Below are 54,888 nucleotides of genomic sequence, written 5' to 3'. Positions count from 1 at the left end.
GCCAAGATGCACGGCTTTGAGCTGCAGATGCTGCCCGTGACCGCCCCCGGCGTGGAACAAAAAGCCACCTGGCTGCAAGTACGCCAGAGCCGTCCCGACTACGTGCTGCTGTGGGGCTGGGGCGTGATGAACTCCACCGCCCTGAAGGAAGCCCAAGCCACGGGCTACCCCCGCGACAAGATGTACGGCGTGTGGTGGGCCGGTGCCGAGCCCGATGTGCGTGACGTGGGCGAAGGTGCCAAGGGCTACAACGCACTGGCGCTGAACACCTCGGGCCAGCAGCCCAAGGTGATCCAGGACATCCTGAAGCACGTGCACGACAAGGGCCAGGGCACGGGTCCCAAGGACGAAGTGGGCTCGGTGCTGTACACGCGCGGCGTGATCATCCAGATGCTGGCCGTCGAGTCGGTGCGCCGCGCCCAGGAGCGTTTTGGCAAGGGCAAGGTCATGACCGGCGAGCAAGTGCGCTGGGGCATGGAAAACCTGGCCCTGGACCAGAAGAAGCTGGACGCGCTGGGCTTTGGCGGCGTGATGCGTCCGCTGTCCACCAGCTGCGCCGACCACATGGGCTCCACCTGGGCGCGCGTGCACACCTGGGATGGCAGCAAGTGGAACTTCTCGTCCGACTGGTACCAGGCCGATGAGCAGATCCTGAAGCCCATGGTCAAGGCCGGTGCGGACAAGTACCTGGCCGACAAGAAGATGACGCGCCGCGACGCAGCGGACTGCCAGAGCTAAGTACATCCCCCTGAGCGGCTTTGCCGCTTCCCCCTTCTCTCTTAGCGCTTCGCGCTGCGGGAAGGGGGACAACGCCAGCGCGGCGGGGCGGCCCTTGCGCGGCGTTCCTCGCTAAGGCCGCGACAGTTTTTACGGCCAGTGAACAGCGGTTGCTTTTTTTGGCAGCCGCCAATCCAAAGGGTTGACCCACAGCCTTTTGGATTGGTACAGGAAGGCAAGACCATGGACTCCAACAGCAACATCGTTCTCAACGTCAACGGCATCGAAGTCATCTACAACCACGTGATCCTGGTGCTCAAGGGCGTCTCGCTGCAGGTGCGCGAGGGCTCCATCGTGGCCATCCTGGGGGGCAACGGGGCGGGCAAGACGACGACCTTGCGCGCCATCTCCAACCTGCTGCAGGGTGAGCGGGGCGAGGTGACCAAGGGCAGCATCGAGCTGCGTGGCGAGCGCATCGAGAACCTCTCGCCCGCCGACCTGGTGCAGCGCGGTGTGGTGCAGGTGATGGAGGGGCGGCACTGCTTTGCCCACCTGACCATCGAAGAGAACCTGATGACCGGCAGCTACACCCGCACCAGCAAGGCAGAGATCGCGGCCAATCTGGAGAAGGTCTACAACTACTTCCCGCGCCTCAAGACGCGCCGCACCTCGCAGGCCGCCTACACCTCGGGCGGCGAGCAGCAGATGTGCGCCATCGGCCGCGCACTCATGGCCAACCCCAGCATGGTGTTGCTGGACGAGCCTTCGATGGGCCTCGCGCCGCAGATCGTGGAGGAGGTGTTCAACATCGTGAAGGACCTGAACACCAAGGAGAAGGTCACCTTCCTGCTGGCCGAGCAGAACACCAACATGGCGCTGGAGTATTCGGACTACGGCTACATCATGGAAAGCGGCCGCGTAGTGATGGACGGCGCTGCCAGCGACCTGGCCAACAACGAGGACGTCAAGGAGTTCTACCTGGGCGTGGGCGGCGGCGAGCGCAAGAGTTTCAAGGACGTGAAGAGCTACAAGCGGCGTAAGCGCTGGCTTGCTTAGGGTGCCCCCTGAGGCGCTGACGCGCCTTCCCCCTCAGGGGGACGCACCCGGTGGCCTGGCAAAGCCAGTTCCACGGGTGCGCTGACCTTCGGCAGCGCGGGCGACCAGGGCAGTAATCCTTTTCAGACACTGAACGAATTCACTCTTAATTTCATAGCTGCTTGCGCTTTATGGATAAGCGCTAGAGGCTGATTTCATTCAAAACCACCTTCTCACAAGGAACCCAGGCATGAGCACGTTCTATGACGCCCTGGAAACGCGCAGCCCCGCCGAGCGTGAAGCGGGCTTGATGGCGGCGCTGCCGCAGCAGATCGCCCATGCCCAGAAGGCGTCGCCCGCCTTTGCCAGCATCCTGGCGGGCGTGGATGCATCGGCCGTCACCAGCCGCGCGGCGCTGGCGCAACTGCCCGTCACGCGCAAGTACGAGCTGCTGGAGCGGCAGCAGGCGGGCCGCGCTGCCAATGTGTTTGGCGGCTTCAGCGCGCTGAACTTCGGACCCGGCATGACCCGCGTGTTCGCCAGCCCCGGCACCATCTACGAGCCCGAGGGCACACGGCGTGACTACTGGCGCATGGCGCGCGCGATCCACGCGGCGGGCTTTCGCAGCGGCGAGCTGATCCACAACAGCTTCAGCTACCACTTTGTACCTGCAGGTTCGATGATGGAGACCGGCGCCCACGCGCTGGGCTGCACCGTGTTCCCCGGCGGCACCGGCCAGACCGAGCAGCAGGTGCAGGCCATGGCCGAGCTGAAACCGGCGGGCTACATCGGCACGCCCAGCTTTCTGAAAATCATTGTCGAGAAGGCCGCCGAGATGGGCGTGGCCCTGCCCACCGTCACCAAAGCGCTGGTGTCGGGCGAGGCGTTTCCGCCCTCGCTGCGCGACTGGTTTGCCGAGCGCGGCATCGCGGGCTACCAGTGCTATGCCACGGCAGACCTGGGCCTGATTGCCTATGAAACCTCGGCACGCGAAGGCCTTGTGCTGGATGAAGGCGTGATTGTAGAGATCGTGCGCCCCGGCACCGGTGACCCGGTGCCCGAGGGCGAAGTGGGCGAGCTGGTCATCACCACGCTCAACCGCGACTACCCGCTGGTCCGCTTTGGCACCGGCGACCTGTCCGCCGTGCTGCCCGGCCAGTGCCCCACCGGTCGCACCAATACGCGCATCAAGGGCTGGATGGGCCGGGCCGACCAGACGACCAAGGTGCGCGGCATGTTCGTCCATCCGGGGCAGATCGCCACCATTGCGCGCCGCTTTCCCCAGGTGCAGCGCGCCCGGCTTGTGGTCAGCGGCGAAATGGCCAACGACCAGATGGTGCTGCAGGTCGAAACCACCGAGACCGCCGAGGGCCTGGCCCACCAGCTCAGCGACGCGATCCGCGAGGTGACCAAGCTGCGCGGCGAGGTGCAGATGGTGCCCCCCGGCACACTGCCCAATGACGGCAAGGTGATCGAAGACGCGCGCAGCTACAAATAGCTCTTTCAGCAGTTACGCCCGCCTGCCAGTGCGCACGCGCGCACTGGCAGGCGACCTGGGCGCCTGTTGAAGATCTCGCTGCGCAGGCCTGAGCGCACGGGCAGTGCGCGTACGGCACGCAAAAGATGTGTGTGCACATCAATCGATCAGACAGGGCATCCGGCCTTGCGACAGCGCAAAACAAGGCCATTTCGCACACGGGGGCACCGCAGTGTTTACCCTAACATTTGCTATCTATTGAGTAGCATTCAAGGCAATAAATACCAGCGCTGCCGGGCCATTTGGCTTAAAGACCATGCGGCCTGTGTGCTACGTACTATCCGCAATGTTGGCGGAAATGCCCCTCGCTATCATGGCCCGTCATTTACAGGAGCACCCATGAAAACAATGCTGAAACTCGCCCTCGTCGCTGCCGCTGCAGTGGCTGCCTTTGGCGCCCACGCGCAGGACTTCCCCGCCAAGGACAAGACGATCACACTCGTGGTGCCCTTTGCGGCCGGCGGCCCTACCGACCGCGTGGCCCGCGATCTGGCCGAAGCACTGCGTAAGCCGCTGGGTACCGTGGTGGTGGACAACACCGCCGGTGCCGGCAGCTCCATCGGCGCCGCCCGCGTGGCCCGCGCCAACCCGGACGGCTACACCCTGCTGCTCAACCACATCGGCATGTCCACCATGCCCGCGCTGTACCGCAAGCTGTCCTTCAGCGTGCCCAACGACTTTGAATACCTGGGCATGGTCAATGAAGTGCCCATGACGCTGATCGCACGCCCCACCATGCCAGCCAACAACTTCAAGGAGTTGACGGCCTGGATCCAGCAGAACAAGGGCAAGATCAACCTGGGCAACGCCGGCCTGGGCGCTGCGTCGCACCTGTGCGGCCTGATGTTCAAGTCCGCACTGCAAACGGACATGACCGATGTGCCCTACAAGGGCACGGCCCCTGCCATCACCGACCTGATCGGCGGCCAGATCGACCTGCTGTGCGACCAGACCACCAACACTACGAGCCAGATCGAAGGCAAGAAGGTCAAAGCCTATGCCGTGACCACCGCCAAGCGCCTCACAACCCCCGCGCTCAAGGACCTGCCTACCCTGGCGGAATCGGGCCTGAAGGACTTCAACGTGAGCATCTGGCACGGCCTGTACGCCCCCAAGGGCACACCCGCCGATGTGCAGAAGAAGATCAACGACGCCCTCAAGGTCGCGCTGAAGGACCCTGAGTTCATCAAGAAGCAGGAAGCCCTGGGCGCCGTCGTCATCACCGACAAGCGCATTGAAGGCCCTGAGCACAAGAAGTTCGTGGCCGCCGAGATCGACAAGTGGGGCGCCGTCATCAAGGCCGCAGGCACATACGCGGACTGATCCTCCCGCACCCGGTAGGGCTCTGAACGCAGCCCTGCCAGCACCTCCCCAAAGCCGCCACGTCGCACGACGTGTTGCGGCTTTTTTCATGGGCGCGGGTGGGCTGTTGAACGGACCGTGCGCGCGATATTGCGGGCTGCAGATGCCCTGCGCCACCAGGATTGGGGTTATCCATCTGCCCCCACTGCGCCAACGCGCGTAGAACCCCAGCAGACCTTTCTCTTCTCCCCGACATCAAGGATTGATCTCCATGGCACGCACTCCCCTCCACGCACCCACTCGCTCATCCGGCTCATCGGATGCCGCAACCGCTGCGCATCCACTCCACGCGCGCCGTCGCCAGGTGATGGCCCTGGCCGCCAGCACCGTTGCGCTGGCCTGCGCGGCGGCGCTGCTGCCCACCATGGCGCGCGCCCAGGGCGCATGGCCCACCAAGCCGGTACGCATCGTGGTGCCCTTTGCGCCCGGTGGCACCACCGACATCCTGGCCCGCGCCATGGCGCCCGAGCTGTCCAAAGCGTTCGGGCAGCAGTTCATCGTGGACAACCGCGCGGGCGCGGGCGGCAACGTGGGTGCAGAGTTGGTAGCCAAGTCTCCCGGCGACGGCTACACGCTGCTGATGGGCACCGTGGGCACCCACGGCATCAACCGCGCGCTGTACGCCAAGCTGCCCTACGACCCCATCAAGGACTTTGTACCTATCACCCTGGTAGCCGCCGTACCCAACGTGATGGTGATGAACGCCGACAAGGCCAAGGCCCAGGGCATTCACAACGTGCAGGACTTCATCCGCGTGGCCAAGGCCAACCCCGGCAAGATGAACATGGCCTCCAGCGGCAACGGCACGTCGATCCACCTGGCTGGCGAGCTGTTCAAGAGCATGACCGGTACCTTCATGCTGCACCTGCCCTACCGGGGCTCCGGCCCGGCACTGATGGACATGGTGGCGGGCAACGCGGACGTGATGTTCGACAACCTGCCCTCGTCCATGGCGCAGATCAAGGCCGGCAAACTCACCGCGCTGGCCGTGACCAGCTCTGAGCGCTCGGGTGCCCTGCCCGATGTGCCCACGGTGGAGCAGGCAGGCGGCCCCACGCTCAAGGGCTACGAGGCCAGTTCGTGGTTCGGCCTGCTGGCCCCAGCGGGTACGCCCCCCGACATCGTGAACCGCATTCAGCAGGAAGTCGCCAAGTCACTGGCCACCCCTGCCATGAAGGAGCGGCTGCTGGCCCAGGGTGCGATCCCCGGCGGCAACACGCCCGCAGAATTTGCCAAGCACATCGACAACGAGCACAAGAAGTGGGCGCAGGTGGTAAAGACCTCGGGCGCCAAGGTGGACTGACGGCAGACACTACTGCAACGGCGAAGATCGCAGCGTGGCCCGCGACGGATTGCTGAGGGTGGGTGGATGGGACTGGCAATGTCCTTTCGTCGCGAAGTGCGCATTGCGCGTTGTGTGAGTTGCGAACCCGCCTGCCCTCAGGTCATACGCCCCACACCACGTCCACATCTGCCGCCGCACTGCGCTTGAGCATCTCGATGAAGGGCGCTGCGCGCTGGCGCAGGCGCACCACGTCGTGGCGCTCCTCTGCGGCAGATTCATCGTTTTCCTGGGCTTCGGGCTGGGCCTCGTCGGCGATGACGGCGGCCTCCAGCGCAGCGATGGCGGCAGGGATTTGCGCAGCGGTCACGATGCCGCTGCTGCCAGGGGTCTTGCCGATGAGGGTCACGATCTGGCGCCCCTGGGGTTCGAGCATGATGAGGTCGGCAGTGGCGCGGGATTTGAACTTGTAGAGCATGGTCAAAGGCCTGTCAGAAAGGTTGTCAGAGAGGGTTTTAGAGAGAGCTTCAAAGCGGGTCTTACGGGCCGCGTACATATGGTCGCGGGTGAAGGGATAACTCGATTGTGCGCCGGGTAAAGCGCCCCTGGCGGTGTCGCCATCCGGCTTGATGGCCAGCATCTGGTGCAGCGCCATCCAGCCCCGTTCAAAGCCCAGGGCGCTGCCTGCGAGATACAAGCGGTAGGCACGCAAGACCTTATCCGCCTGCTCGGCGCCCGCTTGTGCGGACAGCACCCCACGGGCTGCCGGCAATCGGGCTTCGAGGCCATCGGACCATGCCCACAGCGTGCGCGCGTAATGCGGGCGCAGGTTCTCGGTATCCACCATCTCCAGGCCCGCGCGGGCCAGGTCCTGCAGCACCGTGCTCACATGCAGTAGCTCACCGCCCGGGAAGATGTACTGCTCGATGAAGTCGCCCATGCCGGCGCCCAACTGCGCGTTGTCGACGCCCCCGGCGGTGATGCCATGGTTCAGCACCAGCCCGCCCGGGCGCAGCAGACGCGCCACGGTGTTGAAGTAGCGGCCCATCTGCGCACGCCCCACGTGCTCGAACATGCCCACCGAGGCGATCTTGTCAAAGGGCTGGTCCACGTGCAACTCGCGATAGTCCACCAACTGCACGCGCACCCGTCCTCCTAGCCCTCGCTCGTGGATGAGCCGCAGCACATGCGCATGCTGGTTGCGCGATAACGTAATGCCGGTTGCGTCCACCCCGTAGTGTTCGGCCGCCCACAGCAGCAGGCCGCCCCAGCCCGCCCCAATGTCCAGGAACCGGTCGCCCGGCTGCAGCTGCAGCTTGCGGCAGATGTGGTCGAGCTTGGCCTCCTGCGCCTGGGTCAGGGTGAGGTCGGGTGACTGGTAGTAGGCGCACGAATACACGCGGCGCGGGTCCAGCCACAGCGCATAGAAGTCATCCGACAGGTCGTAGTGGAATTGCACCTGCCGCGCGTCATGCGCCAGCGTGTGTGCTGCCATGGACCGCGCGCGCCCCAGCACCCTGCGCCACCAGCCGTGGTGCTGGTCGCGTGCGGGGTCGCGTGTCAGCAGGCCGGTGGCTGCGGCCATCAGATCACGCATGCCGCCCTCGAGCGCCACGCGCCCCTCGACGATGGCGGCCCCGACATGGCCGATATCGCCGGATGCCAGCGCGACCAGCGCCATGCGGTCCCGAAAGCGCAGCACCACCGCCGGGTCGGGTGCGCCCAGGTGCTGGCCCGCCGGCAGCTCCACCGCCATGGGCACCGGCAGGGTCGCCAGCCGCCCCTCCAGGGTATGCAGCAAGTGCTTCATGCCAAGGATTCTTGAAGTCATGCTGCAGCGCGTCAACACGCAGCCCGGCTTTTCAGAGTCTGTCCTACAGCGGCGGCACGCTCTGGCGGCAGGGAGCAACCCCATTGACAGCATTTTGTTTAGGTCTAAACTATTTTGACATGAACATCCTCTGCATTGGCGGCGGGCCCGCCGGTCTCTATTTCGCCCTGCTGATGAAGCAGCAGAACCCCGCCCACCGCATCACGGTGGTCGAGCGCAACCGACCGTTCGACACCTTCGGCTGGGGCGTGGTGCTGTCCGACCAGACGCTGGCCAACCTGCAGGCGGCCGACGCGCCCACGGCCGCACTCATCGGCGATGCGTTCAACCACTGGGACGACATCGAGGTGTTCTTCAAGGGCCGCAGCGTGCGCTCCACCGGCCACGGCTTTTGCGGCATTGGCCGCAAGCGGCTGCTCAACATCCTGCAGGACCGGTGCCTGGCGGTCGGTGTGGAGCTGGTGTTCGAGACCGACGTGGCCGACGACCAGGCGCTCGCCGCGCAGTACGGTGCTGACTTGGTGATCGCCAGCGACGGCCTCAACAGCCGCATCCGCACCCGCTACGCGGCTACCTACCAGCCAGACATCGACCTGCGCCAGTGCCGCTTCGTGTGGCTGGGCACCAAGAAGAAGTTCGACGCTTTTACGTTTGCTTTCGAACAGACCGAGCATGGCTGGTTCCAGGCCCACGCCTACCAGTTCGACGCCGACACCTCCACCTTCATCGTCGAGACGCCCGAGGCCGTGTGGAAGGCCCACGGCCTGGACCAGATGGAGCAGCCCGATGCCATTGCATTCTGCGAAAAGCTGTTTGCCCAATACCTGGACGGCAACGCGCTCATCAGCAACGCCACGCACCTGCGCGGTTCGGCCAACTGGATCCGCTTTCCGCGTGTGATCTGCAACACCTGGGTGCACCGCGAGACCGTTGGCGGCAAGCGTGTGCCCATCGTGCTGATGGGCGACGCAGCGCACACGGCGCATTTCTCGATTGGCAGCGGCACCAAGCTCGCACTGGAAGACGCCATCGACCTCGCCAACGAGTTCGCCACCGGCCTGCCCATCGACGAAGTGCTGCAGCACTATGAAGCGCGCCGCAGCGTGGAGGTGCTCAAGATCCAGAACGCCGCGCGCAACAGCACCGAGTGGTTTGAAAACGTGGCGCGCTACGCCGGCATGCCCATTGAGCAGTTCACGTATTCGCTGCTCACGCGCAGCCAGCGCATCAGCCACGAGAACCTGCGGCTGCGCGATGCCGCATGGCTGGAGGGCTATGAGGCCTGGCTCGCGGGTGGCAAGGCCGCGATTCCGCCCATGCTCACGCCCTTCACCCTGAAAGACCTCACGCTCAAGAACCGCATCGTCGTCTCGCCCATGGCCACCTACAGCGCGGTCGAGGGCGTGCCGCAGGACTTCCACCTGGTGCACCTGGGCGCTAGGGCCCTGGGCGGCGCCGCGCTGGTGATGGTGGAGATGACCAGCCCCACGCCCGAGGGCCGCATCACCCCCGCCTGCCCCGGCCTGTGGAACGATGCGCAGCAAGCCGCCTTCGCGCGCATCGTGAACTTTGTGCACGGCAGCAGCACGGCCAAGATCGGCCTGCAGCTAGGCCACAGCGGTCCCAAGGGCTCCACGCGCGTGGGCTGGGAAGGCACGGACGAGCCGCTGGAGACCGGCAACTGGCCCCTGCTGGCGGCCAGCCCCATCGCCTATGGCGCGCAGAACCAGACACCTGCCGCCATGACCCGCGCCGACATGGACCGCGTGACCGCCGCGTTTGTGGACAGCGCCCGCCGCGCCGTGGCCTGCGGTTTTGACTGGCTGGAGCTGCATTGCGCGCATGGCTACCTGCTGGCCAGCTTTTTGAGCCCCGCCACCAACCAGCGTACCGATGCATACGGCGGCAGCCTGGAGAACCGCTGCCGCTACCCGCTGGAGGTGCTGACCGCGCTGCGCGCCGTGTGGCCGGCCGGCAAGCCGCTCTCCGTGCGCATCTCGGCGCACGACTGGCTCCCCGATGGCAACACCGCCGACGACGCCATCGCCATTGCGCGCATGTTCAAGGCGGCAGGCGCGGACCTGATCGACGTGTCCTCCGGCCAGACCACGCGCGACTCGCGCCCCGTCTACGGCCGCATGTACCAGACACCGTTTGCCGACCGCATCCGCAACGAGGTGGGCATTGCCACCATGGCCGTGGGCGCGATCACCGAGGCCGACCACGCCAACAGCATCGTTGCAGCCGGTCGGGCTGACCTGTGCGCCATCGCCCGCCCCCACCTGGCCGACCCGGCCTGGACCTTGCACGCCGCCGCGCAATTGAGCCCCGTGGCCGCAGCGCACACGGACTGGCCGGTGCAATACCACAGCGGCCGCGACCAAATGCTGCGCGAGATTGCCAAGCAAAAGCAGATGGCTGCACTGGCCGCACCGGCGCAGGAATCCAGCAAACCCGCAGCCATCGAGTAAACCCCATGGACCTCGAAGCCCGCCTGCACGGCGCCGCCCCCAGCGAACACCCAGAAGCCCTGCGCCTGTGGCTGCGCCTGCTCACCTGCACCCAGCTCATCGAAAAGCAGGTGCGCAGCCACCTGCGCGCGCAGTTCGACACCACCTTGCCGCGTTTTGACCTGATGGCGCAGCTGGAGCGTGCACCGGACGGCATGAAGATGAAAGAACTCTCGCGCCGCATGATGGTGACGAGCGGCAACATCACCGGCATCACCGACCAGCTCGTTGCCGAAGGGCTGGTTGAGCGCATGGACGTGGAGGGCGACCGCCGTGCGTACCTGGTGCGCCTGACGCCGCAGGGCCGCGAGCAGTTCAACACCATGGCGCGCCAGCACGAGCAATGGATCGTCGAAGCCTTCGCCACGCTGGGCGAGCGCGACATCGCCACCTTGTACCGCCTGCTGGGCAAGGTCAAAGAACACACACAAAATAACTCTTTGGAGACAGCCGAATGAAGCACTACATCGGGGCGAACAACCCCATGCGCGAGCAGTTCAACCCGCAAGCCAACTACGTGGCCGAACATTTCAGCTGGAGCTTTTCCGATGGTGTGGGCACCGTCACACTCAACCGGCCAGACCGCAAGAACCCGCTCACCTTCCAGAGCTATTCGGAGCTGCGCGACTTCTTCTACGCGCTGCGCTTTGCCACCGACGTGAAGGCCATCGTCGTCACCGGTGCGGGCGGCAACTTCTGCTCGGGCGGCGACGTGCACGAGATCATCGGCCCGCTGACCACCATGACCATGCCCGAACTGCTGGAGTTCACGCGCATGACCGGTGACCTGGTGAAAGCCATGCGCGCCTGCCCGCAGCCCGTGCTGGGCGCCATCGACGGCATCTGCGCCGGTGCGGGCGCGATGATGGCGCTGGCCTGCGACATGCGCTACGGCACCGAGGCGACCAAGACCGCGTTCCTGTTCACCCGCGTGGGCCTGGCCGGTGCCGACATGGGCGCCTGCGCGCTGCTGCCCCGCATGATCGGCCAGGGTCGCGCCAGCGAGCTGCTTTTCACTGGCCGCGCGATGACCGCGCACGAAGGCCTGGCCTGGGGCTTCTTCAACGACCTGTATGAAAGCGCCGACCTGCTGGCCAATGTGCAGGCCACAGCGCGCGCGCTGGCCGACGGCCCCACCTTTGCCCATGGCATGACCAAGACCATGCTGAGCCAGGAGTGGAGTATGACCATCGAGCAGGCCATCGAGGCCGAGGCGCAGGCCCAGGCCATCTGCATGCAGACCGAAGACTTCCGCCGCGCGTACGAGGCGTTTGCTGCCAAGCAGAAACCGATGTTCCAGGGGGACTAAAAACATGCACGTCGCCACGCCCCCCGCCCCTTGCCCGCCCTCCACGGCGCACCTGGCCCTGCCCTTCTTCGACGACGCGCACCGCGCGCTGGCCGAGGGCCTGGTGCCCTGGGCGGCCGAGCAAGAGGTCGATGAAACCGACGACCGCGCCGCCTGCCGCGACTGGGTGCATCGCCTTGGCGCGGGCGGCTGGCTGCGCTACTGTGTGCCGGCCGCGCACGGCGGCGCGCTGCCCGCACTGGACTCGCGCGCGCTGGTGCTGCTGCGCGAGACCCTGGCCTACCACTCGCCGCTGGCGGACTTTGCGTTTGCGATGCAGGGGCTGGGCAGCGGTGCGATCACGCTGGCGGGCAGCCCTGCGCAGCAGGCGCACTACCTGCAAGGTGTGGCGCGTGGCGAGCTGATTGCGGCGTTTGCGCTCAGTGAGCCCGAAGCCGGATCGGATGTGGGCGCTATGCAAACCATAGCTGCCAGCACAGATTCGACTAGCGCTACAGGCACTTTTTGCTTGAATGGGACCAAAACCTGGATCAGCAACGGCGGCATCGCCGACTTCTACTGCGTGTTCGCCAAGACCAACCCGAGCGGCGGCACGCGCGGCATCAGCGCCTTCATCGTCGATGCGAACACGCCAGGGCTGGACACCTCGCGCCATATCCATGTGATGGCGCCGCACCCGCTGGCCACGCTGCAGTTCAGCGACTGCAACGTGCCCGCCACAGCGCTGCTGGGTGAAGAAAACGGCGGCTTCAAGCTGGCCATGCGCACGCTCGACATCTTCCGCGCGTCGGTCGCCGCCGCTGCGCTGGGCATGGCGCGCCGCGCGCTGGCCGAGGCCGTGCACCACGCCCGCCAACGCCGCATGTTCAGCCAGACGCTCGCCGACTTTCAGCTCACGCAGGCCAAGATCGGCGAGATGGCCGCGCTGGTGGACAGCGCCGCGCTGCTCACCTACCGCGCGGCCTGGCAGCGCGACACCGGCCAGGCACGCGTGACGGCCGAAGCTGCGATGGCCAAAATGACCGCCACCGAGAACGCCCAGCGTGTGATCGACATGGCGCTGCAGTTGCACGGCGGGCGGGGCGTGGAAGTGGGCAGCAAGGTCGAATCGCTGTACCGCGACATCCGCTCGCTACGCATCTACGAAGGCGCGACCGAGGTGCAGCAACTGATCATCGGCAAGGCCGCTCTGCAGGAGTAAACGCATGAAAGCCCCCTCCGCCCAGCCCGACCATTTCGTGCACGACCGTCTGCCACCGCCTGAGGCCTGGCCCACGCTGCGCTACGACCTGCCCGAGCTACAGATCGCAGACCAGGCCAACCTCGTGCACGCCCTCTTCGAGCAGGCCGAGCGCGCTGGCCACATCGACCGCCCCCTGCTGCGCGGCCCGCACCGCACCTACACCTACCGCGACGCCCGCACCGAAGCCGCGCGCATTGCCGAGGTGCTCACGCAGGACCACGGCCTGGTGCCCGGCAACCGCGTGCTGCTGCGCGGCGGCAACACGGTGGAGATGGCGCTGGCCTGGCTGGGCACGGTCTACGCCGGTCTGATTGCGGTGGCCACAATGCCGCTGTTGCGCGCGGTGGAGCTGGGCAGCATCATCGACCGTGCCCAGCCCACGCTGGCGCTGTGCGACGGCCGCCTGCTGGCCGAGCTGCAGACGGCACAAACACAGCACCCGGTGCTGACCACCATCGTGCCCTTCCACACCGCGCCGGATGCGGCCGACCTGCTCCAGCGCGCACAGGCCAAGCCCGGCACCACGCCACCCTGCCCGACGGCGGCGGACGACATCGCGCTGATGGCCTTCACCTCGGGCACCACCGGCGCGCCCAAGGCCGCCGTGCACACGCACCGCGATGTGCTGGCGGGCTGCGAGGCCTGGCCGCGCCACGTGCTGCGCGCCACGCCCGACGACATCGTGGCGGGCTCGCCGCCGCTGGCATTCACCTTTGGCCTCGGTGGCTTGCTCGTGTTCCCCATGTGGGCGGGTGCCAGCGTGTACTTCCCCGACCAGCCCTACACGCCCGAAACCATGGTGCGGCTGATGCGCGAAGCGGGCGTGACCATCTGCTACACCGCCCCCACGTTCTACCGGCAGATGGCGCCGTTCGCCAAGCAGAGGGGCCTGCCGCAGCTGCGCACCAGCGTGAGTGCGGGCGAAGGCCTTCCGGACGCCACACGCCAGCTGTGGAAGGAGGCGACCGGCCTGGACATGACGGACGGCATTGGCGCCACCGAGATGTTCCACATCTTCATCTCTTCGCCCGGCGGGGAGAGCCGGCGCGGCGCCATCGGCAAGGTGGTACCCGGCTACACCGCCAAGGTGGTGGACGACGATGGCAACGAGCTGCCGCGCGGCACCGTGGGCAAGCTCGCGGTGATCGGCCCCACGGGTTGCAAGTACCTCGACGACCCCCGCCAGGCCAAGTACGTGAAGGACGGCTGGAACTACCCCGGCGATGCGTTCACGCAGGACGCGGACGGCTACTTCTTCTACCAGGCGCGCGACGACGACATGATCATCACCGCCGGCTACAACGTGGGCGGCCCCGAGGTCGAAGACGCCCTGCTGCGCCACCCGGCCGTGGCCGAGTGCGGGGTGATCGGCGTGCCCGACGAAGAGCGCGGCATGGTGGTCAAGGCCATCTGCGTCTTGAAGCCCGGGCACACGGGCGACGCCGCCATGGTCAAGACGCTGCAGGACCATGTGAAGGCCACCATCGCTCCGTTCAAATACCCACGCGTGGTGGAGTTTGTGACCGCACTGCCCCGCACCGAAACCGGCAAGCTGCAGCGCTTCAAGCTGCGCCAGGGTGCGGGCGCATCACACTCCGCCGCATTGCCCACTTCCACAAAAACAACATGACGATGAAAAACACCCTTTTGCAGCCCGAAGGCTGGGTCACCCCCAAGGGCTACGCCAACGGCGTGGCCGCACGCGGCACCATGGTCTTTACCGGCGGCCAGATCGGCTGGAACGCGCAGCAGCAGTTTGAGAGCGACGACTTCATTGCCCAGACCAAGCAGACGCTGCTGAACGTGCGGGCGGTGCTGGAGGCTGGCGGCGCAGGCCCCGAACACCTGGTGCGGCTGACCTGGTACGTGACCGACCGCAACGAATACAACAGCCGCCTGAAGGAGCTGGGGGCGGTCTACCGCGAGGTGCTGGGCAAGAACTTTCCGGCCATGGCTTGTGTGCAGGTGGCGGGGCTTATGGAAGAGCGCGCGAAGATCGAGATTGAAGCAACCGCTGTAATCCCGGACTGAGTTTTTCCAGCCACCGCTGCAGCGCTTGCCCGTACAGAATGAACGCCAGCGCTGCTCCAATCAACGGCAGCGCGGCAAACACCCAGCCCGTCAGCAGTTCGCCCCCCAGCGCCACGCCCACCAGCAAAGCCACTGCAGGGTTTACAAACGAATAGCTGCCTGCCAGCGCTGCGGAGGTGTTCTGCAGCAGCCACAGATACGCATTGAGCGCTACCAGCGTGCCAAACACCAGCAGGTAGACCCACGCCGCCCACGACTTGGCAGTGACCTGGCCCAGGGCGCTCAAAGGCTCGAACCACAACGCCACCACCAGCCCCATGGCGCCCCCCGCAAACCACTGCGCGGCCGATGCCATGGCGGGCGCGGGCAGCGACAGCTTGCGCGAGGCATACGAGCCCACGCTCCAGCACAGCGGCGCACCAAAGGCCAGCAGCGCACCGAGCCAGGTGGCTGAAAAATCGCCCTCCAGCGCCAGCAGCAGGGCTCCTACCACGCCCAGCGCCAGGCCGATCCAGCTGGTGAACGGCACGCGCTCGCCGCCCCAGCGCGACCACAGCGCCAGCCACATGGGCATGGTGGTGACCACCGTGGCCATCAGGCCCGAGCCGATGCCAAGCTTTTGCGCAAAGCCCATCAAATTCATGGCCAGAAACACCATGCAGCCGCCCACCACCGCCGAGTTGCGCCATTGCACCCACGTGGGCAATGCATGGCCTTGCCACAACGCAATCACCAGCATCACGCTACCGGCGCACAAAAAACGGATGGCATTCATCAGCAGTGGCGGCATGCTCTGCAGCGCAATACCAATGGCGAAATAGGTAGTGCCCCAGACGATGTAGACCAGCAGCAGTGCCATGGCCACCGCCCCGTTGCGTTGTGCTCGGGCTTGCACATTGAAAATTGTCGGCATATTCTCCACCTGACCGAATAATTTATGGAAACCGCAAGGTTTTCGGAATTTTTACCAAAAACAAGCGGCTATGCAAGCAAATATTCAGACAGATGACATGGACGCCAGAATTATTTCGGCACTGGGCGCAGATGGCCGACGTTCGTACGCCGATGTAGGGGCCGAGGTGGGACTGTCCACCGCCGCCGTGCACGAGCGCGTGAAGAAGCTGCTGGACAAGGGCGTGATCCGCCGGTTTTCGATCAGCGTGGACCCGGAGCGTGTGGGACTGAACTTCACCGCGTTTGTGGCGATCCGCAACGATGGCGGCGCGCACTGCCGTGACATTGCGCCGCGCCTGCGCGCTATCCCCCAGGTGGAAGAATTGCACAGCGTGGCTGGCGAGCACGACTTCCTGGCCAAGATCCGCACCACGCACGCGCGCGGGCTGGAGGACGTGCTCTACCAGATCAAGGCGATTCCCGGCGTCGCGCGCACCACCAGCACCGTGGTCCTGAACACCGAATTCGAGGACCGGCCGCTGGACCTGGAGTGGGTCAACGCCGACAAAGGCGGATGACGACCGCAGTAGCCTGGGTACACCAGCCCCAGGCGCGTAGAGAGTAGTCAATCACGGAGACGGACCCGCTGCCCCACAGCGCACCTCGGGGTCTTCGTATTCCAGTTGTGTGGCGACCCACTGGCGCGTAGCCGCCCCGTAACGCTGACCGATCATCTGCAGGCTGTGGTCCAGCGCACAGGCAGGGTGCATGCCACTGTCCAGCAAGACCGTGGTCGCCGACGCATCAGGCGGCGCAGCCCGCAGCAACAAGCCGCTGCGCAGGTGCACGGGGCTGGCGAGGGCGGTCACCGCCTCAGCGCGAGAGCGGTAGGTGCGCGACCACGCATCTGCCGCCAGGGCCAGCGCCACATCGTCCACCCCATCCATCACGGGGATGTCGATGCGCTCATGCCGCCAGAACAGCACGGTGTTGATCGAGAGGGTCCCCACATGCGCAAGCGACAGGCCGAACCGTTCGCTGCGATGTGCAAGGCCCCAGGATGGCATGCCCAGCGCGCTCGCCACAGCACGCGCTCGCTCGGCACCCGCCAGCGTCTCGACCAAAGCCAGCGACACGGGCAAAGACGCGGACACCCCCGTAGTGGTCACCACCGGTCCATCGGCCACATAGCGCTGCCCGGGTACATGCACTGCGCTCGCGTGGCGCCGCAGCAAAGTGCTGCGGTCATACCAGTGCCCCGCAAAGCGGCGTCCCTCCAGCAAGCCCGCCCGGCCCAACACCCTGGCCCCGCTGCAGATACCGACCACCACAGCCCCTTTGGCCGCCTGGGCCTGTAGCCACGCCAGTACCGCCGGGTCGTCTTCGGTGTGCAGAGCAGGCACCACCACGATGTCTGCCCCCTGCGGATACACGGAATCAAAGGCCGCGAAGCTGCGTGGCACCTCCACTTGCAGCGCGGGCATCAAGGTGACCGCGCCTGCGCGTGGGGCCACGGCCTCCACCACGCCCACCTGGGCCAGCTGCAGCACGGCATGGGGAACCAGGAAGTCTGTGGTTTCCGTCCCCTCGTTCAATGCCAGCACGGCAATCACGGGGGCGGTGCCCCCGGCCGGCGGGGGGCGCAGGGCCAGCGCGAACGGCGCAGAGGTCTGGGCCCCCTGGTGCGCATCCATAGGCTGCGCGAACCCCGAGGTCGCACCTGCGGTCCACGCCGCCATGGCGATCAGCCCCATGCTCACCACCTCCATCCAACGCCACAATATCGCCACGCCCCGCCTCCTGTTGACATCCACTATTCACTACGTTCACCGGCCCCAGCTTAGGTTGCATCACGATGTCGCGCCATGCCAAATCCGCCGCAGTTCCTGCCAAGGCCGCTGCCCACGACCCTTGCCGCGAAGTGGTCCTGCTGGCCTTTGAAGGGGTGGAGGCCATCGACATTGCGGCACCCGCCAGTGCATTCAGCAAAGCCACCCTCGCTGTGCCGGGGGCCTACCGGGTTCACATGGCTTCACCACGTGGAGGCGCCGTGCGCACCAGTGCGGGATTTGCGGTGGCCGACACCGTCCCCATGCAGGCCATGGGCGGTTCGATCGACACACTGATCGTGGCGGGTGGTGAGGAGGACGCCCTGCGCCGCGCGATCTACGAGGACGGCGCGGGGGCGTGGCTGGCCCAGGCTGCGCAGCGGTCACGGCGGGTGGCCAGCGTCTGCACGGGCGCCTTTGCGCTGGCCGCTGCAGGGCTGCTGGAAGGGTGCAAGGCGACGACCCACATCAATGCCTGCGATCTGCTCGCCCAGTTATGCCCTGGCACACAGGTACAGCGTGACCGAATTTTTGTGCGCGACGGCGCGCTCTGGACGTCGGCTGGTGTAACCACAGGGCTGGACATGGCCCTGGCCCTGATCGAAGAAGACCTGGGCCGCGCCGTGGCCATGCAGATCGCCCGGGATCTGGCGGTGTTCACGCTGCGCACAGACACCACACCGCAGCTGAGCCCGGCACTGCTGGCGCAGACCGATGCATCGGTCCGCATGCGCGAGCTGATGGCCTGGATTCAGGGGCATCTGACCCAGGATCTGTCGGTAGATGCCTTGGCCCAGCGTGCACACATGAGCCCCCGCAACTTCGCTCGTGCGTTTGCGGCGCAGGCCCATTGCACGCCTGCCCGCTTCGTGGCCCAGGTGCGTGCGCAGCACGCTGCGGCGCTGCTGCGCCAGACCGACTGGCCTCAGGAGAAGATCGCAGCGCGCAGCGGTTTCGGCTCTGTGGATACCATGATCCGTGCGATGCAGCAGCACCTGGGGCTGGAGCCAGCGCAATGCCGTCCTGCGAACAAGCCGACCTGAGCGCTAGCCGCACGCGCTCAGAAACCGAAGCGGACGTTCCCCCCCGTTGAGGGTGCGCGTTCAATGCACCAAGGCCGCCTCGGGACCGAGGGCCAGCCGCTCCAACCCGGCCATGTAGTAGCGAAGCGGCTGGGTGGCGAGCCCCGGCACCTTGGCATGATCGTCATACCGGCGCAGGCGGATGGCCTCCTGTGCAAAGGGCTGGGCCGCAAACTGCATCGCCTCTTTGGGCGTGAAGGGCCCGCCCTGCAGCACCAGGCTGTGCTGCGATGCGGGTGACAGCGTCTCCCAGTACCCCGGCTCCATGGTGCACAGGTAGCGCTTGGCATCCACATGCAGGCGGATGGGCTCCAGCACCGCGTCGGGCAGCAGGCCCCGCAGGAACGGGAGGGCCATGTACTGGTGCAGGTCGTCCTGCTCGGCCGTGTCGCCACCGGGTGCCAGCAGGTGGCCCAGGTCGTGCAGCAAAGCCGCTGCGACCGTCGCGGGGGTCTCGCCCGACTTTTCGGCCCACTGCGCGCACTGCAAGGCATGCTCCAGCTGGCTGACCGCCTCGCAGCCATATTGATTCACGCCCCGGGTGGCGAGCAGGTGGGCAATGTCTTCCAGGCTCAATGCCATCGTCTTTCCTTGTCAGACCAACGCTTTACGAATACGCGCAGAGACCAGGTCAATCACGCTCACCGTCACCACGATGATGAGCATCACCGCGCAGGTCTCGGCGTACTGAAAGCCGCGAATGATTTCCCACAGCACCACGCCAATGCCGCCTGCGCCGACCATGCCCACGACCGAGGCCGAACGCACGTTGGCTTCAAAGCGGTACAGCGTGTACGAAATCCACAGCGGCATCACCTGCGGGATCACGCCGTAGATGATCTCGTGCAGCGCGCTCGCGCCGGTGGAGCGGATGCCCTCCACGGGCTGCGGGTCAATCGCCTCCACGGCTTCAGAAAACAGCTTGGCCAGCGTGCCCGAGGTGTGGATCCACAGCGCCAGCACGCCCGCAAACGGCCCCAGGCCCACGGCCACCACGAACAGCATGGCAAACACCATTTCGTTGATGGCGCGGCACGCGTCGAGTACGCGGCGCACCGGCTGGTACACCCACCAGGGCACGATGTTGGACGAGGCCAGCAGCGCCAGCGGCACGGCGGTGATCACCGCCAGTGCCGTGCCCCACAGCGCGATCTGCAGCGTGACCAGCATCTCCTGCACATAGATCTGCCACTGCGCAAAATTGGGCGGAAAGAACTCCGCCGCGTAGCTGACCATGTTGCCCGAGTCGTTCCACAGGGCCAGCGGGCGCATGTCGGCACCTTGCCAGGACGCGGCCAGTAACACCAGCAGAATGCCCCACGACAGATACCAGGCCAGGCTGCGCTTGGGCGACGTGGTGCTGGCCAGCGTGGCCAGAGATGGATTCAATGTTGAGGACATGGGGACACCCGGGCCAGAACCACCAAGCGGCGGATTACTTGAGCGACGCCAGCTGCTGGTCGATCTCGGCCAGGCGGGTCTTCTTGTCGGCATCGGCCAAGGTGGCGTCGGCCTCGATCTTGTTGCGCTTGCCGAACAGGTCCAGCTGACGGATGGGCGTGAGCTGGGCGTTGGTCGAGGGCTTGAAGCCCGACAGCTTGGAGATCTTCATCACGATCTCCTTCTCACGCGCATCGGTCTTGGCGTAGTTGTAGAAGAAGTTGCGGATCTTGGTCTTGGTGGCCTCGGGCAAGTCCTTGCGCATGACCAGCGGGTCCAGCGGAATCAGGGGCGAGGTCCAGACGATCTTGATGTCCTTGAACTTCTCGGGCTGGCGTTCCTTGATCTTTTCCAGGTTTTCGCTGTTGTTGGTGGCCACATCCACCTGCTTGTTGGCCACGGCCAGCGCGTTGGTCTCGTGGTTGGCGCTGCGCGTGATCTTGAAGTGCGTCTTCGCGTCGATCTTGTTCTGTGCAAACGCGTAGTAGCCCGGCACCAGGAAGCCCGAGGTGGAGTTGGGGTCGCCATTGCCAAAGCTCAGCGACTTGCCGTTCTTGAGCACGTCGTCCAGGCTGGCCAGGGGGCTGTCCTTGTGCACGATGAGGTGCGAGTAGTAGCCCTGGGTGCCGTCGGCATTCACCATCTGTGCAAAGACTTCGCCGTTGGCGCGGTCCACGGCTTCCATGGCCGACTTGTTGCCTAGCCAGGCCACCTGCATCTTGTTGAAGCGCATGGCTTCGATCAGGCCCGCGTAGTCGGACGCAAAGAAGGCGTTGATCTTCAGGCCCGTCTGCTTGGCCATGTCGTCCAGCAGCGGCTGCCAGTCGGCCTTGAGGTTTTGCGTGGCCTCGGTCGAGATCATGCCGAAGTTGATGTCCTGGGCCAGCGTGCCCGTGGTCAATCCCAGCCCGAGTGTCAGGGCAGCACACAGTTTCTTGAACATGTTGAAAGCTCCAGAGAAAGGAAATGAAGGGAACCGACTCACGGATCAAGCGGCCTGCACCATGGCGGGCGACCATTGCGGCGCAGGCATGGGTGCATGCGCCGGTGCAGGGTGGGCCCCGGATGCATCCGAGAGGATTTCATCGGCCTGCACGCCGTACAGGCCACGCAGCAACGCGGGCGTAAGGGCCGCCGAAGGGCCGTCGTACACCACCTGGCCGTGGTGCAACGCCACCACGCGGGGGCAGTATTTGATGGCCACATCCACCTGGTGCAGCGACACGATGACGGTGCAGCGGTCCTCGCGGTTGATGCGGGCCAGAATGTCCATGACCTTGCGCGAGGATTCGGGGTCCAGCGAGGCGATGGGCTCGTCGGCCAGCACCACCTTGGCGCCCTGCACCAGCGTGCGTGCAATGGCCGCGCGCTGCTGCTGCCCGCCGGACAAGGTGGACGCACGCTGTGCATGGCATTCGGCAATGCCCACGCGGTGGAGCGCTTCCAGCGCCAGCGCGCGCTCCTGCGGCTTGAACATGCGCAGCCAGCCGCGCCACCAGGGCGTGCGGTGCAGCAGGCCCACCAGCACGTTCATCAACACGGGCAAGCGGTCCACCAGGTTGAACTGCTGGAACACAAAGCCCACTTGGGAACGCACCTTGCGGATGTCACTTTGGATGCGCCCGCCCTGCTGCACGCAGCGGCCGTCCACCTCGATCAGCGAATCGCTGGACGCATCGGCCACCACCAGACCCGCCACGTGGCGCAGCAGGGTGGACTTGCCCGAGCCCGATGCACCGATCAACGCCACCATCTCGCCGCGCTGCACGGTGAGGTTGATGTCGCGCAGGGCGTGTTTGCCGTTGGCGAAATGCTTGTTCAGTTGGTGGATGTGCAGTGCGGCAGTCATGGCAGCCTCCTGAAGGGTTAAGTCGTCTAGACAACCGAAGTTTGGTTGCGGGGCGTGACAGTGCTTTGACAGTTGGGAGAAGTTTGGATGTCAGACGCCGATTTAGAGCGGCTAACAAAACTCAGCGAAGCGGCCCTGGCTAGGCGTTTCGCCGCAGACAGTACAAGTAGTACGACAAGGCGAGACAACGACGCCAGGGGAGTTTTTTAGCCGCTCTTACAGCACGCGCTGCCCTTCGCGCCACACGCCACGCACCACGGCCTGGCGGCCGCCATCGGGCAGCTCGGCCATGTGCACCTGCACCAGGTCGGCGCGCAGGCCGGGCGCGAGCGCGCCCCGGTCCGCCATGCCTGCCGCCTTGGCGGGGTTGCGGGTGACGGTGGCCACGGCCTGGGGCAGGGGCAGGATGTCGTCCTGCACCAGCCGCATCACCGCGCTCAGCAGGCTGCCGGGCACGTAGTCGGACGAGAGGATGTCCAAGAGCCCCCGGCGTGCCAGATCGGCCGCCGCCACATTGCCCGAGTGCGAACCACCGCGCACCACGTTGGGCCCGCCCATCACGGTAAGCAAGCCACGTTCGTGCGCAGCCTGGGCTGCGGCCAGTGTGGTCGGGAACTCCGACATCGCGGCCCCTTCGGCATGGGCCTGCTCCACATGGGCCACCGTGGTGTCGTCGTGGCTGGCTAGCGAGATGCCGTGTGTGCGGCAGTAATCCACAAAGTACGCACGGTGTGGCTCGGCGTACTGCGCCTGCAGCGTGGCCGCGTGCGCCACTTGGCGCTCGAATTTCTCGGCGCTCCAGCCCTTCTTGCCGGTGTAGTAGATGCGTGCCTGCTCGATGTTCTCCCACTGGCGCTGACCTGGGGTGTGGTCCATCAGCGAGATCAACGACAGGCGCGGGTGCCCGTGGAACGGCTCGAACAGGTCGATGGTGTTGGGCGCAGGCAGCTCGCAGCGCACATGCAGGTGGTGGTCGGCCCGCAGCAGGTTGCGCTCGGTGCAGGTGTCGATGGTGTCGAGCACGCGGTTCCAGGCGCTGCCGCGCAGGCTGTCCACGTCGGCCTCGCCCACGCCCAGCGCGTCCAGCACGGTGGTGATGCCTGCGGCGGCAATCTCGGCGTCGTGCGCCAGCAGTGCGGGCATCTCGGCCCACTGCACCTTGGGGCGCGGCATGAGGTGGCGCTCGAAGTTGTCGGTGTGGATTTCGACCAGGCCCGGCAGCAGGTAGTCGCCACCCAGGTCAATGCCCTGCAACGCCGATGTGCCGCCGCCGTCCACCGACGCGATGCGCCCAGCGTCCACCTGCAGGCTGCCCAACACCACTTCGCCCGGCAGCACCATGCGGGCGTTTTTGAACACGGTCGCGGTCATGCCAATACCCCCCGGAAGTCACCCACATTCACACGGCGTGTGGCCACGGCGGCCCCCACCTGCGCGTCGTGAAAAATGCCCACCAGGGCCGCGCCGCGCGCCACGGCTTCGCGGATCATGGCAATCACGGTCTCTGTGTTGGCCGCGTCGAGCGATGCAGTCGGCTCGTCCAGCAGCAGCAGCGGCTTGGGCTTGATCATGTTGCGGGCGATGTTGATGCGCTGCTGCTCCCCGCCGGAGAAGGTGGCGGGCGGCAGATGCCACAGCCGCTCGGGGATGCGCAGGCGGGTCAGCCACCGGCGCGCTTCCTGGCGCGCGGCCTCGATGCCCGCAGGGTCGTCGCCCGCGTCTTCGGCCAGCGGCTCGGCCACCACATCCAGGGCCGACACACGCGGGATGACCCGCAAGAACTGGCTCACATAGCCCACGGTGTCGCGCCGCAGCTGCACCAGCGCACGCGGCGTGGCCTGCGTCACGTCCACCACGGTGCCATCGGCCGACCGCACGGTGATGCGGCCGGCATTGACCCGGTAGTTGGCGTAGATCATCTTGAGCAGTGTGCTCTTGCCCATGCCCGAGGGGCCGTCAAGCACCACGCACTCGCCGGGCTGCACGGCCAGGTCCACCTGGGCGAGCACGGGCAGTTCAATGCCGTTCTGGTGGTGCAGGGTGAAGCGCTTGGCCACCCCTTGCATCTGGAGGATGGGCGCAATGGAAGGAGGCTGGTTCATGGCTGCAGTACCGAAGAAACGAGGAGCTGGGTGTAGGGGTGTTGCGGGTCGTCGAGCACCTGGTCGGTCAGGCCCGCCTCGACCACGCGGCCGCGTTGCATGACCACCATGCGGTGGGCCAGCAGGCGCGCCACGGCCAGGTCGTGTGTGACCACAATGGCCGCCAGCTGCATCTGCCGCGTGAGCTGGCGCAGCAGGTCCAGCAGGCGCGCCTGCACCGACACATCGAGGCCCGAGGTGGGTTCGTCCATGAACACCAGGCGAGGCTGCGTGACGAGGTTGCGCGCAATCTGCAGGCGCTGGCGCATGCCGCCTGAAAAGGTGCGCGGTGCATCGTCGATGCGTGCGGCATCAATCTCCACGCGCTGCAGCCATTCCGTGGCCGTGGCGCGCAGGCGGCCGTAGTGACGCTCGCCCAGGCCCATCAGGCGCTCGCCCACGTTGGCGCCAGCGGACACATCCATGCGCAGGCCGTCCGCCGCGTGCTGGTGCACAAAGCCCCAGTCGGTGCGGGCCAGCAGGCGCTGCTGCGCTTCGGTCATGGCATAGATGTCCTGCAACTCGCCGCTGCGCTGGCGGAACTGCACCGTGCCTTCGTCCGGCGCGCTGCGCGCCGCAATGGCATTCAGCAGCGTGGACTTGCCGGAGCCCGACTCGCCCACCACGGCCAGCACCTCGCCGGGCCACAGGTCAAAGGACGCGCCTTGCAGCGCCACGCGGTCGCCATAGCGCTTGCTGACGTTGCGCACGCTCAGCAGCGGCGCAGCAAGTTCGAGGTGGTTCATGAGAGGTTCTCGACGACAAAGCTCAGGCCGTGCTGTGCAAAGCCCAGGGATTCATAAAAGGCATGCGCGCCCTTGCGGCGAGCGTTGGACGAGAGCGCGAGCTTGTAGCAGCCCGCATCGCGCGCCTGCTGCATGGCGTGGGCCATCATCTGGCGGCCAATGCCACGGCCCTGCTGGTCCTGCGCCACCACCACGTCTTCGACGATGGCCGAGGGCGCGCCCCGGTGCGCCAGGTTGTGCATGACGAGCAGCGAATAGGTGCCCACTACCGCGCCGTGCTGCGCGGGGTCGCAAGCGACCCATAGACGGTAGCTGGGGTAGCGCGCAAACTGGGCCCACACGGCCTGGGCTTCTTCCAGCGTCAGCACGTCGGCGGAGCTGTCTTCAATGGCGGCGTACAGCGCCAGCACGCTCTCCAGGTCGCCCTGCCGGACTTCGCGGATCTGCACGGCGCTCATGCCGCGCCGCCTTGTTCCACCGCCGATTCAGCCTGCTGCGCCTGGCGTTCCTGGCAGTAATCCGAGTCGGAACACACATGCATGCGCCCGCCCTGGTCGTCGGTGATGACCTCGTCCAGAAAGCTGTCGGTGGCACCGCACAGCGCACAGGCGGCATCCCAGCGCTGCACCTCGAACGGGTGGTCTTCAAAACCAAGGCTCTCCACCGGCGTGTAGGGCGGTACGGCGTAGATGCGCTTTTCGCGGCCCGCGCCAAACAGCTGCAGCGCGGGGTTCAAGTGCATCTTGGGGTTGTCGAACTTCGGGATGGGCGACGGCGCCATCACATAGCGGCCATTGACCAGCACCGGGTAGTCGTACGTGGTGGCGATGTGGCCATAGCGCGCGATGTCTTCGTAGAGCTTGACATGCATGAGCCCGTACTCGGCCAGGCCGTGCAGGGTGCGCGTTTCGGTCTCGCGCGGCTCCAGGCGCTGCATGGGCTCGGGCACGGGCACTTGGTAGACGATGACCTGGCCTTCGGCCAGCGGCGTCTCGGGGATGCGGTGGCGCGTCTGGATCAGCGTGGCCTCCCGCGTGCGGGTGGTAGTGGCCACGGCCGTGGTGCGCTCAAAAAAGCGGCGAATGTTGACCGCATTGACCGTGTCGTCCGATCCCTGGTCGATGACCTTGAGGCAGTCCTCTGGGCCGATGATGGACGCGGTGACCTGGATGCCGCCCGTGCCCCAGCCGTAGGGCAGGGGCATTTCGCGCGAGCCAAACGGCACCTGGTAGCCGGGGATGGCCACGGCCTTGAGGATGGCGCGGCGGATCATGCGCTTGGTGCGCTCGTCCAGGTAGGCAAAGTTGAAGTGGCCGTCCACCGGCGCGGCGTCGGCGGGCAGGCCCATCACGGCGGGTTCCAGGGGCGCGTTCATGCGGCGTCCTCCTCGGCGGGGGTGGTGGGTTGGGCGGCAGCGGCGCGCATCTTGCGCACCAGCTCCAGTTCGGACTGAAAGTCCACGTAGTGCGGCAGCTTCAAGTGCTGCACGAAGCCTGAGGCCTCCAGGCTGTCGCTGTGGCCCAGCACGAACTCCTGCATCTGGGCGGGCGACTCGACGGGCTCGCCCAGCTCGTCGGCACGCAGGGCGCGGTCCACCAGGCTCATGGCCATGGCCTTGCGCTCGCTGTGGCCGAACGCCAGGCCGTAGCCACGGGTGAACTGCGGCGGCTGGCTCTTGCTGCCGGCAAACTGGTTCACCATCTCGCACTCGGTGATCTCGATGTCGCCGATGTCGATGACAAAGCCCAGCTCTTCGGGTTCGATCTCCACCGCCACCGTGCCCAGGCGCACCTCGCCCACAAAGGGGTGCGAGTGCGAGTAGCCGCGCTGTGTGGAATACGCCATGGCGAGCAAAAAGCCCTCGTCGCCGCGCGCCAGGTTTTGCAGGCGCGTGGCCCGGTTGGCGGGGAAGCGCAGCGGCTCGCGGGTCAGGTCCGTGGGCGCGGGGTCGCCTGGGGGGACGGGGCGGGTTTCGATCAAGCCTTCCTGGTTGAGCAGGTCCACTACGCGCGGCGTGGGGCCAGATGGCACAGCCGCTGGCGCATCAGCAGGTGGCGTCACCGTGCCTTCGGCCAGCAGCTTGAAGTCCAGCAGGCGCTGGGTGTAGTCGTAGGTGGGGCCCAGCACCTGGCCACCGGGCAGGTCCTTGAAGGTGGCGGAGATGCGCCGGTCCAGCGCCATGCGGCGGGTGTCCAGCGGGCAGGTGGTGCCCAGGCGCGGCAGCGTGGCGCGGTAGGCCCGCAGCAAGAAGATGGCTTCCACCAAGTCGCCCGCCGCTTGCTTGATGGCGAGGGCCGCCAGTTCGGGGTCGTACACCGAGCCCTCGGTCATCACCCGGTCCACGGCCAGCTTGAGCTGCTGGCGGATCTGCGCCACCGAGAGTTCGGGCTGCGATACATCGCCCCGGCGCTGGCGGGCCAGCAACTGGTAGCTGTTGAGAATGGCGGCTTCTCCACCTTTGACGGCTACATACATGTTCAGGCCTCCTGTAGCGCAGCGGCGCTGCGCGTCGCCCGCGTGGTGCGTGGCAGCCCCACGATGTGGCCTGGGGTGCCCAGCAACAAGTCCACACCGCGTGGAAACATGGCATGGTTGGCGGCCCACTGCGTCTCGAAGTCGTCGGGCAAGCCATCCACGTGCAAGGTCGCCACATCCCGTATGCCGGGGCCGCGCAAGTGCCACGCATCACTCGCGTCCGTCGTGGTGGTGGCGGCACGCGATACATCGACCATGCAAGTCGCTGACTGGTCGGGGTAGATATCGGTGCCCAGGGCCAGACGGTTCAGGGCAGGCAGCGCATCACCCTGCGCCACCCACACAAAACGAGCCTGCGCCGGATCGGTCACCACAGTGCAGCCTGTGTGAAAGCGCAGCCAGGCACCGGCATCACTGGCTGCCAGCCTGGGCGAGAGCCACAACGTGCAGTCGCTGTCGAGCAGGGCCAGCAGCACGGCAGCCGATGCGGCATGCCCCACGGCAGGAGCCTGCGCGTCGTGTTCTACCGCCACCGTGCGGCCGGGGTGCGACAGCGCCTGCAGCACGGCGCGGAACACCGCCTGGCTACCAAAGGCTTCGTTCGAGAATCCGGCACCCAGCGATGCCAAAGGGGTCACTGGGATCATCGGGGTCGCGCTCATTCGGTGTCCTCGTCGTTGTCGGCACCGCTCTCGCGCGCCACGGTAAAGAAGTCCACCTTGGTGCTGGCAGCCCGCGCCTGGCGCTCGGCCTGGGTGTTGCGCAGGTGGTTGCGGATGGGTTCGAGCAGTTGTGCGTCCAGCACCGGTTGCTGAACAGGGTCTTGCAGCAGCGCATCGGCCAGCGCGGCCAGCTGCACCTGGCGGTGCGACCGTCCCAGCACGTAGGCCACGCCCACGGTGGCCTCAGCAGCGTCCCATGCATCAGCCACGCGTAGCGCGCAGCGCGTGACGGTGACCTCACCCAGGTTGAAGCGCTCGCCCGTTCCGCCAGCGCGGCCCTGCACCATCATCAGGCCGGTCTCGGGCGCACGCAGCCAGCGCGCGGGGCGCGTGGCATGCTCGTGCAAGGCAGATTCGAGCAGCCCCAGCGGTGCCCGGGCCAGCAGCGCCATCCACTGCGCGCGGCCCAGGGGGCGGTCCGGCCCCGGGTTGTCAAAGGCTTGAAACATGGAAGTGGTACCCTGAAAGTTGTATAGACAAATCGAACAACTGGCGCCAGCTTAAAGAGCGCGCATGTAGGTTTCATGACAGCCAGCACCACCTCTCTCACGACCTCGTTACAGGCCCCGCAAGCACTACCGCGCTCCACGCGCGACAGCTTCTGGACGCGCATTGCCGCCGAGCTGGCGGAGGCCATCGGCAGCGGCGTCTACCCGCCGGGCCAGCGCCTGCCCTCGGAGCACGCGCTGGCCGAGCAGTTCGGCGTGAACCGGCACACCATCCGCCGCTCGCTCGCCAGCCTGTGCAGCCAAGGGCTGGTGCGCATCACGCAGGGCAGCGGCACCTATGTGGAAGACTTTGCGGTGGACCTGGTGCTGGGCAAGCGCACGCGGCACCAGCAGGGCCTGGCGCAGGCGGGACTGCGCGGCAGCCTGGTGGTGCTGCGGGCGCAGACCACGCGCGCCACAGCGGCGCTGGCCAAGGCGTTGCAGGTGCCCGCGCGCAGCCCGCTGCTGGCGCTGCGCGTGCGCGGCGACGCCGAAGGCCAGCCCCTGCACATCAGCGAGCGCTACTTTCCCCTGCCGCGCTTCGAGAACCTGGCGGCCGTGGTGCGCGATACCGGCTCCATCACTGCAGGCTTCACCGCCCACGGCGTGGCCGACTACACCCGCCGCGAAAGCCGCATCACCGCCGAGCTGCCCAGCGCCGAAGTAGCCGCCCAGCTGCGCCAGCCCACGTCACGCCCCGTGCTGCAGGTAGAGAGCCTGAACGTGGACCTGGCAGGCACGCCCATCGAATGGGCCCGCGCCTGGTTTGCGGGCGACCGCGTGAAACTGACGATTGACCACAATGAACACGCCTGACATGCCACCCACCCACCACCGCTATGCGGTCTATTTCGCACCCAACCCGGGCAGCCTGGGCTGGCTGGCCGGCAGCCACTGGCTGGGGCGCTGCGCTGCGTTGCTGCAGCCGCTGCAGCAGCTCGCCATCGACGGCGTGGCGGCCGACACGCTGCACCGCCTGACCGCAGCACCCCGCCGCTACGGCTGGCACGCCACGCTCAAGGCGCCGTTTGCGCTGGCGCCCGGCACCGACTGGATCACGCTGCACCAGGCCGTGCAGGAGGTTGCACGCGGGCTGCAACCCTTTGTGCTGCCGCCACTGCAGGTACAACGCATCGACGACTTTCTGGCGCTGGTGCCCCCGGCGCTGCACCCCGCCAATGCACAGATCCAGGAGACCGCCGCCACCTGCGTGACGGCGCTGCAGCCCCTGGCCGCGCCCCTGTCCGAAGCCGACCTGGCCCGGCGCCGTGCAGCGGTGCTCACCGCCCGGCAGGACGCGCTGCTGCAGCAATGGGGCTACCCGTTTGTGCTGGACGAGTTCCGATTCCACATGTCGCTCACCGGTAGCCTGGCGGAGATAGACGCACCCACGCAGTCGCTGGTGTTCGAGGCCGCACAGGAATTTTTCTCGGACCTGCCCATCCTGAAGTTCAACAGCCTCGCCTTGTTCGCAGAGCCCACGCCCGGCGCAGACTTTGTGCTGCTGGACCACCTGGAGATGGGCGCATGACCGCCGGTCGGTTGGTCTACTGCATGGGCCCCTCGGGTGCGGGCAAGGACAGCCTGCTGGACTGGCTACGCACGCACCTGCCCCAGCCTGGCCCCGTGCACTGGGCGCAGCGCACCATCAGCCGTGCCGCGACATCCGGAGGTGAAGCGCACAACAGCGTTTCGCCCCAAGCGTTTGCAGCGCTGTGCAGCGAGCACGCCTTTGCCCTGCACTGGCATGCCAACGGCCTGGGCTACGGCGTAAGGCATGCGCAACTGGCGCCGCTGGCGCGGGGCCACTGGGTGCTCCTCAATGGCTCGCGCGCCTACCTGCCTGAGGCCCTGGCGCGGTTCCCGGACCTGGTAGCCGTGCACATCACCGCCAGCCCGCAGGTGCTGCGCGAGCGCCTTCTGTCGCGCGGCCGCGAGACGCGCGAAGAGGTGGAGACCCGGGTGCAGCGCGCGCTGGCCTATACCCCGCCCCCGGGAGCCGCCAGCCTGGAGGTGCACAACGACGGCGCGCTGGGCGATGCAGGCCAGCGGCTGCTGAACGCGCTGGAAAATTTGCCGGGCTGGCCCCGGCGCAGTGGCAAACTTTCGCCCATCGCCCCCATCCTTTCCAGCACGCCATGACCGCCATCACGATTTATCACAACCCAAAGTGCGGCACGTCCCGCAACACCCTCGCCATGATCCGCAACAGTGGCGTGGAGCCCGAGGTCATTGAATACCTGAAAACCCCGCCCGACCGCGCCACACTGGTGGCGCTGATTGCGGCGACCGGCGAGCCGGTGATCAACGCCGTGCGCACCAAGGAAGCGGTCTTCACCGAGCTGCAGCTGGACGCACCGGGCGTCACCGACGCCCAGCTCATCGACGCGATGCTGCAGCACCCCATCCTCATCAACCGCCCCATCGTGGTCACGTCCCTGGGCACACGGCTGTGCCGCCCGTCTGAGAAGGTGCTGGACATCCTGCCTGCACCGCAGCAAGGTGCCTTCACCAAGGAGGATGGCGAAGTCGTCATCAACGCGCAGGGCCAGCGTGCCTGAGGCCACCGCACACCCCGATGCCGTAGCGCACCGCGCGGCATGAGCGCCGCCTCGCAACGCTGGACCGTGGCGCGCCTGGGCACAGCCCAGACGCTGGCCTGGGCCTCGTCCTACTACCTGCCCGCCATGCTGGCCGCGCCCATGGCGCGCGACCTGGGCGTGGCCACGCCCACGGTGTTCGCGGCGTTTTCGGTGGCGCTCATCGTGTCGGCGCTGCTCGGGCCTTTCGCGGGCCGGACCATCGACCGCCACGGCGGCCGCCCGGTGCTGGTGGGCACCAACCTGTTGTTTGCAGCTGCTCTGGCGGGCATGGCCTTGGCGCAAGGCCCCGTGGGTCTGTTTGCCGCCTGGGTGTTGATGGGCGTGGCCATGGGTTCGGGCCTGTACGAGGCTGCGTTTGCCACGCTGGTACGTCTGTACGGCCAGGGCGCTCGCGGCGCCATCACCGGCATCACGCTAATTGCGGGGTTTGCCAGCACCGTGGGCTGGCCGCTGTCGGCCTGGATGGAGACGCAGTGGGGCTGGCGCGGAGCGTGTGCGGGCTGGGCGGCGCTGCACTTGCTGGTGGGCGTGCCGCTCAATGGCTGGCTGCCCCGTGCCGACACCACAAAGAAGCCGCCCCCACCTTCGGCGGATGTGCCTGTGGCGGGCACCTCGGCACCGGCGGCACCCGCCACGTCCGCAGCCGCCCACCCGCTGCGCACCACCGTGCTGCTGTCGTTTGTGTTTGCCGTCACCTGGTTCACCAGCACCGCCATGGCGGCCCACCTGCCGCGCCTGTTGCAGGCCAGCGGCACATCGCTGGAGGCGGCTGTGGCCCTGGCCGCGCTGGTGGGCCCGGCCCAGGTGGCAGCGCGCCTGCTGGAGTTTGGCTTGCTGCGCCGCCTGCACCCGCTGCTGTCGGCCCAGCTGGCCGCCGCTGCACACCCCGTGGGCGCGGGCCTGCTGATGGTGCTGGGCGGGCCTGCGGCGGCGGTGTTCACCCTGCTGCATGGCGCGGGCAACGGCATCCTGACCATTGCCAAGGGCACGCTGCCGCTGGTGCTGTTTGGCCCTGCGGGCTACGGCACGCGCCAGGGCCTGATGATGGTGCCCGCCCGTGTGGCGCAGGCGTTTGCCCCCATTCTGTTCGGCATGGCCCTGGACCGCACTGGCGCCGCCGCTCTCTGGCTCACCACACTGCTGGGCCTGGCTGCGTTGGGAGCGCTGTGGCTGCTGCGGCCTGTGGCGCGGGCCTGAACGATCCATCAATCAATCGATCAACCGCGCGGCACCACAAACGCCTTCCGCGCCGCAAGTGCTGCGGCGCGCGAATGGCAGCCCTCCAGGTGGTCATTCACCAGCCCCATGGCCTGCATGAAGGCGTAGACCGTGGTCGGACCCACAAAACTCCAGCCGCGCTTTTTCAGGTCCTTGGACATGGCGATGGATGCGGCCGAAGTGGACAGGGTGCGCGCCACTTCGCGCGTGAGGCGCTCGGGCCGGTCGGTGGCGGCGGGCTCGTAGCGCCAGGCGTAGTGCGCCAGCGAGCCGAACTCGCGCCGCAGCTCCAGCACCCGGCGCGCGTTGTTGATGGTGGACTCGATCTTGCCCCGGTGGCGCACGATGGCCGCGTCCTGCACCAGGCGCTCAACCTCGGCAGGGCCGAAGGCCGCGACCTGCTCGGCGTCGAAGTTGGCGAACGCGGCGCGAAAGCCCTCGCGCTTGTTCAGGATGGTGAGCCAGCTCAGGCCCGACTGAAAACCCTCCAGGCAGATCTTCTCGAACAGCCGGCGGTCGTCCGCCACCGGGAAGCCCCACTCGGTGTCGTGGTAGTGGCGGTACAGCGGCGTGGCCTGGCACCAGGAGCAACGCGGGCAACCGGCTTCGTCAGCAAACAGGCCGTCGGCCAGTGCGGGTGGGCGAGCAGGATCTTCAGCAGTCGAAGAGGTCATGCGCGGCATTCTAGAAAGCGCCACAGCCAGGCTGCTGACAGGGCGAGCACCAAGGACCCGATCTGCCCATAAACTGCACGGCATGCGCGAGCCACTTACCCGCCTGCGGGCCACTTTCAGCCTGATGTTTTGCCTGGTACTGGGCGGCTGCGCCAGCACCTCCGGCCCCTCCAACGCGTGGGGCTACTACTGGCAGTCGCTGCGTGGGCACATGCAGATCATGCATGCCGCAGAACCCATTGACGACTGGGTGGCGCGCAAAGACATCTCGCCCGCCCTGCGCGAGCGGCTGCAGCTCGCACAACGTGCGCGGGCCTTTGCGGTCACAGAACTCGGCCTGCCCGACAACGCCAGCTACCGCCGCTATGCCGACCTGAAGCGCTCCGCCGCCGTGTGGAATGTGGTGGCTGCACCGCCCTATTCGCTGACGCTGCACACCTGGTGCTTTCCGGTCACGGGCTGCATTGGCTACCGCGGCTATTTCACCGAGGCCGCAGCGCAGGCCGAGGCCGCCGAGCTGGCCGCGCAGGGCCTGGAGGTGGAGGTGTACGGCGTACCCGCGTACTCCACACTGGGCTACATGAACTGGGCGGGCGGCGACCCGCTGCTGTCCACCTTCATCGCCTGGCCCGAGGGCGACTTTGTGCGCCTGCTGTTCCACGAGCTGGCGCACCAGGTGGTCTATGCCCAAAACGACACCTTGTTCAACGAGTCCTTTGCCACGGCGGTGGAGCGCATCGGTGTGGCGCAGTGGCTGGCTACGCAATCCACCCCCGCCGCGCGCGAAGCCTATGCCACCAGCGAGGCGCGGCGCAGCGCCTTCCGCGCGCTCACCCGGGCCACACGCACCCGCCTGGCGGCCATTTATGAGCAAAAAGAGCTTCAAGCGCTAGAGGACCATGCGCTGAATGCTATGAAAACAGAAGCAATGAAGGCTTTCCGAGACGACTATGCCGCGCTGCGCGCACGCTGGCTGGACGCGCCGGGCGGCACGCCGCCCCGGGCCACAACCGCCCAGGTGGCCGGCTACGACCGCTGGGTGGCCCAGGCCAACAACGCCAGCTTTGCGGCCCAGGCCGCCTACGACGAACTGGTGCCTGCATTCGAGGCCTTGTTTGAACGCGAGGGCCGCAACTGGCCCCGGTTTTATGATGCCGTACGACAACTGACGCAGCAGCCCCAGCCCGAGCGGCACGAGGCCCTGCGCGCCCTTTTACCTGACCCGCAACACCTCAAGGAGACAGCCGGTGCCTGACATTCATATCCACCGCGAACACCACCTGGGTTTCAAGGAAGCCCGCAAGGTCGCCTTCTCCTGGGCCGAGAAGGCCGAAGAAAAATTCGACATGGAATGCACCTACGAAGAGGGCGAGAAGGAAGACCTGCTCACCTTCACCCGCACTGGTGTCAAAGGCACGCTGCTGGTGGATGCCCACCAGTTCGAGATGAAGGCGCAGCTGGGCTTCTTGCTGGGCGCCTTCAAGGACCGCATCGAGGCCGAAATTGGCGAGCAGCTGGACGCCCTCCTCAACGCACCCCACCCCGGCGCCAAGAAGCCCGCCGCAGACAAGAAGAAACATGCAGTAGACGCGGATGCTGACAAGCCGGCCCCCAAGGCAGCGGCCAAGCCCGCCGCCAAGGCCAAGAAGGCCTAGCCGCAAGGGCCCCGCCATGACATCCACCGCGAACAAGGCCAGCGCCCACAGCCCGGCGTTTGACACCCTCTCCACGCTGCTGCACACCCGCTACAGCTGCCGCGCCTTTCTGCCCGAGCCGCTCCCGCGCAGCACCATCGAGGCCATCCTGGCCGCCGCGCAGCGCACGGCCTCGTGGTGCAACGCCCAGCCCTGGCAGCTCACCATTGCCAGCGGTACCACGCTGGCGCGTCTGCGCAGCGCCCTGCAATCCCACATGCTCGCCGCCGCGCCCCAGCCCGACCTGCCATGGCCCCGTGAATACCGGGGCATATACCAGGAGCGGCGGCGCGAATGTGGCTGGGGCCTGTACGAAGCCCTGGGCATTGCCAGGGGCGACCGCGAAGCCTCGGCGCGCCAGGCGGCGCAGAACTTCACCATGTTTGGTGCGCCGCATGTGGCCATCGTCACCAGCGACGAGGCCCTGGGCGTGTATGGCGCGGTGGACTGCGGCGCGTATGTGAGCAACTTCATGCTGGCCGCGCACAGCCTGGGCGTGGGCTCCATCGCGCAGGCCGCGCTGGCCTCCTACCCCGGCGTGCTGCGTGACGTGCTGGGCATTGGCGAGGACCGCAGCATCGTCTGCGGCATTTCGTTCGGCATGGCAGACCCAGCCCACCCGGCCAACCATTTCCGCACCACCCGCGCCGACCCGGCCAGCAGCGTGGTGTGGAAGGACTGAGACGCCGAGAGGCGGGACCTGACGGGCGTCAGGCTACAACACGCAGCAGGGGACTGCGTGTATGCAGCAACCCAAACAGGTTCTTGGGGTCGGACAGCTGGGGGATGAGTTCGATGGGCTGGCCCATGCCCAGCTCGGCCGCCGCGTCGCGCAGGAAGCGCAGCGCAGAAAAGTCCTCCAGCGCAAAGCCTACCGAGTCGAACACCGTCACCGCCGCATCGCTGGCGCGCCCGCCATGCTGGCCCGCCAACACTTGCCACAGCTCGGTCACTGCAAAGTCAGGCGACAGTTGCTGGATGTCGCCTTCGATGCGCGTTTGCGGCGCGTATTCCACAAACACCTGGGCCTGGCGCAGCACGTCGGCATGCATCTCGGTCTTGCCGGGGCAGTCGCCGCCCACCGCGTTGATGTGCATGCCGGGCGCCAGCAGGTCGGGCGTGAGGATGGTGGCGTTGGTCTTGTCGGCCGTCACCGTGGTCACGATGTCGGCGCCGCGCACGGCCTCGGCCGTGCTGGTGCAGGCCACGGGGCGCAGGCCCACCGTGCCTTGCAGGTTGGCCTGCAGCTTGGCCGTTGCAGCCGGATCGGTGTCGAATAAACGCAGGGAGTCGATACCCAGCAGATGGTGAAAGGCCAGCGCCTGGAACTCGCTCTGTGCACCGTTGCCAATCAGCGCCATGGTGCGGGCACCGGGGCGGGCCAAGGCCCGTGCGGCCACGGCCGACATGGCGGCGGTGCGCAGCGCGGTGGTGAGGGTGAGTTCGCTCAACAGCAGCGGCGCGCCCGTGGACACATCGGCCAGCACGCCAAACGCCATCACCGTGGACAGGCCCCAGCGCGTGTTCTTGGGGTGGCCGTTGACGTACTTGAATGCATAGGTCTGCCCATCTGCAATGGGCATGAGTTCGATCACGCCGTCGCGCGAGTGGCTGGCTACCCGTGCGGATTTGTCGAAGGCGCCCCAGCGCAAGAAGTCATCATGGATGTAGTCGGAGATGCCGCGCAGGCAGGCCTCGATGCCCTTGCGCTGCACCAGCGCGATCACATCAGGGGCGCTGAGGTACAGGGTGGAAAAGTGCTGGGGGGTAGCCATGATGTGGGTCTCCGGGTGCCGATGTATGCGTCTGCAGCCAGTGTCCCGAAGCGCAAAAACAATGGGAATCGCCCAAACTGCCGCCTATTGCAGGGCGGTTTGCCGGTATGCCAGCCAAAATTGCCACTTTGCTCAAAAGCCCAGGGCTGCGTTTGGCGCAGCCCACGCGCTATCCTCTGCCGCTTGATTTGCCCCGCACCATGACGTCCCCAGAAATCCTCATCAGCGAAGTCGGCCCGCGCGACGGCCTGCAGTCCGTCCAGGCCACCATGCCCACCACCCACAAGCTGCGCTGGATCGACGCGCTGGTGGCGGCGGGCCTGCGGGAGATCGAGGTCGGCTCGTTCGTGCCCGCCCGCCTGCTACCCCAGATGGCCGATGTGGCCGAGGTGGTGCGCCACGCGCTCACCCACCCCGGCATCACCGTGATGGCGCTGGCGCCCAACCTGCGTGGGGCCGAAGCCGCGCTGGCGGCGGGCGTGCACAAGGTCACGCTGCCGGTGTCGGCCAGCGCCGCGCATTCGCTGGCCAACGTGCGCAAGACGCGCGAGGCCATGGTCGAAGAGGTGCGCGCCGTGGCACAGCTGCGCGACGCGCAGGCGCCTGGCGTGCTGGTGGAGGTGGGGCTGTCCACCGCCTTTGGCTGCACGCTGCAAGGCGCGGTGCCCGAGGACGATGTGATCTGGCTCGCCGGCCTGTGTGCGGAGGCGGGCGCCGATGAGGTGGGCTTGTCGGACACCACCGGCATGGCCAACCCGGCCCAGGTGCGCCGCCTGTTCACGCGTTTGCGCGCCGAACTAGGCGCCAAGGCCGGGGCGGCCCACATGCACAACACCCGAGGCCTGGGCCTGGCCAACTGCCTGGCGGCCTACGACGTGGGGGTGCGCACCTTTGATGCGTCGCTGGGCGGGCTGGGCGGTTGCCCCTATGCGCCGGGCGCGTCGGGCAATGTGGTGACCGAAGACCTGGTGTTCATGTTTGAGGCCATGGGCATCACCACGGGGGTGGACCTGGAGCGCCTGATGGCCGCGCGCGCGCCGCTGCAGGCGGGGCTGCCGGGCGAGCCGGTCTATGGGATGACGCCGGAGGCGGGATTGCCCAAGGGGTGGGTTCAGCGTTAGACCGCCGTTGCACCCAAAGAAAAAGGCGACCTTGGTCGCCTTTTTCTTTGGGAGTACGCCGTATCAGCTCAGCGAGGTAATCAGGTCCACATACTGCTGTTTGGCCTCGTCGGCGCTGGTGCCCTTGAGCTTTTCCCAGGCGTCCCACTTGGCACGGCCCACCATGTCGGAGAAGCTGGGCTTCTTCTCGGTGTTGTCGCCAGCGGTGGCCTGCTTGTACAGCGCGTAGATCTTGAGCAGCGTGGCGTTGTCGGGACGCTCGCTCAGGTTCTTGGAATTGGCCACGGCGGCTTCGAAGGTGGCGTTGAGGTCGGCCATGTCTGTGTGCTCCTTGGGATGTATGGGGGAGGGAAAGAACGGTGTCGGCAAGGGTTTGCTGCGTTGTATCTTACGGGCTGAGCATGGCCTGGGGCCGCTCAATCCATAGAGGCAAGCCCCCAAAAATCAAACAATAGGTGTACATCTGATGGTGACCCGCATTCCTCCCCCCCGCAAAGCCACACCCGGCCACAGCACAAGCCCCCTGCGCACCCTGCGCGACCAAGGGCCTGAGGTGGCGCGCAAGGCGGCCCAGGCCCTGCCCCCCGCCGCCCGCAAAGCCGCCACCGTGGTGCAGAAGAACGTGCGCCGCGCCGCCACCGGCATGCTGGGCCTGTCGGGCGAGCGCATGAGCAAGGTCGATACCGCCTGGCTGCGCATGGACTCCCACAGCAACCTGATGATGATCAACGGCGTGTGGACCCTGTCGCCCGGCATCACCTGGGAGGCGCTCTGCGAACGCGTGCAGCAGCGCCTGCTGCAGTACCCGCGCTTTCGCCAGCGGGTGGTGGAAGACGCGGCGGGCGCCACCTGGGTGGAGGACCGCAACTTCGACATTGCTGCGCATGTGCTGCGCGAAAAGCTGCCCCACCGCAAAGGCCACAGCATGCAGCGTGCGCTGCAAGACCGCGTGGGTGAACTGGCCATGCAGCCGCTCGATACCCGCCGCCCGCTGTGGCAGATGCACCTGATCGAAGACTTTGTGGGCGACGACGGCACCCAAGGCAGCGCGCTCATCGTGCGCATCCACCACTGCATTGCCGACGGCATTGCCCTCATCTCGGTGACCATGTCGCTGGTGGATGGCGGCTCGGAGCCCCCCAAGCGCAAGGCGCGAACGGGCAAGGAAGCCGCCACCGCCGAGGACTGGATTGCGGATGCCCTGATCAAGCCCTTCACTGGCCTCACCGTGAAGGCGCTGGACTTGGCAGGCGACAGCGCGGCCAAGTCGTTGCAAATGCTGGGCGATCCGGAGAAGGCCATGCAGCATGGGCTCTCAGGCACGGCCGACATGGCCCGCGTGGCCTACCAGCTGGTGAGTGATGCGGCCGCGCTGGCGTTGATGCCCGACGACTCCCCCACCCGCCTCAAGGGCCAACCCGGTAGCGCCAAACGCGTGGCCTGGTGCCCGCCGATCCCGCTCGAAGAGGTCAAGGCCATCGGCAAGGCGCTCAACTGCTCCATCAACGATGTGCTGTTGTCGTGCGTGGCGGGCGCCATCGGCGGCTACTTGCGCAGCCAGGGCGATGACCCGACGGGCCAGGAGATCCGCGCCATGATCCCGGTGAACCTGCGCCCCATGGAGGAGGCCTGGAAGCTGGGCAACCGCTTTGGCCTGGTGCCTCTGGTGCTACCGATTGGCGTGGCCAACCCCATCGAGCGCGTGTACGAAGTGCGCAAGCGCATGAATGCGCTCAAGGGCAGCACCCAACCCATCCTGGCGTTTGCGATGCTGGCTGTGGCGGGGCTGATGATCAAGCCCGCACAGGACGCACTGCTCAATCTGTTCGGTCGCAAGACCACGGCGGTGATGACCAACGTGCCCGGCCCCAAGGAACAGCTCACGCTGTGCGGATCGCGCGTCACGCAGTGCATGTTCTGGGTGCCGCAGTCGGGCGACATTGGCCTGGGGGTCTCCATCCTGAGCTACGGTGGTGGCGTGCAGTTTGGCGTGATCACCGACACCACCTTGTGCCCCGAGCCGCAGCAGATCATCGACGCCTTCGCGCCCGAGTTTGACCAGCTGTCGCTGCTCACGCTGATGCTGCCGTGGGGCGAATGACCGGCTTGGCCCCCCTGCCGCTCCGAGCCTGGGCACGCCGGGCGTGTGCAATCGCTTGGCTGCTGGGCGCCAGCGGCGTGCACGCGGAGGTGCGGGAAGAAAACACCCAGCGGCCTTACGTGGTGCGCGCCCAGCCAGGTGAGAGCCTGCGCGCTGCCCTGCATGCCGCCACACCCATCACGGTGGGTGGGCAGCGCTTTCATGGCTATACCCGCTGGAACGTGCGCTGGACCTTCCGTTGGTGGCGCGAAGCCTCGGGCCGCTGCGCGATCACCGAGGTCACCACCCGGCTGCACACCGAGGTGCAACTGCCCGAACTGCAAGCCGCAAGCCCCGAGCAACAAGCGGCTTTTGACCGATACCTCCGCGCCCTGTCCCACCACGAGCAGGGCCATGTGCAGATCGGCCGCGATGCCGCGCAAGCCATCGACCAGGGCATCCGGCAGATGCCTGCAGCACCCGATTGCGCCACGTTGGAGCGCGAGGCCAATGCCCTGGGCCACCGGCTGCTGCAGGACCATGTGGCACGCGAAAAGCAATACGACCAGAGCACCCGCCACGGTGCCACACAAGGCGCGCGGCTGGACTGATCGCACAGGCGGAGGCCAGCAGCGGCCTTAGCGCTTGCGTTGTAGAGGCGCTGCCAGCAGCCCATCCGTCAGGCGGGACACCGCGGCCACCACCTCGGCCACGGGCTCGCCCATCTGCACGCGCACGATGGCCCCCTCCACCACCAGGGTGAGTGCCTGTGCAATCTGCGCACGTTGGGCAGACGCAGGCAGCAAGCCCGCCAGCAACGCCGTCATGTCGCGCTTGTGGCGCTGTGCAATCTCCAGCACCTCGGGCACGGTGTCTCCCAGCTCGCTCACGCTGTTGATGAAGGCGCAGCCCCGAAAGTGCTGGCTGCCCAACCATTCCGCCAGGGCAGGCGCCAAGGCCCGCGTGCGGTCGGTGCCTGCGGGCAACGCGTGCGCATGCCGCTGCAGCGCGTCGGCAAACCAGGCCATCCAGCCGGTGTGCCGGTACTCCAGATACGCGCAGATCAGGTCGTTCTTGCTCGGGAAATGCCGGTAGAAGGTCACCTTGGTCACGCCGGACTCCGCGATCACGCGGTCGATGCCCGTGGCGCGAATGCCGTCCCGGTAGAACAGCGCATGGGCCGTGTGCAGCAGGCGGTCTCGGGCGGGCAGGTCTTGCCAGCCAGGGGGGAGTGGATCAAAGGTCATTCGCCCATTGTAGACAAACCTGTCTACATGGCCTTATGATGGCGAGTAGACAGACCTGTCTACATCAACCCTTCACCTTCGAGGTCCCCATGGAAACACGCCCGCCCTTGCCCCCCTTTACACAACACACCGCCGTCCAGAAGGTGCGCCTGGCCGAAGACGGCTGGAACTCGCGCGACCCTGCCCGCGTGGCCCTGGCCTACACCGAGGACACGCGCTGGCGCAACCGCGCTGAGTTCCCCGTGGGCCGCGAGGCCGCCCGGCAGCTGCTGGAGCGCAAGTGGGCGCGCGAACTGGACTACCGCCTCATCAAGGAGCTGTGGGCGTTCAGCGGCCACCGCATCGCCGTGCGGTTCGCCTACGAATGGCATGACGACGCAGGCCAGTGGTACCGCAGCTACGGCAACGAGAACTGGGAGTTCAATGACGATGGTTTGATGGCCGTGCGCCACGCCAGCATCAATGACCGCCCCATCCAGGCCGCAGACCGGCTGTTTTTCTGGCCACTGGGGCGCCGGCCGGACGACCACCCGGGGTTGAGCGACCTGGGTCTTTGAAGATGGGCGGCCCGCAAGGGGACCGGCAAGCGCTCAGGGCTGCGACGCCACCTGCGCCAACGCCAGTTCCCATAACGACTCCGCCACAGGCGACATCTCGGCGCGTTGGCGGTACAGGCGAATCTGCACCGGCACATTCCAGTCGGCGGCCCCGGCGGCCACCAGCGTGCCGGCGCGCAGTTCGTCGGAAATCAGGCTTTCGGGCAGCCAGGCCACGCCCCGCCCTTCCTGGGCCAGGGTCTTGAGCAACACCGCGTGGTGCGCGGTGAACACCACCGCCACCGGGCCGTCTGCGCTTTCGGCAAACACCCCGCGCATGCGGGCCCGCATGATGCGGCCCAGCCCCGACGCGTCGCTGTAGGCCAGAGCCGGCACCGGGGCCGACTGGTCCAGCGCGTGCAGCGGCTGGCCTGCAGCGCTCCCCGGCTGGGGCGCACTGACGGGCAGCAACCGGTCGTCCGCCAAGCGGCACATGGGGTACTGCGCCTCGTCCAGGCGCCCCGGCACCTCGTCATGACCATGGCACAGCACAAACTGCACACGGCGCTGCAGCATCAGGTCTTCGCAGGCCTGCGAGCTGTCCGACATGGTCTGGATGGGCCCCAGGCGCAGTCGTGCCTCCACGCCCACCAGCCAGCGCGGAAAGAACGTGAGCGAGAGCACGTGCGTGGCCGCAAAGCGCAGGCTGGCAGCCGCCAGGTCGTGTGCAGCACGGGCCTTGATGCGCGCGGCTTCCAGGTTGGCGAGGATGGTCTCCAGCAACGGCAAAAAGCGCTGGCCTGCCGCCGTGAGCGCCGCAGGGTGGGCACTGCGGTCGAACAGCTCCACGCCCACCCAGTCTTCCAAGGCGCGAATATGGCGGCTGAAGGCAGGCTGGGCAATGGCGCGTGCCTCCGCCGCACGCGAGAAATTGCCCGTCTCAGCCAGGGCGAGGAAATCCTCCAGCCATTCCAGGTCCAGGGGTCGATTGCCGGGTCCCATGTGTCTCCGCGATGGATCGATAGATAGTTGTATGCGATTCGAGTATTGGACCGCTGGCACTGGGTGGGAAATGATCCACCCCGTTGTTCACCAGCTTTTCCCAACGGAGACAAGAAAGCATGCCTGCCATCGCAAATTATCGCGGGATCATCCCCGCCATCTCGTGCCCTTTCACCCCGGACCACCGCATCGACGAGCCCGCGCTGCGCAAGCTCGCGTCCTGGCTGGCGGGCCACGAGGGTGTGGTAGCCATCATGACCAACGGCCACACGGGCGAGGTTTTCTCACTCACACCGGCCGAGCGCGCCGAGGTCACCCGGATCGTGGCCGATGAGCTCAAGGGCCGCTGCCCGGTGATCTCGTCCATCGTCTGCGAAGGCCTCAAGGACGCGGCCGACCATGCCCGCGCCGCCGTCGCCGCCGGCGCCGTGGCGCTGGACGTGATGCCCCCGCACCACTGGCTGCGCTTTGGCTTCACCTCCGGCCATGCGCTGCAGTACTTCGAGGCGATCCATGAGGCTGCGCCGAATGCCGACCTGGTCTGCCACGTGTACCCGGCCTGGACGCGCGCCTCGTACTCGTCGCAGCTGCTGGCCGATCTGGCCACGCTGCCCTACCTGCAGGCCTTCAAGGTGGGCCAGCGCGACATGAACAAGTACGCCCGCGACATCCAGGCCATCCGCGAGGCCGATGCGTCTAAGGCCATCCTGACCTGCCACGACGAATACCTGCTGGCCTCGATGGTGCAGGGCGTGGACGGTGCGCTGGTGGGCTTTGCCACCTTCATCCCGCAGCTCATCATCGATTTGTGGAATGCGGTGAAGGCCGGCGACCTGAAAAAGGCCATGGAAGTGCAGGCCGTCATCACACCGCTGAAAGACGCGGTGTATGGCGGCGGCGAGCCCACGGGCGAGGCCCACGCCCGCATGAAGGGCGGCATGTACCTGGCGGGTGTGATTGACGACGCCACCGTGCGCCCGCCGACCGAGGCGCCGAATGCCAAGGAAGTCGAAGCCCTGCGCGCTGCGGTGAAGCAGGCCGGCTTGCTCAAGCGCTGAGCGCCTCCGGCGAGGCCGGTGGATTTGGAGTCCCCCGCGCCTGACGGCACGCAAGAAAACCGACAAGGAGACAAGACACCATGCAACGCCAACATTTCCTCCGCGCCGCCGTGGGTGCGGTCACCCTCGCGATGGCGGCCAGCAGCTTTGCGCAGGCCTACCCCACCAAGCCCATCCGGATGGTCATCCCCTTTCCGCCGGGCGGCACGCTCGACACCGTGGGACGCCAGCTCGCGCAAAAGCTGGGCGAGCAGATGGGCCAGAACTTCATCGTGGAGAACAAGCCTGGCGGCAATGGTGTGATCGGCGGCGATGTGGTGGCCAAGGCCCAGGCCGACGGCTACACGCTGCTGTTCAACGCATCCACCTTCACCACCGCGCCCATGACCATGAAGTCCGTGCCCTATGGCGTGGTCAAGGACTTCACGCCCGTGGCGCTGGTGGCCAAGGCACCGCTGTCGGTGGCCATCAACAAGAACCTGCCGGTCACCGACATCAAGTCACTGATGGCTTACGCCAAGGCAAACCCCGGCAAGATGACCTTTGCCGTGGGCTCCATCGGCTCGGCTGGGCACCTGTCCACCGAGCTGCTCAAGCGCGCGGGCAACCTCGACTACCTGATCGTGCCGTACAAGGGCACGGCGCCGGCTTTCCAGGACCTGATCGGCGGGCAGATCGACGGCTTCATCGACCCCATCCTCGGCTCGCTGCAGTACCACAAGAGCGGCATGCTACGCGTAGTGGCCGTCACCTCCGCCCAGCGCGCGGCCAGCCTGCCGGACGTGCCCACGGTGGGCGAGACGATTCCGGGCTATGAGTTCTACAGCTGGTATGGCCTGTGGGGCCCGGCCAAGCTGCCCGCAGACATCACGCAGCGGCTGAACACCGAGGTGAACAAGGCCCTGGCCGAAATGACGCCCAAGCTCAAAGAGCAAGGGCTGCTGACCACGCCGGGCAGCGTGGAGGACTTCGCCAAGTTCCAGCGCAGCGACATGGAGCGGTCCCAGAAGATCGTGACCGAGGGGAACATCCGTGTCGAGTAGTGCCCGCCACGCGGTCGTCACCGGTGCCAGCAGCGGCATCGGCCGCAGCATTGCCGAGTCACTGCTGGCGGGCGGCTGGCGCGTGAGCGGCCTGGACGTTGCCCAGCCATCCATCGTCCATCCATCGTTCATCCACGTGCCGGTCAATCTTGCCGACGGCGCTGACATTGCCCGCGTATCCACAGCGCTGCCCAACGTGGATGCGCTGGTCCACGCGGCGGGGGTGCTGCGCGTCGGGCCGCTGGGCCAGCTCGACCATGCGGGCGGCGAACTGATGTGGCGCCTGCACGTGGACGCCGCCGCCCGCCTGGCCGACGCCATCGTGCCCGGCATGGCCCAGCGTGACCAGGGGCGCGTGGTGTTCATCGGCAGCCGCGTGGCCCAGGGCATGGCAGGGCGCGGGCAGTACGCCGCGACCAAGGCCGCGCTGATCGCGCTGGCACGCAGCTGGGCGGCCGAGGTGGCTGCCCAGGGCGTGACGGTGAACGTGGTCTCGCCCGCGGCCACCGCCACCGGCATGCTGATCGCCCCCGCGCGCCAGGGCAGCGCGCCGCGCCTGCCACCCATCGGCCGCCTGATCGAACCCGCCGAGATTGCGGCGCTGGTGGCATTTCTTCTGTCCGCTCCTGCCGCCGCCATCACGGGGCAGGACATCGCGATCTGCGGAGGCTCCTCGCTCGCCCGCTGATACGCCCTTTTTTATCCCGCCCTCTTTCCTCTTTGCCAACGAACGCGACCACCATGAAGATCGTCAACATCCTCGAATCGACTCGCCCCATCAAGTCGGACATCCGCAACGCCTACATCGACTTCTCGAAGATGACGCTGAGCCTCGTGGCCGTGGTCACCGACGTGATCCGCGATGGCAAGCCGGTGATCGGCTACGGCTTCAACTCCAACGGCCGCTACGGCCAGGGCGCGCTGATGCGCGACCGTTTCATCCCGCGCGTGCTGGAGGCCGAATCCGCCAGCCTGCTGGATGAGACCGGTGAGAACCTGGACCCGCACAAGGTCTGGGCCCGCATGATGATCAACGAGAAGCCCGGCGGCCACGGCGAGCGCTCGGTGGCGGTGGGCACCATCGACATGGCCGTGTGGGACGCCACGGCCAAGATTGCGGGCAAGCCGCTGTTCCAGCTGCTGGCCGAGCGCTATGGCAACGGCACACCCAACCCGCGCGTGTTCGTCTACGCGGCCGGCGGCTACTACTACCCTGGCAAGGGGCTCGATGGCCTCAAGAAGGAAATGGAAAGCTACCTGGCGCGCGGCTATTCGGTGGTCAAGATGAAGATCGGCGGCGCCACGCTGGCCGAGGACTGCGAACGCATCGAGTCGGTGCTCAAGATCCTGGGCCCAGGCCAGCAACTGGCGGTGGACGCCAATGGCCGCTTCGATCTGAAGACCGCCATCGAGTACGGCAAGGCCTTGTCGCAGTACCCGCTGTTCTGGTACGAAGAAGCGGGCGACCCGCTGGACTACGAGCTGCAGGCGAAGCTGGGCGAGGTCTACAAGGGCCCGATGGCCACGGGCGAGAACCTGTTCTCCATGCAAGATGCGCGCAACCTGATCCGCCACGGCGGCATGCACAAGGACCGCGACTGGCTGCAGTTCGACTGCGCGCTCAGCTACGGCCTGGTGGAGTACCTGCGCACGCTCGACATGCTCAAGGAGTACGGCTGGTCCCCCAGCCGCTGCATACCGCACGGCGGCCACCAGATGTCGCTGGCGATTGCCGCCGGCCTGGGCCTGGGCGGCAACGAGAGCTACCCCGACCTGTTCCAGCCTTACGGCGGCTTCCCCGATGGCGTGAAGGTGGACAACGGCTATGTCACGCTGCCGCCGCTGCCGGGCATCGGCTTTGAAGGCAAGTCGGACCTGATTGCGGAGATGCGCGCGCTGGCATCCTGATGGACGACGGGACGAAAAAAGGCACGCCCAGGGGCGTGCCTTTTTGCATCCACATCCAATGTGTTGCTCAGGTGGCTGAGCAGGTAAAGCTCTCTGCCTTGCTCGGGTCACCCGTGCCGTTGTAGCGCGGGAATTGGGGGTACTCGCACACCGGGCGCTGGGCCACGGGCGTGGTGGTGCCGGGCGCGAACTTGGTGGCGACCAGCTTGTCCGGGACCACGCCCTTTTCCACCCAGGCGTCCATGGCGGCGAGCAGGTCGATGGAGCGCGGCTCGGTGCCCGCGCCGTCCAGGTCATGCCCGTTGGAGGGCGAGGTGACCATGCGCGCAAAGCCCTGCACCTTGCTGGCGCCCAGGCGCTGCTTGACCGTGTCGAAGTAGTCTGCCGTGCGGTACAGCGACACGCAGGTGTCGCCCAGGCCGTACCAGATCAGCAGCTTGCCGCCGTTGTCGGCAAAGGCGGAGATGTCAGGGTCCGTGCCATCGATCATCTCGGCCAGCCGCGCGTACTGCGCCTGGTACTGCGTGGGGTCGTGGCTCAGGATGTTGGCGTTGGGGTTACCCTCCACCAGGCGCGCGGCTTCCGTCACGGCCATGTGGTTGAACGAATCGGGCGCGTCAAAGCTGGTGCCGAACATGTACGACTGCCAGTCCGACGTGGACGCCCCGCCCCGGCCATAGCGCGGGTAGCCCACGGCACCGCGCGACAAGGTCACGGGTGTCTTGTGGTCGCTGTAGATGAGGCGGATGGATTCGATCTGGCCGGCCGTGAGGCAGCTGTCGCTGTCCGCCCCCTGGCACAGCAGCTCGGTGGGCACGTAGTTGCACGCCTCGATGTTGCCGATGATGCCGTCCTTCAGGCCATCGAGGCCATCACACGCCGCCACCTCGGCTTTGGCATACAGCGCGATCTTGGCAGGGCTCATCCAGTTGTCGCGGCTCTTGAAGATGTGGCGCAGCACCGTGGGCCCCAGGTTGACCTGGTGCGCCTGCTGGCTGATGGCGGGCTCCATGGCCACCACGCCGTCGTAGTCCTTGGGGTACTTCTGCGTGGAGATGAGCCCCGACCGACCGCCGTTGGAATGGCCCATGTGGTAGCGCCGCACGGGGCGCTTGCCATAGAACTCGGTGGCGATCGTGGTGCCCACCTCCAGCACGAAATGGTTGGCATCGAACGCGTGGTTGCGCAGCGCCACGTCGCTCTTGCCCCAGGCAAAGCCGCGGATCTGGTGGCCGGAGTCGGAGCTGATCTTCACGTACGGGTTGGCCGACGGGCCCACCAGCTGCTGGTACCACGGGTCGTCGGTGGGGATGAAGCCGTCAAAGCCGCCACCGCCAATGGTCAGCGTCTTGCCGTTCCACTGCGCCAGCGTGGGCAGCTCTACCGCCCAGTGGATGGTGGACTCGGGCGACGAGACGATCTGCCCGCGCACGATGCAGGCGTCGGGCAAGGTGGCGTCGGCCTTGCGCAGCTCGGTGCGGGTGACTTTGGCGCCGTGGGGGAGCACGGCAGAGGTGTACGCGGCGCAGGCTTCGGCCAGGGGTTTGCTGGCCAGTGGGGGATTGGCGTCGCTGCCGCCGCCGCAGGCGGTCAGGGCCAACGTGGCCACGGCACCCAAGGTGCAGGCGGCAGTCCTTCGCCCTGCGCGTGCCAGGGCGTGGCGCCGGGGCGCCGCAGGGAGGGAGTGAGGATGGGGGAACATGCGAGGGTCTCCTGTTATGACGGTTCTTCAGGAGTCCAGGCCGGGCGACGGTGTGGCCCGCACCGGTGTCTGGACTCCGGTGCGGACGATAGGAAAAGGCGGCGCGGTTGCAGCCTCTGCAAATGCAGAGGGAGCGGGAAACTACCGAGCACCGCAGGGTCCACCTGCGGCACCCCGTAACCGCTCGCTACTGGTGGCGCAGCGCCGCCACCAGCTCCAGCTTGTTGCTCACGCCCAGCGCGGCATAGGCCGTGCGCAGGTAGGTGCGCACCGTGGCGGGGGTGAGGCCCAGCGTGGCCGCAATGTCTTTGTGCGAGCGGCCCTGGGCGTAGAGCATGGCGGCACTCAGCTCGCGCGGGGCCAGCGCCTGCTTGTGCTGGCGCGAGGCCAGGCTCACCGCCACCAGCGGCCCGCAGGGCTCCAGCCGCAGGCGGCAGGCCTTGCCCACCGACAGGGTGCAGGGCGCGCCCGCCAGGGCCTGCGCCACCGCCGGTGGCAGGTGGGTGCCGTTCCAGCCGGGGCTGGCCTCCCCCAGCGCCCGGCTGATGCGCAGCCCGGCAAACAGCAGCTCGCCCGACGGCCGGGCCAGGGCAAAGCGGTCCCACGGGCGGCCGGGGGTATCGCTCTGCAGACGCTGCAGCCGGTGGTGCCACTGCTGCAACAGGTGCAGGACGAATTCGCCGAACAGCACGGTCTCGCCGTCCGAAAACTCAGGTCGCGTCGGCGGGCGGTAGATGGAGACAAAAAACATCAGTCCGCTGTCAGGCAGCTCGGCCGTGAGGGCCATGCAGTGGTGCAGGCCGTGGCGCTGGCTGAAGGCCGCAACGTCTGGGTGCTCGGGCACAGTGCCCACCACGTCACGTTCGCGGATCACCACCCCCAGCTGCTGCATGGACTGTTGCCCGAACAGGTCCACTGCCGCCAGCGCGTTCCACTCCTCGGCAAAACTGCGGCTCAGGCCCATGCTGCCGTGCAGCCAGTTGCGGGGCGCCACCTGCACATCGCCCGCCGAGACCTCGCCCCACCAGGCGGAATCAAAAGGCACCAGGCTTTGCAAGGTCTGCATGGCCTGGTGCAACAAGTCCTGTGGGGCCACCTGCTGGGCATGCTCGGACAGCTGGAGCAGGCTGCGGCTCAACGCGCGCAGCGGGTCGGTCGGCGGAACGGAGGGTTGCTGTGCCAGCCTCGCCTGCCGGGCAGAAGGCGGGCTCATCGGCATGCGCGTCGCCCCGCATCGCGCACAGGGTCAGAGGCCATGGTGTCTCCTGGTTTTTGGGGCGATGGTAGCCGCCGCACGGTGGCAACCCCACCCCCCGTAAACCCGGATCACCCGCACCGACTCGGCGCGGAAACTATCATATTGATAGCAACCTAACCATATGGCACTAGCGCCTTGGTTTGCTTTGGCACAAAATCAGGCCGCCAGCCCGTCCACCGCCTGGAACATCGACTGCCGTGCCTGGCTGATGATCTGGCCCTTCCACACGTCGGTGTCGGTGTAAAAGGCCGCCAGCATTTGCGCCTTGATCTGGGCCGCCTTGTCAGCCGGAGTTTCGGGGTGCAGATTGAGCCATTGCTCGGCACGGATGGCGTTCATCACGTCGAGCACGGGCACCGTGCCGTACTCCATGGCAATGCCGGTGTACTCGGCATGGGGGCACTCGTCGTAGATCGAGGTCCACATCAGGCCGGTGAGGAAGGCCGAGGTGGACGAGCCGTCGTAGATCGACGTGACCGGCGTGGCGCCGCCGCCGTCCCACCAGGCGCGTGCGCGAGCCACGGCCACAGCGTCGTCATTGCCGGCATAAATGCGCTCGCCATGGCCACTGGGGCCCAGGCCGGTGTGCAGGTCAATCCAGGCGATCTTCGAAGCAGCGGCACCGTGCTGGCGCAGCACGTGGCGCAGCGTGCGGTTGCTCCAGGTGGGCTCGGTGCCGCCAAAGAACACACCCTGCGGAAACTCGTGCTGGCCTTGCGAGATGGCGGCCTGCCACGCGGCCTCGCCCTTGGTGGCGATGTACTCCGCCACCGCTGCCTGGTTCTCAGGGCCGGGTGGCCACTGCTCGGGCAGCAGCAGGGGCTGCACCTCGCGGTAGGCCGTGTTCACCGGCAGGGGCTTGCTGAAGTCCTGGAAGTTGCGGTTCAGGTCCACGTTCTCGTGTGTGAAGCGGCGCACATGCGAGAAACCATAGGGGTTGAGCGCGTGGATGTAGAGCGTGGCCACTCCCGCATCGCGCGCCTTGGCGCGCCACTCGGCATCGTGCAGCGCAAACACCTGCACGCCGCTGCCACAGTAGCCCTCGACGCCATGGCAGGCGCTGCTCACGATGAGCAGCTTCTTCGCATCGGCCGGGCCGTCGCGCACCACGTCCATGGCCAGGTCTTCACCATCGCGGCCCTTGAGCGGATGGGCATGCGATTCGATGGGCAGGCCAGCGGCTGCGGCGGCCTCCAGAAACTTGGTGCGCGCCTGGGCATAGCTGGGCGAGAAGGCTTCAACGATTCCGGTCATGGGCAGGGCTTTCAGGAGTCAGTGGGGAGACAAAAAGAAAACCCGGGCACGCGCGCTGCACGCGCCCGGGTGGTTGGGGTAGCGCCGCCTCAGGCCGCTTTGGCAGGATGGGCCAGCCATTCCTCGGCCAGCTTGACCCAGTAGGTCGCGCCCAGCGGGATCAGGTCGTCGTTGAAGTCATAGCTGGGGTTGTGCAGCATGCAGGGGCCGCCGCCGTGGCCCATCTCGCGGTGGGCACCGTCGCCGTTGGCGATGAAGCAGTACGCACCGGGCTTGGCCTGCAGCATGTAGGCAAAATCTTCGGCGCCCATGGTGGGCTCCTGGACCACCACACGCTCTTCACCCACGATGCCGGTCATGACCTTGCGGGCAAATTCGGCCTCGGCGGGGGAGTTGACGGTGGGCGGGTAGTTGCGCACGAACTCGAACTCGCAGGTGGCGTCGTGCGCAGCGCAATGGTTCTCGGCGATCTGGCGCATGCGCTTTTCGATGAGGTCCGTCACTTCAGTGGTGAAGGTGCGTACCGTGCCCTGCAGTTCCACGCTGTCGGGCACCACGTTGGTGGCCTCGCCCGCGTGGATCATGGTGACCGAGATCACGCCCGCGTCCACGGGCTTCTTGTTGCGGCTGATGATGGTCTGGAAGGTCTGCACCATGCCACAGGCAATCGGCACCGGGTCGATGCCGGTGTGCGGCAGCGCCGCATGGCCGCCCTTGCCCCGGATGGTGATCTTGAATTCGCTGGTCGATGCCATCACCGGGCCAGGGCTCACAGCAAAGGTGCCCACGGGCATGCCGGGCCAGTTGTGCATGCCGTACACGGCCTCCATGGGGAACTGCTCGAACAGGCCGTCCTCGATCATCACGCGGGCACCGCCGCCGCCCTCTTCCGCCGGCTGGAAGATCAGGTACACGGTGCCGTCAAAGTTGCGGTGCTTGGCAAAGTGCTGGGCCGCCGCCAGCAGCATGGCCACGTGACCGTCGTGACCGCAGGCGTGCATCTTGCCCTGGTGTTTGCTGGCGTGGGCGAAGGTGTTGAACTCCTGCATGGGCAGGGCGTCCATGTCGGCGCGCAGGCCGATGGCGCGCCCGTTGGCGCCGCCATCGCGCCCCTTGACGATGCCCACCACGCCCGTCTTGCCCAGGCCCCGGTGGATGGGAATGCCCCACTCGGTGAGCTTTTGCGCCACCACGTCGGCGGTGCGCACCTCCTCAAAGCACAGCTCGGGGTGGGCGTGAATGTCCCGGCGCACCGCTGCAATACTGGCCGACTGGGTGACGATGGAGTCAATAACGTTCATGATATGTGTCCTTACGATCTCACAGTCTAGCCCGGGAGCAACACACGTGCCAACCCGGGTTATTCGCTAGCCACCCATGATTTCTGCCCACGCCCTCGAACTTGCGCAAACCCTGGTGCGCATGAACACCGTCAGCCACAACTCCAATCTGGAGCTGATCCATTTCATCCGCGACCACCTGGCCAGGCTGGGCGTGAAAAGCCGCCTGACCTTCAACGAGGACAAGACCAAGGCCAACCTGTTCGCCACGCTGGGCGAGGGCAAGCCAGCGGGCATCATCCTTTCGGGCCACACCGACACGGTGCCGTGGGACGGGCAGGACTGGACCATGGACCCGCTGAGTGCACTGGTCAAGGACGGCAACCTGTACGGGCGCGGCAGCGCCGACATGAAGGCCTTCATCGGCGTGGCCGTGTCGCAGGCCGAGCAGTTCCTGAACAGCGATGCGCCGTTTGCACTCCACTACGCGTTCAGCTACGAGGAAGAGATTGGCTGCTTTGGCGTGAAGGAACTCATCGCCGACCTGCGCGACGCCAACATCCAACCACTGGCCTGCATCGTGGGCGAGCCCACCAGCATGATCCCCGCCATCGCGCACAAGGGCGTGTACCGCTACAAGTGCTGCGTGCGCGGCAAGGAAGCGCACTCCTCCCTCACGCCGCATTCGGTCAACGCCATCGAGATGGCCGCCCGCGTGGTGGGCCGGGTGCGCGACATGGCGGAAGACTTTGAAAAGAACGAGCCCCGCTTCGAGGGCTTTGACGTGCCCTTCTCCACCAGCAGCGTGGGCCAGTTCCACGGCGGCATTGCCGACAACGTGGTGCCACGCGACGCCGAGTTCCGTTACGAGTTCCGCGACCTGCCCACGGCCAACGCCGCGCAGATGCAGTCTGAAGTGGTGGCCTACGCCAAATCGCTGGAGCCCGCGATGAAGAAGGTGGCGCCTGCCACAGGCTTCGAGTTCGAAACCATCTGCGAGATCCCGAGTTTTCTGGGCAGCAAGGACGACCCGGTGACGCGCCTGGCGCAGGAGCTGTCGGGAGAAAAAAGCACCACGCTGGTGGCCTTTGGCACCGAGGCGGGCCTGTTCAAGAACGCAGGCATCTCCACCGTGGTGTGCGGCCCCGGCAGCATCCAGCAGGCGCACCAGCCCGACGAGTACGTGAGCCTGGAACAGCTGGGACGCTGCGAAGCGTTCATGCAGGGGCTGGCGCGCACCAAGTCGTTCGGCTGACTAGCGGCTACCAGCTAGCAGGTCAGGGCAACGCAAGGCGCGCGAGGATTGCACTGGGCGCGGCCCAGACCAGTGCCACCGTGGAACTGGCTTTGCCAGGCCGCCGGTGGCGTCTCCTGAGGGGGAAGACGCGAAGCGGCTCAGGGGGCTACGTCCGCACCCGGCCGTCCCCGGTCAGCATCGACATCTCGACAAACTTCGACGCCGCGTGGCTGGTGGCGCTGAACGACACCGGAAAGCCCGAGATCACCTGGTTGCCGATGGACTCGGTGCCGGTGATGAAGCTCTCGCGTGTGATCTTTCCGCCGGCCTGGGCCTGGCGCAGCCCTTCGGTGAACACGCGGGCGGCCAGGTAGCCCTCCATGCTGGAGTAGTTGGGCTGCACCTTGTCGCCGCCCTTCTTGATGGCCTCCAGAAACTCGCGCGTGATCTGGCGCGAAGGCTGGTAGGGCGATGGCACCACCTGCGACACCACCACGCCCGCACCGTCCTTGCCCAGCTCGTCGGCCAGCGCCTGCGTGCCCACAAACGACACGTTGTAGAACGTGCCGCCAAAACCCGCCTTGCGCGCCGCGCGCACAAAGGCAGCGCTGCCGGCGTAGGCGGCAATCTGCACCACCGCATCGGGCGTGGCGGGCACCAGCTTGTCCACGGCCGCTTTCACGTCGGTGGAATTGCGCTCCACGGTGGCGGTCGCCACGGGGGCCAGCTTCAGCTCGGCCAGCGCACGGGTCACGCCGTCAAGGCCTGCCTTGCCGTAGGCGTCGTTCTGGTAGAACACCGCAATCTTCTTGAGCCCCAGGTTGGTGAGCTGGCGCACGATGAGCGCGGTTTCGTCGTAGTAGGACGCGCGCACGTGGAAGATCAGCCGGTTGAACGGCTGGCGCAGCGCCTCAGCGCCGGTGAAGGGGCCAAAAAACGGCACCTTCTCCTTGGTGAACAGCGGCAGCGCGGCCAGGCTGGTGGGGGTGCCGATGTAGCCAAACAGGGCAAACACCTCGTCGGCAATCAGCTTGCGGGTGTTCTCGGCGCAGCGGTCGGGCTCGTAGCCGTCGTCCATGGTGCGGATCTCCACCATGCGCTTGCCCACGCCGCCCTGGGCGTTGAGTTGGTCAAAAAAGAGTTTGGCACCCTGGTTGAACTGCACGCCCAGCTGGGCCGCCGGCCCGGTGAAGGCGGCCGACTGCCCCAGCACGATGCGCCCCTCGCCCTGCGCACGCGCCAGGCCGAACCCACCCAGTGCCACGGCCCCCATGCCCACCGAAAACTGCCTGCGCCCCAATACTGTCTGGTTCATGGTGAAATCTCTGCTCTTGTAAGAAGAAAGAAGGGGCATCCCACTCTGCACTGCCGGTAGGCAGCCCCGTGGAAACAGGGGCCCATATGCACGCCTGTTCCAACCCTGACAGCCAGTTTAACGATCCAGCCCCCGAATGCCCACGCCTTCTGACGCTAAATCCCCTCCATCGGCACTGATTCAGGTGCGCGGCGCCTGCCCTCACGACTGCCCCGACACCTGCGCCCTGCTCACCACCGTGGACGAACATGGCGTGGCCACCCGCGTGCAGGGCAACCCCGACCACCGCCACACCGACGGCGCGCTGTGCGCCAAGGTGAGCAAGTACACCGAGCGCAGCTACCACCCTGAGCGCGTGCT

Annotated in this window: 56 protein-coding genes and 1 pseudogene (2 of these 57 running past the window's edge); 31 read left to right on the top strand and 26 right to left on the bottom strand. The window is 66.8% G+C overall.

All coding sequences use genetic code 11. The features are described from left to right. The 5 genes from ACOYR4_RS02690 to ACOYR4_RS02670 all read left to right on the top strand — a co-directional run. Positions 1-738 carry the 3' portion of an ABC transporter substrate-binding protein gene (locus ACOYR4_RS02690; protein ID WP_209816379.1) on the top strand. The gene continues 591 nt to the left of window position 1, outside the view, so 738 of the gene's 1,329 nt are visible here — the last part of the coding sequence; the start codon falls outside the window, past its left edge; its stop codon occupies positions 736-738. Positions 739-960: 222 nt separating this feature from the next. Beyond that, positions 961-1,773 (top strand): ABC transporter ATP-binding protein, encoded by an 813-nt coding sequence (locus tag ACOYR4_RS02685; RefSeq protein WP_422848552.1) that lies wholly within the window; start codon positions 961-963, stop codon positions 1,771-1,773. Positions 1,774-2,002: 229 nt separating this feature from the next. Beyond that, the gene (locus ACOYR4_RS02680) at positions 2,003-3,250 is read left to right on the top strand and encodes a phenylacetate--CoA ligase family protein (RefSeq protein WP_209816380.1); all 1,248 of its coding nucleotides are present in this window, start codon (positions 2,003-2,005) and stop codon (positions 3,248-3,250) included. A gap of 378 nt (positions 3,251-3,628) precedes the next feature. Continuing rightward, positions 3,629-4,612 carry a tripartite tricarboxylate transporter substrate-binding protein gene (locus ACOYR4_RS02675; protein WP_422848551.1) on the top strand — a complete coding sequence of 328 codons (984 nt, stop codon included), beginning with the start codon at positions 3,629-3,631 and terminating at the stop codon, positions 4,610-4,612. A gap of 346 nt (positions 4,613-4,958) precedes the next feature. Further along, positions 4,959-5,954, top strand: coding sequence for a Bug family tripartite tricarboxylate transporter substrate binding protein (locus tag ACOYR4_RS02670; protein ID WP_060985057.1), 996 nt, complete (start codon positions 4,959-4,961; stop codon positions 5,952-5,954). A 142-nt stretch (positions 5,955-6,096) separates the two neighbouring features. Here the strand turns inward: ACOYR4_RS02670 and ACOYR4_RS02665 are convergent, their stop codons facing one another. Together ACOYR4_RS02665 and ACOYR4_RS02660 are read right to left on the bottom strand one after the other, a co-directional pair. Next, the gene (locus tag ACOYR4_RS02665; RefSeq protein ID WP_404976492.1) at positions 6,097-6,369 is read right to left on the bottom strand and encodes a DUF1840 family protein; all 273 of its coding nucleotides are present in this window, start codon (positions 6,367-6,369) and stop codon (positions 6,097-6,099) included. 114 nt (positions 6,370-6,483) lie between these two features. Continuing rightward, a pseudogene (locus ACOYR4_RS02660) lies at positions 6,484-7,743 on the bottom strand (class I SAM-dependent methyltransferase); the annotation flags it as partial. A 140-nt stretch (positions 7,744-7,883) separates the two neighbouring features. Between ACOYR4_RS02660 and ACOYR4_RS02655 the strand changes: the two are divergent. Genes ACOYR4_RS02655 through ACOYR4_RS02630 form a run of 6 tightly spaced genes read left to right on the top strand, consistent with a single transcriptional unit; the run spans position 7,884 to position 14,857 of the window. Continuing rightward, positions 7,884-10,235 (top strand): bifunctional salicylyl-CoA 5-hydroxylase/oxidoreductase, encoded by a 2,352-nt coding sequence (locus tag ACOYR4_RS02655; RefSeq protein ID WP_422848550.1) that lies wholly within the window; start codon positions 7,884-7,886, stop codon positions 10,233-10,235. 5 nt (positions 10,236-10,240) lie between these two features. Continuing rightward, positions 10,241-10,732 carry a MarR family winged helix-turn-helix transcriptional regulator gene (locus tag ACOYR4_RS02650; RefSeq protein ID WP_056059723.1) on the top strand — a complete coding sequence of 164 codons (492 nt, stop codon included), beginning with the start codon at positions 10,241-10,243 and terminating at the stop codon, positions 10,730-10,732. Then, a complete protein-coding gene (locus ACOYR4_RS02645) occupies positions 10,729-11,583 on the top strand; it encodes an enoyl-CoA hydratase family protein (protein WP_295941812.1) in 855 nt (284 codons plus the stop codon). The genes ACOYR4_RS02650 and ACOYR4_RS02645 overlap by 4 nt, the downstream gene beginning before the upstream one ends. A 4-nt stretch (positions 11,584-11,587) precedes the next feature. Continuing rightward, positions 11,588-12,784: an acyl-CoA dehydrogenase family protein gene (locus ACOYR4_RS02640; protein ID WP_422848549.1), complete on the top strand. Its 1,197-nt coding sequence runs from the start codon at positions 11,588-11,590 to the stop codon at positions 12,782-12,784. Positions 12,785-12,788: 4 nt separating this feature from the next. Beyond that, complete coding sequence (locus ACOYR4_RS02635; protein WP_422848548.1) at positions 12,789-14,456, top strand: AMP-binding protein; 1,668 nt, start codon at positions 12,789-12,791, stop codon at positions 14,454-14,456. A 2-nt stretch (positions 14,457-14,458) separates the two neighbouring features. After that, positions 14,459-14,857 carry a RidA family protein gene (locus ACOYR4_RS02630; RefSeq protein ID WP_015012337.1) on the top strand — a complete coding sequence of 133 codons (399 nt, stop codon included), beginning with the start codon at positions 14,459-14,461 and terminating at the stop codon, positions 14,855-14,857. On the opposite strand, the gene ACOYR4_RS02625 is transcribed toward ACOYR4_RS02630, so the two are convergent. Continuing rightward, a complete protein-coding gene (locus tag ACOYR4_RS02625) occupies positions 14,802-15,770 on the bottom strand; it encodes an EamA family transporter (RefSeq protein ID WP_422848547.1) in 969 nt (322 codons plus the stop codon). The genes ACOYR4_RS02630 and ACOYR4_RS02625 overlap by 56 nt on opposite strands. Before the next feature lie 97 nt (positions 15,771-15,867). Here ACOYR4_RS02625 and ACOYR4_RS02620 point away from each other — a divergent pair, with 97 nt between their 5' ends. Continuing rightward, complete coding sequence (locus tag ACOYR4_RS02620) at positions 15,868-16,329, top strand: Lrp/AsnC family transcriptional regulator (protein WP_422848546.1); 462 nt, start codon at positions 15,868-15,870, stop codon at positions 16,327-16,329. 51 nt (positions 16,330-16,380) lie between these two features. Here the strand turns inward: ACOYR4_RS02620 and ACOYR4_RS02615 are convergent, their stop codons facing one another. Next, positions 16,381-17,541, bottom strand: coding sequence for a DJ-1/PfpI family protein (locus ACOYR4_RS02615; RefSeq protein WP_422848545.1), 1,161 nt, complete (start codon positions 17,539-17,541; stop codon positions 16,381-16,383). A 65-nt stretch (positions 17,542-17,606) separates the two neighbouring features. On the opposite strand from ACOYR4_RS02615, the gene ACOYR4_RS02610 reads away from it, so the two are divergent. Then, complete coding sequence (locus ACOYR4_RS02610) at positions 17,607-18,623, top strand: GlxA family transcriptional regulator (RefSeq protein WP_203422393.1); 1,017 nt, start codon at positions 17,607-17,609, stop codon at positions 18,621-18,623. A 60-nt stretch (positions 18,624-18,683) separates the two neighbouring features. On the opposite strand, the gene ACOYR4_RS02605 is transcribed toward ACOYR4_RS02610, so the two are convergent. The 12 genes from ACOYR4_RS02605 to phnG form a co-directional block, all read right to left on the bottom strand. After that, positions 18,684-19,244, bottom strand: coding sequence for a phosphonate degradation HD-domain oxygenase (locus ACOYR4_RS02605; protein WP_422848544.1), 561 nt, complete (start codon positions 19,242-19,244; stop codon positions 18,684-18,686). Positions 19,245-19,256: 12 nt separating this feature from the next. Further along, complete coding sequence (gene phnE, locus ACOYR4_RS02600) at positions 19,257-20,063, bottom strand: phosphonate ABC transporter, permease protein PhnE (RefSeq protein ID WP_060985066.1); 807 nt, start codon at positions 20,061-20,063, stop codon at positions 19,257-19,259. Positions 20,064-20,097: 34 nt separating this feature from the next. After that, entirely contained in the window at positions 20,098-21,045 is a 948-nt protein-coding gene (gene phnD / locus ACOYR4_RS02595) for a phosphonate ABC transporter substrate-binding protein (RefSeq protein ID WP_422848543.1), read from the bottom strand. A gap of 45 nt (positions 21,046-21,090) precedes the next feature. Further along, positions 21,091-21,951: a phosphonate ABC transporter ATP-binding protein gene (phnC, locus tag ACOYR4_RS02590; RefSeq protein ID WP_422848542.1), complete on the bottom strand. Its 861-nt coding sequence runs from the start codon at positions 21,949-21,951 to the stop codon at positions 21,091-21,093. A 216-nt stretch (positions 21,952-22,167) separates the two neighbouring features. Then, positions 22,168-23,322 carry an alpha-D-ribose 1-methylphosphonate 5-triphosphate diphosphatase gene (locus ACOYR4_RS02585; protein ID WP_422848541.1) on the bottom strand — a complete coding sequence of 385 codons (1,155 nt, stop codon included), beginning with the start codon at positions 23,320-23,322 and terminating at the stop codon, positions 22,168-22,170. Beyond that, positions 23,319-24,053 carry a phosphonate C-P lyase system protein PhnL gene (phnL, locus tag ACOYR4_RS02580; protein WP_422848540.1) on the bottom strand — a complete coding sequence of 245 codons (735 nt, stop codon included), beginning with the start codon at positions 24,051-24,053 and terminating at the stop codon, positions 23,319-23,321. Before phnL ends, ACOYR4_RS02585 begins: the two co-directional genes overlap by 4 nt. Continuing rightward, positions 24,050-24,838: a phosphonate C-P lyase system protein PhnK gene (phnK, locus tag ACOYR4_RS02575; protein ID WP_422848539.1), complete on the bottom strand. Its 789-nt coding sequence runs from the start codon at positions 24,836-24,838 to the stop codon at positions 24,050-24,052. Before phnK ends, phnL begins: the two co-directional genes overlap by 4 nt. Beyond that, entirely contained in the window at positions 24,835-25,296 is a 462-nt protein-coding gene (locus ACOYR4_RS02570; protein ID WP_422848538.1) for a GNAT family N-acetyltransferase, read from the bottom strand. Before ACOYR4_RS02570 ends, phnK begins: the two co-directional genes overlap by 4 nt. Beyond that, entirely contained in the window at positions 25,293-26,213 is a 921-nt protein-coding gene (locus ACOYR4_RS02565; RefSeq protein ID WP_422848537.1) for an alpha-D-ribose 1-methylphosphonate 5-phosphate C-P-lyase PhnJ, read from the bottom strand. Before ACOYR4_RS02565 ends, ACOYR4_RS02570 begins: the two co-directional genes overlap by 4 nt. Beyond that, on the bottom strand, positions 26,210-27,313 hold the full coding sequence (locus tag ACOYR4_RS02560) for a carbon-phosphorus lyase complex subunit PhnI (RefSeq protein ID WP_422848536.1): 1,104 nt from the start codon (positions 27,311-27,313) through the stop codon (positions 26,210-26,212). The genes ACOYR4_RS02565 and ACOYR4_RS02560 overlap by 4 nt, the downstream gene beginning before the upstream one ends. Positions 27,314-27,315: 2 nt before the next feature. Next, positions 27,316-27,975, bottom strand: a complete 660-nt coding sequence (gene phnH, locus ACOYR4_RS02555) for a phosphonate C-P lyase system protein PhnH (protein WP_422848535.1) — start codon at positions 27,973-27,975, stop codon at positions 27,316-27,318. Next, the gene (gene phnG, locus ACOYR4_RS02550) at positions 27,972-28,484 is read right to left on the bottom strand and encodes a phosphonate C-P lyase system protein PhnG (protein WP_422848534.1); all 513 of its coding nucleotides are present in this window, start codon (positions 28,482-28,484) and stop codon (positions 27,972-27,974) included. Before phnG ends, phnH begins: the two co-directional genes overlap by 4 nt. Positions 28,485-28,559: 75 nt before the next feature. Here phnG and phnF point away from each other — a divergent pair, with 75 nt between their 5' ends. From phnF to ACOYR4_RS02525, 5 genes are read left to right on the top strand one after another with little or no spacing between them, the layout of a single operon-like run. Further along, a complete protein-coding gene (gene phnF / locus ACOYR4_RS02545) occupies positions 28,560-29,339 on the top strand; it encodes a phosphonate metabolism transcriptional regulator PhnF (protein WP_422848533.1) in 780 nt (259 codons plus the stop codon). Beyond that, entirely contained in the window at positions 29,326-30,054 is a 729-nt protein-coding gene (locus ACOYR4_RS02540; RefSeq protein WP_422848532.1) for a DUF1045 domain-containing protein, read from the top strand. Before phnF ends, ACOYR4_RS02540 begins: the two co-directional genes overlap by 14 nt. Continuing rightward, complete coding sequence (gene phnN / locus ACOYR4_RS02535) at positions 30,051-30,665, top strand: phosphonate metabolism protein/1,5-bisphosphokinase (PRPP-forming) PhnN (protein WP_422848531.1); 615 nt, start codon at positions 30,051-30,053, stop codon at positions 30,663-30,665. Before ACOYR4_RS02540 ends, phnN begins: the two co-directional genes overlap by 4 nt. Continuing rightward, positions 30,662-31,084, top strand: a complete 423-nt coding sequence (gene arsC / locus ACOYR4_RS02530; protein WP_422848530.1) for an arsenate reductase (glutaredoxin) — start codon at positions 30,662-30,664, stop codon at positions 31,082-31,084. Before phnN ends, arsC begins: the two co-directional genes overlap by 4 nt. A 39-nt stretch (positions 31,085-31,123) precedes the next feature. Then, complete coding sequence (locus ACOYR4_RS02525) at positions 31,124-32,323, top strand: MFS transporter (protein WP_422848529.1); 1,200 nt, start codon at positions 31,124-31,126, stop codon at positions 32,321-32,323. A gap of 20 nt (positions 32,324-32,343) precedes the next feature. On the opposite strand, the gene ACOYR4_RS02520 is transcribed toward ACOYR4_RS02525, so the two are convergent. Further along, entirely contained in the window at positions 32,344-33,018 is a 675-nt protein-coding gene (locus ACOYR4_RS02520; protein WP_422848528.1) for a DNA-3-methyladenine glycosylase I, read from the bottom strand. 82 nt (positions 33,019-33,100) lie between these two features. On the opposite strand from ACOYR4_RS02520, the gene ACOYR4_RS02515 reads away from it, so the two are divergent. From ACOYR4_RS02515 to ACOYR4_RS02505, 3 genes are read left to right on the top strand one after another with little or no spacing between them, the layout of a single operon-like run. After that, positions 33,101-34,273, top strand: a complete 1,173-nt coding sequence (locus tag ACOYR4_RS02515; protein ID WP_422848527.1) for an aminopeptidase — start codon at positions 33,101-33,103, stop codon at positions 34,271-34,273. Continuing rightward, positions 34,266-34,673, top strand: coding sequence for a polyhydroxyalkanoic acid system family protein (locus tag ACOYR4_RS02510; protein ID WP_422848526.1), 408 nt, complete (start codon positions 34,266-34,268; stop codon positions 34,671-34,673). Before ACOYR4_RS02515 ends, ACOYR4_RS02510 begins: the two co-directional genes overlap by 8 nt. A 16-nt stretch (positions 34,674-34,689) precedes the next feature. After that, entirely contained in the window at positions 34,690-35,394 is a 705-nt protein-coding gene (locus ACOYR4_RS02505) for a nitroreductase (protein WP_422848525.1), read from the top strand. Positions 35,395-35,422: 28 nt separating this feature from the next. Here ACOYR4_RS02505 and ACOYR4_RS02500 read toward each other — a convergent pair whose 3' ends face one another. Continuing rightward, positions 35,423-36,487 carry an ornithine cyclodeaminase gene (locus ACOYR4_RS02500; protein ID WP_422848524.1) on the bottom strand — a complete coding sequence of 355 codons (1,065 nt, stop codon included), beginning with the start codon at positions 36,485-36,487 and terminating at the stop codon, positions 35,423-35,425. Positions 36,488-36,687: 200 nt separating this feature from the next. Here ACOYR4_RS02500 and ACOYR4_RS02495 point away from each other — a divergent pair, with 200 nt between their 5' ends. Then, positions 36,688-37,608, top strand: a complete 921-nt coding sequence (locus tag ACOYR4_RS02495) for a hydroxymethylglutaryl-CoA lyase (protein ID WP_422848523.1) — start codon at positions 36,688-36,690, stop codon at positions 37,606-37,608. Between the two features lie 63 nt (positions 37,609-37,671). Here ACOYR4_RS02495 and ACOYR4_RS02490 read toward each other — a convergent pair whose 3' ends face one another. After that, on the bottom strand, positions 37,672-37,926 hold the full coding sequence (locus ACOYR4_RS02490) for an acyl-CoA-binding protein (RefSeq protein WP_060985084.1): 255 nt from the start codon (positions 37,924-37,926) through the stop codon (positions 37,672-37,674). A 148-nt stretch (positions 37,927-38,074) separates the two neighbouring features. Between ACOYR4_RS02490 and ACOYR4_RS02485 the strand changes: the two genes are divergently transcribed. After that, positions 38,075-39,709 (top strand): wax ester/triacylglycerol synthase family O-acyltransferase, encoded by a 1,635-nt coding sequence (locus tag ACOYR4_RS02485; protein ID WP_422848522.1) that lies wholly within the window; start codon positions 38,075-38,077, stop codon positions 39,707-39,709. Further along, positions 39,706-40,299, top strand: coding sequence for a DUF922 domain-containing Zn-dependent protease (locus ACOYR4_RS02480; protein WP_422848521.1), 594 nt, complete (start codon positions 39,706-39,708; stop codon positions 40,297-40,299). Before ACOYR4_RS02485 ends, ACOYR4_RS02480 begins: the two co-directional genes overlap by 4 nt. Before the next feature lie 27 nt (positions 40,300-40,326). Here the strand turns inward: ACOYR4_RS02480 and ACOYR4_RS02475 are convergent, their stop codons facing one another. Then, positions 40,327-40,935, bottom strand: coding sequence for a TetR/AcrR family transcriptional regulator (locus ACOYR4_RS02475; RefSeq protein WP_422848520.1), 609 nt, complete (start codon positions 40,933-40,935; stop codon positions 40,327-40,329). Positions 40,936-41,024: 89 nt separating this feature from the next. Here ACOYR4_RS02475 and ACOYR4_RS02470 point away from each other — a divergent pair, with 89 nt between their 5' ends. Then, positions 41,025-41,492 carry a nuclear transport factor 2 family protein gene (locus tag ACOYR4_RS02470; RefSeq protein WP_309827097.1) on the top strand — a complete coding sequence of 156 codons (468 nt, stop codon included), beginning with the start codon at positions 41,025-41,027 and terminating at the stop codon, positions 41,490-41,492. Between the two features lie 33 nt (positions 41,493-41,525). On the opposite strand, the gene ACOYR4_RS02465 is transcribed toward ACOYR4_RS02470, so the two are convergent. After that, the gene (locus tag ACOYR4_RS02465; RefSeq protein WP_422848519.1) at positions 41,526-42,473 is read right to left on the bottom strand and encodes a LysR family transcriptional regulator; all 948 of its coding nucleotides are present in this window, start codon (positions 42,471-42,473) and stop codon (positions 41,526-41,528) included. Between the two features lie 119 nt (positions 42,474-42,592). On the opposite strand from ACOYR4_RS02465, the gene ACOYR4_RS02460 reads away from it, so the two are divergent. From ACOYR4_RS02460 to ACOYR4_RS02445, 4 genes are all read left to right on the top strand, one after another. Beyond that, entirely contained in the window at positions 42,593-43,531 is a 939-nt protein-coding gene (locus tag ACOYR4_RS02460) for a dihydrodipicolinate synthase family protein (protein WP_422848518.1), read from the top strand. Between the two features lie 80 nt (positions 43,532-43,611). Beyond that, positions 43,612-44,574: a Bug family tripartite tricarboxylate transporter substrate binding protein gene (locus tag ACOYR4_RS02455; RefSeq protein ID WP_422848517.1), complete on the top strand. Its 963-nt coding sequence runs from the start codon at positions 43,612-43,614 to the stop codon at positions 44,572-44,574. Continuing rightward, entirely contained in the window at positions 44,564-45,262 is a 699-nt protein-coding gene (locus ACOYR4_RS02450) for an SDR family NAD(P)-dependent oxidoreductase (RefSeq protein ID WP_422848516.1), read from the top strand. The genes ACOYR4_RS02455 and ACOYR4_RS02450 overlap by 11 nt, the downstream gene beginning before the upstream one ends. 53 nt (positions 45,263-45,315) lie before the next feature. Then, a complete protein-coding gene (locus tag ACOYR4_RS02445) occupies positions 45,316-46,482 on the top strand; it encodes a mandelate racemase/muconate lactonizing enzyme family protein (RefSeq protein WP_422848515.1) in 1,167 nt (388 codons plus the stop codon). Positions 46,483-46,549: 67 nt separating this feature from the next. On the opposite strand, the gene ACOYR4_RS02440 is transcribed toward ACOYR4_RS02445, so the two are convergent. The 4 genes from ACOYR4_RS02440 to ACOYR4_RS02425 form a co-directional block, all read right to left on the bottom strand. Then, positions 46,550-48,184 (bottom strand): tannase/feruloyl esterase family alpha/beta hydrolase, encoded by a 1,635-nt coding sequence (locus ACOYR4_RS02440; RefSeq protein ID WP_422848514.1) that lies wholly within the window; start codon positions 48,182-48,184, stop codon positions 46,550-46,552. Between the two features lie 187 nt (positions 48,185-48,371). Beyond that, on the bottom strand, positions 48,372-49,397 hold the full coding sequence (locus ACOYR4_RS02435) for a response regulator transcription factor (RefSeq protein WP_422848513.1): 1,026 nt from the start codon (positions 49,395-49,397) through the stop codon (positions 48,372-48,374). 201 nt (positions 49,398-49,598) lie between these two features. After that, positions 49,599-50,696 (bottom strand): M14 family metallopeptidase, encoded by a 1,098-nt coding sequence (locus tag ACOYR4_RS02430; RefSeq protein WP_422848512.1) that lies wholly within the window; start codon positions 50,694-50,696, stop codon positions 49,599-49,601. Positions 50,697-50,785: 89 nt separating this feature from the next. Next, positions 50,786-51,997 (bottom strand): M20 aminoacylase family protein, encoded by a 1,212-nt coding sequence (locus tag ACOYR4_RS02425; RefSeq protein ID WP_422848511.1) that lies wholly within the window; start codon positions 51,995-51,997, stop codon positions 50,786-50,788. Between the two features lie 76 nt (positions 51,998-52,073). Here ACOYR4_RS02425 and argE point away from each other — a divergent pair, with 76 nt between their 5' ends. Continuing rightward, on the top strand, positions 52,074-53,231 hold the full coding sequence (gene argE, locus ACOYR4_RS02420) for an acetylornithine deacetylase (protein ID WP_422848510.1): 1,158 nt from the start codon (positions 52,074-52,076) through the stop codon (positions 53,229-53,231). 148 nt (positions 53,232-53,379) lie between these two features. Here the strand turns inward: argE and ACOYR4_RS02415 are convergent, their stop codons facing one another. After that, positions 53,380-54,528: an ABC transporter substrate-binding protein gene (locus tag ACOYR4_RS02415; protein WP_291441999.1), complete on the bottom strand. Its 1,149-nt coding sequence runs from the start codon at positions 54,526-54,528 to the stop codon at positions 53,380-53,382. 136 nt (positions 54,529-54,664) lie between these two features. On the opposite strand from ACOYR4_RS02415, the gene ACOYR4_RS02410 reads away from it, so the two are divergent. Further along, positions 54,665-54,888, top strand: the 5' portion of a protein-coding gene (locus ACOYR4_RS02410; protein WP_422848509.1) for a molybdopterin-containing oxidoreductase family protein. 1,897 nt of this gene lie beyond the right edge of the window; only the first 224 of its 2,121 coding nucleotides appear in the window; its start codon is at positions 54,665-54,667; its stop codon lies beyond the right edge, outside the window.

The organism is Acidovorax sp. M14, assembly GCF_049331375.1.
Classification (GTDB): domain Bacteria; phylum Pseudomonadota; class Gammaproteobacteria; order Burkholderiales; family Burkholderiaceae_C; genus Acidovorax.
The sequence above is the reverse complement of the archived record's forward strand: the minus strand, read 5'-3'. Positions and strand labels throughout refer to the sequence as shown.

Bases quoted from the DNA above. Each gene is read 5' to 3' on its own strand.
- ACOYR4_RS02685 (WP_422848552.1), top strand. From the start codon at position 961: ATGGACTCCAACAGCAACATCGTTCTCAACGTCAACGGCATCGAAGTC.
- ACOYR4_RS02680 (WP_209816380.1), top strand. From the start codon at position 2,003: ATGAGCACGTTCTATGACGCCCTGGAAACGCGCAGCCCCGCCGAGCGT.
- ACOYR4_RS02675 (WP_422848551.1), top strand. From the start codon at position 3,629: ATGAAAACAATGCTGAAACTCGCCCTCGTCGCTGCCGCTGCAGTGGCT.
- ACOYR4_RS02670 (WP_060985057.1), top strand. From the start codon at position 4,959: ATGGCCCTGGCCGCCAGCACCGTTGCGCTGGCCTGCGCGGCGGCGCTG.
- ACOYR4_RS02665 (WP_404976492.1), bottom strand. From the start codon at position 6,369: ATGCTCGAACCCCAGGGGCGCCAGATCGTGACCCTCATCGGCAAGACC.
- ACOYR4_RS02655 (WP_422848550.1), top strand. From the start codon at position 7,884: ATGAACATCCTCTGCATTGGCGGCGGGCCCGCCGGTCTCTATTTCGCC.
- ACOYR4_RS02650 (WP_056059723.1), top strand. From the start codon at position 10,241: ATGGACCTCGAAGCCCGCCTGCACGGCGCCGCCCCCAGCGAACACCCA.
- ACOYR4_RS02645 (WP_295941812.1), top strand. From the start codon at position 10,729: ATGAAGCACTACATCGGGGCGAACAACCCCATGCGCGAGCAGTTCAAC.
- ACOYR4_RS02640 (WP_422848549.1), top strand. From the start codon at position 11,588: ATGCACGTCGCCACGCCCCCCGCCCCTTGCCCGCCCTCCACGGCGCAC.
- ACOYR4_RS02635 (WP_422848548.1), top strand. From the start codon at position 12,789: ATGAAAGCCCCCTCCGCCCAGCCCGACCATTTCGTGCACGACCGTCTG.
- ACOYR4_RS02630 (WP_015012337.1), top strand. From the start codon at position 14,459: ATGAAAAACACCCTTTTGCAGCCCGAAGGCTGGGTCACCCCCAAGGGC.
- ACOYR4_RS02625 (WP_422848547.1), bottom strand. From the start codon at position 15,770: ATGCCGACAATTTTCAATGTGCAAGCCCGAGCACAACGCAACGGGGCG.
- ACOYR4_RS02620 (WP_422848546.1), top strand. From the start codon at position 15,868: ATGGACGCCAGAATTATTTCGGCACTGGGCGCAGATGGCCGACGTTCG.
- ACOYR4_RS02610 (WP_203422393.1), top strand. From the start codon at position 17,607: ATGTCGCGCCATGCCAAATCCGCCGCAGTTCCTGCCAAGGCCGCTGCC.
- ACOYR4_RS02605 (WP_422848544.1), bottom strand. From the start codon at position 19,244: ATGGCATTGAGCCTGGAAGACATTGCCCACCTGCTCGCCACCCGGGGC.
- phnE (WP_060985066.1), bottom strand. From the start codon at position 20,063: ATGTCCTCAACATTGAATCCATCTCTGGCCACGCTGGCCAGCACCACG.
- phnD (WP_422848543.1), bottom strand. From the start codon at position 21,045: ATGTTCAAGAAACTGTGTGCTGCCCTGACACTCGGGCTGGGATTGACC.
- phnC (WP_422848542.1), bottom strand. From the start codon at position 21,951: ATGACTGCCGCACTGCACATCCACCAACTGAACAAGCATTTCGCCAAC.
- ACOYR4_RS02585 (WP_422848541.1), bottom strand. From the start codon at position 23,322: ATGACCGCGACCGTGTTCAAAAACGCCCGCATGGTGCTGCCGGGCGAA.
- phnL (WP_422848540.1), bottom strand. From the start codon at position 24,053: ATGAACCAGCCTCCTTCCATTGCGCCCATCCTCCAGATGCAAGGGGTG.
- phnK (WP_422848539.1), bottom strand. From the start codon at position 24,838: ATGAACCACCTCGAACTTGCTGCGCCGCTGCTGAGCGTGCGCAACGTC.
- ACOYR4_RS02570 (WP_422848538.1), bottom strand. From the start codon at position 25,296: ATGAGCGCCGTGCAGATCCGCGAAGTCCGGCAGGGCGACCTGGAGAGC.
- ACOYR4_RS02565 (WP_422848537.1), bottom strand. From the start codon at position 26,213: ATGAACGCGCCCCTGGAACCCGCCGTGATGGGCCTGCCCGCCGACGCC.
- ACOYR4_RS02560 (WP_422848536.1), bottom strand. From the start codon at position 27,313: ATGTATGTAGCCGTCAAAGGTGGAGAAGCCGCCATTCTCAACAGCTAC.
- phnH (WP_422848535.1), bottom strand. From the start codon at position 27,975: ATGAGCGCGACCCCGATGATCCCAGTGACCCCTTTGGCATCGCTGGGT.
- phnG (WP_422848534.1), bottom strand. From the start codon at position 28,484: ATGTTTCAAGCCTTTGACAACCCGGGGCCGGACCGCCCCCTGGGCCGC.
- phnF (WP_422848533.1), top strand. From the start codon at position 28,560: ATGACAGCCAGCACCACCTCTCTCACGACCTCGTTACAGGCCCCGCAA.
- ACOYR4_RS02540 (WP_422848532.1), top strand. From the start codon at position 29,326: ATGAACACGCCTGACATGCCACCCACCCACCACCGCTATGCGGTCTAT.
- phnN (WP_422848531.1), top strand. From the start codon at position 30,051: ATGACCGCCGGTCGGTTGGTCTACTGCATGGGCCCCTCGGGTGCGGGC.
- arsC (WP_422848530.1), top strand. From the start codon at position 30,662: ATGACCGCCATCACGATTTATCACAACCCAAAGTGCGGCACGTCCCGC.
- ACOYR4_RS02525 (WP_422848529.1), top strand. From the start codon at position 31,124: ATGAGCGCCGCCTCGCAACGCTGGACCGTGGCGCGCCTGGGCACAGCC.
- ACOYR4_RS02520 (WP_422848528.1), bottom strand. From the start codon at position 33,018: ATGACCTCTTCGACTGCTGAAGATCCTGCTCGCCCACCCGCACTGGCC.
- ACOYR4_RS02515 (WP_422848527.1), top strand. From the start codon at position 33,101: ATGCGCGAGCCACTTACCCGCCTGCGGGCCACTTTCAGCCTGATGTTT.
- ACOYR4_RS02505 (WP_422848525.1), top strand. From the start codon at position 34,690: ATGACATCCACCGCGAACAAGGCCAGCGCCCACAGCCCGGCGTTTGAC.
- ACOYR4_RS02500 (WP_422848524.1), bottom strand. From the start codon at position 36,487: ATGGCTACCCCCCAGCACTTTTCCACCCTGTACCTCAGCGCCCCTGAT.
- ACOYR4_RS02495 (WP_422848523.1), top strand. From the start codon at position 36,688: ATGACGTCCCCAGAAATCCTCATCAGCGAAGTCGGCCCGCGCGACGGC.
- ACOYR4_RS02490 (WP_060985084.1), bottom strand. From the start codon at position 37,926: ATGGCCGACCTCAACGCCACCTTCGAAGCCGCCGTGGCCAATTCCAAG.
- ACOYR4_RS02485 (WP_422848522.1), top strand. From the start codon at position 38,075: ATGGTGACCCGCATTCCTCCCCCCCGCAAAGCCACACCCGGCCACAGC.
- ACOYR4_RS02480 (WP_422848521.1), top strand. From the start codon at position 39,706: ATGACCGGCTTGGCCCCCCTGCCGCTCCGAGCCTGGGCACGCCGGGCG.
- ACOYR4_RS02475 (WP_422848520.1), bottom strand. From the start codon at position 40,935: ATGACCTTTGATCCACTCCCCCCTGGCTGGCAAGACCTGCCCGCCCGA.
- ACOYR4_RS02470 (WP_309827097.1), top strand. From the start codon at position 41,025: ATGGAAACACGCCCGCCCTTGCCCCCCTTTACACAACACACCGCCGTC.
- ACOYR4_RS02465 (WP_422848519.1), bottom strand. From the start codon at position 42,473: ATGGGACCCGGCAATCGACCCCTGGACCTGGAATGGCTGGAGGATTTC.
- ACOYR4_RS02460 (WP_422848518.1), top strand. From the start codon at position 42,593: ATGCCTGCCATCGCAAATTATCGCGGGATCATCCCCGCCATCTCGTGC.
- ACOYR4_RS02455 (WP_422848517.1), top strand. From the start codon at position 43,612: ATGCAACGCCAACATTTCCTCCGCGCCGCCGTGGGTGCGGTCACCCTC.
- ACOYR4_RS02445 (WP_422848515.1), top strand. From the start codon at position 45,316: ATGAAGATCGTCAACATCCTCGAATCGACTCGCCCCATCAAGTCGGAC.
- ACOYR4_RS02440 (WP_422848514.1), bottom strand. From the start codon at position 48,184: ATGTTCCCCCATCCTCACTCCCTCCCTGCGGCGCCCCGGCGCCACGCC.
- ACOYR4_RS02435 (WP_422848513.1), bottom strand. From the start codon at position 49,397: ATGAGCCCGCCTTCTGCCCGGCAGGCGAGGCTGGCACAGCAACCCTCC.
- ACOYR4_RS02430 (WP_422848512.1), bottom strand. From the start codon at position 50,696: ATGACCGGAATCGTTGAAGCCTTCTCGCCCAGCTATGCCCAGGCGCGC.
- ACOYR4_RS02425 (WP_422848511.1), bottom strand. From the start codon at position 51,997: ATGAACGTTATTGACTCCATCGTCACCCAGTCGGCCAGTATTGCAGCG.
- argE (WP_422848510.1), top strand. From the start codon at position 52,074: ATGATTTCTGCCCACGCCCTCGAACTTGCGCAAACCCTGGTGCGCATG.
- ACOYR4_RS02415 (WP_291441999.1), bottom strand. From the start codon at position 54,528: ATGAACCAGACAGTATTGGGGCGCAGGCAGTTTTCGGTGGGCATGGGG.